Origin of the sequence: Actinoallomurus sp. NBC_01490, assembly GCF_036227085.1 — a bacterium.
Lineage (GTDB): Bacteria > Actinomycetota > Actinomycetes > Streptosporangiales > Streptosporangiaceae > Actinoallomurus > Actinoallomurus oryzae.
On the sequence record NZ_CP109433.1, the window covers coordinates 6,409,686 to 6,465,331 of the forward strand.

Sequence of the window (55,646 nt, forward strand, 5' to 3'; positions counted from 1 at the left end):
CCAGGCAGAGCAGGACCTTCTCGCGCGGGGACAGCTCACCGGTCCCGTCCCAGAGCGCGCGATCGGTGGCGGCGCTCATCTCGGCGAACACCGGATCCGGCGCCTGGGTCCCGGAGGGGAGGTTCATGGTCGTCCCTTCGTAACTGAACGGCTGTAGTGCTACGACTGTAGCGCGACACGTGCGGCTCTACAATGGCGAATCATGGAAAAGACCTCCCCGGCCCGAGGACGGAACCCGCGGGGACAGGGCGCGCGACTGAGAGAGGAAATCGTCTCGGTCACGCTCCGGCTCCTGGACGAGCTGGGCGATGACCAGGCGCTGTCACTGCGCGCGGTGGCCCGCGAACTCGGCATCGCGGCGACCTCGGTCTACATCCACTTCGACGACCGCGACCAACTCGTCCTGGCGACGCTGGAGCGCTTCCACCGCGATCTCATGCGGGCCATCGACCAGGCCGAGGCCGGCGCCGCCGGCCCCGTGGGAAAACTGCGCGCCCGGGTGCTGCTCCTCGGCGAAGTGGTCAACCGGCATCCGGGACTCTACAAAGTACTGCACGAGAGCACGCTCAACCAGCGCACCGCCATGGCCTTCAAACAGGACCTCGCCGAGCGCACCACGACCGCCGTCCAGCGCTGCATGGACGCCGGGCTGGCTCCCGCCGACGACGCGGCGACGGTGTCACTGGACCTGCGCGCCGCCGTCCACGGCGCCGTGTCGCTGCGCATCAACCAGCCCGACCTGCCCTGGACACCCCTGGAAGAACAGGTCGACCGATTTCTGGTCAAGCTCGTCGGCATCTCGCCTCAAGCCCTGCCACACCGGCACGCCGTACGGCCCCGGTTCGCCGACGGCACGGACACGTGATCGCGCGCCCAGCCCCGGTGCCGGACCAGGTCTGAGGAGCGCGTCCGGCACACCTCATCCTGCGAGCTCGCTCCCCGCGAGTGCCATCGGTGTCGCCGCACGGCGGTCCGTGGAATCTCGCGAGGTCGGCGTCGTTGACGGACATTGCCCACGGCGGACAATCGAGGCGAGAGCGATGCCTGTGCCCCGGGGAGGTCAACATGATCGCGACCCGACGAGGCGCGTCCGTCTTAGGCGCGCTCCTGATGGTGGCGGGGGGATGCTCGTCCGGCGGCTCCAAGCCTTCGGCCGGCGGTGCCGGGCAGCGGTCGGCCAACGCGTGCGTGTCCGCCGTGACCAAGGACGCACTGCCCGCTTGGGCGAGGACGGGTTTTCGCGGCGACGGCTCAGGAGTCCCTCACGTCTTCAGCGAACACGGCGACCTCGTCGCCATCCTGTTCGACTATCCGCTGATGGCCTCCGCCGACCCCAACGTGGCCAACAAGATCCTCTGGGCCTCACGCTTGCCGCAGCAGCCGATGCAGCCGTTGACGATCAAGGCCGTACCGGGTGGGGGGAAGTTGCCCGTGGAGCGGGAGGTCCCCGGCGGCCCTGGACCCTCAATGGTCAACCTGCCCAAGGCGGGATGCTGGCACCTGAGGATGAACTGGTCTGGGCACACCGACGCCATGGCGCTGGAATTCGGCTGATCCGGCCTCATCGGTGGCATCAACTCGCCCAGAAGGTGACATCTCCCCCGGATAAGGTCGTCAGCATGACTCGATGGATCGAACTCGACGGCGCGGTCAACGTCCGTGACATGGGCGGGCTCGTCACCTCCGACGGCGGCACCCTCCGCCCCGGCCGGCTGCTCCGCTCGGACAACCTCCAGGGGCTCACCCCCGCCGACGTCGACCGTCTCGTGACCGACATCGGCGTCCGCCACGTCATCGACCTGCGCAGCGACACCGAAGTCACCATCGAAGGCCCCGGCCCGCTCACCCGCGACCCCCGCGTGACGATCCACCACCTGTCCCTGTTCGCCGAAGGCGGCGGCCTCACCGACGTCGACGCCGACACGCCTCCCGCCGGCGGCGGTGTCGACACCGACAAGATCCTCCCCTGGCAGAACCGCCCCGAAGAGGACGGCCAGGAGAGCGAACGCAGCGTCGGCCACTACCTGGCCTACCTCGCCGACCGCCCCGGCTCCGTCGTCGACGCGCTCCGCGTCATCGCCCAGGGACCCTCGATCGTCCACTGCGCCGCCGGCAAGGACCGCACCGGCGTCGTCACCGCCCTCGCCCTGGACGTCCTCGGCGTCCCCCGCGACCGCATCGTCGCCGACTACGCCGCCACCGGCGACCGCCTCGAGGCCATCCTCGCCCGCCTGCGCAGCAGCCCCACCTACGCCCAGGACCTCGACTCCCGGCCCGCCGACACCCACATGCCGCACGCCTCCACGATGGAGAAGTTCCTCGCCGTCCTCGACGAACGCCACGGCGGGCCGCTCGGCTGGCTCCGCCACCACGGCTGGACCGACGACGACACCGCCGCCCTCCGCACCGCCCTACGGACCTGACCGGAAGCAGCGGAACGACAACGCGCGCCGAGCCGTCACCCGCCGGCCTCCTCAGGCGGAAAGCCGTTCAGCATCGCGGCGAGACCGAGCTCGAAGTGGTCGTCGGCCTCGGTGGCGTCGGCGGCCTCGGCCAGCACGTTGTAACCGGGATCACCGGGGCGGGGCCTCCGGCTACGATCGGCGGCCCCGAGCCGCAGCACGGCGACGCTCAGGGCATGCCCGAGCGTGTACTCCCGCAGGCAACGGACGATCTGAAGGCCCCGGCCGGGCGGAAAACCCGCCTCCCGCAGCTTGTCGATCATCTTGACGCCCGTGTCGATCGACGTACGCGAGCGGATCGGCCGCGTCGCGAAGACGGTGACGGCGTTCGGATGACACAGAAGCGCGTCGCGGAGCCGGCGGCAGTACTCCTGCGACACCTCCCGCCAGGTGCCCTCCCAGGGCAGCGTGGCGACCTGAAGCTCGTCGAAGATCGCCTCGGCGACGGCGTCGAACAGCGCCTCCTGATCCTCGACGTGGCGGTACACGGCCATCGGATCGACCCCCAGCGCGGCGCCGAGCCGGCGCATGGAGAACCTCGCCAGGCCGTCGGAGTCGATCAGGGCCAAGGCCGCGGCGACGATGGAGTCCCTGGTCAGCGGCGCCCGGACCCGTCGCGACGGCGCCGTACCGCCCGTACGGCCCTTGCGGGTCATGAACCCTCCTTCATGAGGACCACCGGTCCAGGAGCGTGAGGAGCCGCGCCGTGAACTCCCGCGGCCCCTCCTGATAGGCCGTGTGCCCTCCGGGGAACCGCTCACACGACACACCCAGCCGATCGGCGAGGACGAGCGCGGGCCGATGATAGGGGCGGCCGACGCTGTCATCGCCGACGGCCGTGCACCAGCGGACCGCGGTCCCACCGAGTGCGGAAAGGTCGGGCCGGTACGCGAAGCAGAACTCCGGCAGTTCACGCCGGATGAGCAGATCGGTGTTGCCCAGGATGCGCGTCATGGATGACGGCTCGCGCCGGGTGACACTCCGCGCGACCGCGCCGAGCAGAAGCCCGACGCGGGAGGCCGCGGCGATCGCCACCCGCCCCCACGCGGAACGGAAGATCCACGGCGGGTCGGGCAACGTCATCGCACCGAACGCGGCGAACGCGCGCATGACGCCCTTCTCCCGGCCCAGCCGGGCGATGTCCTGCAGTTCCCGCCGTTCGCGACTGTCATCGGGCAGGACCTGGACGAGCGGAGGCTCATGGGCCACCGCTCCCAGCAGCCGGTGGGCGTGCCGGGCCACCAGCTCCACGACGATGATCGCGCCGCCGCTGTTGCCGAACACGAAGGCCCGGTCGATCCCGCAGTGGTCCAGGATCGACACGACGTCCTCGGCCTGTTCGGCAACGCCGATCGGACCGCCGGGCTCCTCCAGCGGGCTGCGCGAGTTCCCCCGCCGGTCGAACGTGATCACGGTGAACCGCCCGGCCAGCAGCGGAACGATCTCCTCGTACATCGCCGCGTCGCCCCCACCGCCCGAAATGAGCACCAGCGCCGGCCCCCGCCCGGCCCGCTCGACGTGGAGCCGCGCCCCCTTCACCTGAATCAGCTCCGTCGTGACATCCACCGTCTCCGCGCTTCCTCACTCACCGTCGACGTCTACACCGTAGACAAGCGTTGTCTACACTGTAGACCACACGGCGGCCGCAGACGGAACCCAGGAGATATCGGCGACGAAAGAGCAGGCCCGCGCGCCGAAACGGAGAGGGAAACCGCCGGTCAGGCGCCGAGGAACGCCCGGACCGCCTCGTGCGCGGCATCGCGCATCCGCGCGTGCAGCGCGGCGTTCGCCGCCCGGTCCGTACGCGCCTCCACGATCCGCAACCCCTCACCCGCCATGACCTTCGTCAGGCCGTCCATCGCCTCCAGCCGCGTGTACGGCAGCCCGTGCGCCGCCGCGACCGAGGCCAGATCGACCTGATGCGGGGTACCGAAGACCCGCTCGAACGACTCGGAGAACGCCGCCTGCGGCAACAGCGAGAAGATCCCGCCACCGGCGTTGTTCACCACCACCAGCGCCAGATCCGGGCGATGGTCCTGCGGCCCGATCACCAGACCGTTCTGATCATGCAGGAACGCCAGATCCCCCAGCAGCGCGAACGCCCGGTTGCCGTGCGCCATCGCCGCACCGACCGCCGTCGACACCAGCCCGTCGATACCGCTCGCACCGCGGTTCGCCAGAATCCGGATCCCCCGCCGCGGATGCATCGTCTGATCCAGGTCCCGGATCGGCATACTCGCCGCCGCCAGCAGTAGCGACCCGCCCGGCATCGCCGACGCCAGGTCACGCGCCAGCCGCGGCTCCGACAGCTCACCGGTCTCATCCAGCACCGCGTCCACCGCGTTCCGCGCCACCAGGTCGGCCGACCGCCACGCCTTCAACCACGCGTCGTCACCCGACACGACCGGGATCTCCGCCTCCTGCGCCACCTGCGTCGCCGACCGCACCGGATCCGGCCACCGCGCCAGCGACGGCGTCACCACAACGTGCTCCTCCGCGCGCCGCAGGTACGACAGCAGCGGACGCGACAGCCCCGGCTTGCCGAGCGTCACCACCACCTCCGGATGATGCCGCTCGACGAACTCCGGCACCCCCAGCAGGAAATGGTGCGAGGACAGCGCGTGATCGCCGTACCGCGCGTTGCCGTTCGGCTCCGCCAGCACCGGCCAGCCCGCCATCGACGCCGCCGCGACGTACCGCTTGACGTTCACCGCGCCGTCGCCGACCACCAGCACGCCACGGCGCGTCGGCGGCACGTGCAGCACCGAACCCGGCGTCGCCGCCCGCACCTTCGTCCACGGCCCCGGCGCGTCACCGTCCAGCGGCTCACACCACGACTCATCGCCGTCGGGGACCAACGGCTCACGGAACGCCAGGTTGAGATGCACCGGACCCGGATCCGGATCCAGCGCCACATGCCAGGCGCGGCTCGCCAGCGAACGCCAGTAGGCGACCATGCCCGGCCGCTCCTCCGGCACGCCGACCTCACAGCTCCACCGCGTCGCCGAGCCGTACAGCTTCATCTGGTCGATCGTCTGGTTCGCGCCCGTCTCCCGCAGCTCCGGCGGCCGGTCCGCGGTCAGCACCAGCAGCGGCACCCCCGACTCGTGCGCCTCCACCACCGCCGGATGGAAGTTGGCCGCGGCCGTACCCGACGTGCACACCACCGCCACCGGCCGGCCGCTCCGCTTGGCCAGCCCCAGCGCCAAAAACGACGCCGAACGCTCGTCGATCCGCACATGCAGCCGCACCTTCGACTGCTCGAACAGCGCCATGGCCAGCGCGGCCGACCGCGACCCCGGCGCCATCACCACATCGGTCAGCCCGCAACGCGTCAGCTCGTCCACCAGGACCGTCGCCAGAGCGGTCGCCGGGTTCACAGCGCCGCTCCACGCCGCTCGTCCAGCACCGCACGCGCCTCATCCGCGCGCCGGCGCCAGCCCTCACCGTCGATCTCGTACCGCGCCAGGGCCTCCTCATCGACCCTCGGCCGCCGCACCTCGATCACACCGTCCACCGCTCTCAGCGGATCGGCGACGACGTCGCCCTCCAGTAGCGACAGCGTGCCCAGCCCGCAGGCGTACGGCAGCTCCGGCAGCGCCGCCGCCAGCGCCAGACCCGCCGCCAACCCCACCGACGTCTCCACCGCGCTGGAGACCACCACCGGCAGCCCGCACGCCTCGGCCACCGCGAGCGCGGCGCGCACCCCGCCCAGCGGCTGCACCTTCAGCACCACGATGTCGGCGGCGTCCGCCGCGCGCACCCGCAACGGGTCCTCGGCCCGGCGGATCGACTCGTCCGCCGCCACCGGCGTGTCCACCCGCGCCCGTACGGCCGCCAGGTCCTCCAGAGTGGGGCACGGCTGCTCGGCGTACTCGAGTTCCCCCAGCGCCCGCAGCATGCGGACCGCGGTGTCGGGGTCCCACCCGCCGTTGGCGTCCACCCGCACCCGGCCGCCCGGCCCGAGCGCGTCACGCACCGCCTCGACCCGCGCGATGTCCTCGCGCTCGTCCTGACCGGGCTCGGCCACCTTCACCTTCGCCGTACGGCACCCGGAGGAGCGGACGATCGCGTGCGCGGCCTCCGGCCCGACCGCCGGCACCGTCACGTTGACCGGGATCCGCGTACGGCGAGGCTCGGGCCAGCCCTCATCGGCCGCCTCGTACGCCGCCGCCAGCCAGCGGGCGCACTCCGCCGGACCGTACTCCGGAAACGGGGAGAACTCCCCCCACCCCGCCCGGCCACGCACGAGCGCCCCTTCTCTTCGCGTCACGCCGCGGAACCGCGTGCGCATCGGGATGGCGAACACCCGCAATGGCCCGACCCCTCATCCTGTCGATCTCGCGTTCGCCCAACCCTACGACCGCTCGTCCCCGGCCCGTACACCGGAGGTCAGTAGTACCAGGGGAAACGGGACCACTCAGGAGCGCGCTTCTCCAGGAAGGCGTCGCGGCCCTCGGCGGCCTCGTCCGTCATGTACGCCAGCCGGGTCGCCTCACCGGCGAAGACCTGCTGCCCCACCAGCCCGTCGTCGACCATGTTGAAGGCGAACTTCAGCATCCGCTGCGCCGTCGGGCTCTTGCCGTTGACCTTGCGGGCCCACTCCAGCGCGGTCGACTCCAGCTCCGCGTGCGGCACCACGGCGTTGACCATGCCCATGCGGTGTGCCGCCTCGGCGTCGTAGGTGTCGCCGAGGAAGAAGATCTCCCGGGCGAACTTCTGGCCGACCTGCCGCGCCAGGTACGCCGACCCGAAGCCGCCGTCGAAGCTCGCGACGTCCGCGTCGGTCTGCTTGAACCGGGCGTGCTCCCGGCTCGCCAGGGTCAGGTCGGCCACCACGTGCAGGCTGTGCCCGCCGCCCGCGGCCCAGCCCGGCACCACGCAGATGACGACCTTGGGCATGAACCGGATCAGCCGCTGCACCTCCAGGATGTGCAGCCGCCCCGAACGCGCCGGATCGATCGTCTCGGCCGTCTCCCCCTCGGCGTACCGGTAGCCGTCCCGGCCACGGATCCGCTGGTCACCGCCCGAGCAGAACGCCCACCCGCCGTCCTTGGGCGACGGGCCGTTCCCCGTGAGCAGTACGCACCCGACGTCGCTGGACATCCGCGCGTGATCCAGGACGCGGTACAGCTCGTCCACGGTGTGGGGGCGGAACGCGTTACGCACCTCGGGCCGGTTGAACGCGATCCGTACGGTGCCGTGATCGATGGCCCGGTGGTAGGTGATGTCGGTGAGGTCGAAGCCCTCCACCGCCTTCCACGCGTCCGGGTCGAACAGCTCGGAGACCATGCCGTGTCCTTTCGTGGCGATCGGCGCCCTGCCATTCAAGCGGTCCGCCGCCCGCGTCGTGGATGGGGGTTGCGATGTTCGCTCGGAGATGAAGATCACTAGGCGCCCGCCTTTACATAGTAAGTTTCCCGCCTCCCCGCCACGCCCCGGGCGGCGACGCTCGATAGCCTGACGGCGCCATGAGCCGACCCCTCCACGCCGTGATCCTCCCGCCGGGACCTCTGATCGCCCGGCGGCTGGAAGCCGCCCTCGACGGCAGCGGCCCCGCGATCTGCCCCCTCTCCCCCGCGCTGCCCGAGCCCGCGCTGCGCGCGATCCTCGACGCCCTCGCCCCCGCCGCGGTCGAGACCCCCGACGGCCTCACGCGACGCGACGGCGGGCGGCCCACCGACGCGGCCGTCCTCATCGCGACCTCCGGATCCACCGGACAGCCCAAGATCGTCGAGCTGTCCGCCGAGGCGATGACGCGCTCGGCCGCCGCGACGCTCGACCGGATCGGCGCCGCCCCCGGCGACCGCTGGCTGTGCTGCCTGCCCACCGACCACATCGCCGGCGTCCAGGTGCTGACCCGCTCCATCGTCACGGGCACCACACCGATCGTGCACGAGCGGTTCTCCCCCGCCGACGCGGTGGCCGCCGGCGCGCAGCACATCTCGGTGGTGCCGACCCAGCTGCGCCGCATGCTCGACCACGACCTGTCGGTGTTCTCCTCGATCCTGCTCGGCGGGGCCGCCACTCCCCCGGATCTGCTGGCGGCCGCCCGCGCGGCCGGCGGCCGGGTGCTGACCACCTACGGCATGAGCGAGACCTGCGGCGGCTGCGTCTATGACGGCGTACCGCTCGACGGCGTCTCGGCGGCCGTCGGCGACGACGGGCGGATCCGCCTCGCCGGCCCGGTGCTGTTCGACGGCTACCGGCTGCGTCCCGACCTGACCTCCGCCGTCCTGGACGGGGACTGGTTCGTCACCAGCGACCTCGGGGGCATCGAGAACGGGCGGCTGCGCGTGCGCGGCCGCGCCGACGATGTGATCATCACCGGCGGCGAGAAGGTCGTCGCCGGGGAGGTCGAGCACCTGCTGCGCACCCACCCCGGCGTCGAGGACGTCGTCGTGGTCGGCCGGCCCGACCCCGAGTGGGGCGAGCGGGTCACCGCCGTGATCGTCGGCTCGGCCACGCTCGAGGAACTGCGCGACCATGTCCGTACGACCCTGCCCGCGCACGCCGCGCCCCGCGCCGTCGAACCGGTCCCCGAGATCCCGCTGCTGGCGTCGGGAAAGCCGGATCGGGTACGGCTGCGCCGCCCGCTCTGAGAGAATCCCTGTCCGTGGTCGTACCTCGCGTGCTCGCCCTGGTGACGCTGGTCGCGCTCGCCGGGTGCTCGGCCGGCGGACACTCCGCGAAGCGACAGCAGCCCTCCGGCCCTCCCCTGGTGATCCCCAAACCGTCGCGCACGCCGACCGGCCCGCCGCGCCCGGCCCGCGCCGGCACCGTCTGCGGAAGGGTCTCCGCGCTCGGCGGGTACCCCGCCCGGGTCGTCGTCGTGAAGGGGCGCACGACGTGCGTGACGGCGCTGCGGGTGTTCACCGAGTACTACGACCCCACCACCCCGGCGGAGGGCAGCGCCGGCCTGGCCGTCATCGACCACTGGACCTGCTCGACCCGCCTGAAGGTCGCCACCTGCACGCTGCGGACCACGACGATCCAGGCGCGCGGCTGAGGGGGCGACAGGAGGCGATCGAGACCAAAGTGACATCCGGGGCCGCCGGGCCGGGCGGCCGAAAGTGTTACTTGTCACACGGAGCGACCGCCGGAGCGGCGTGACCAGTGCGGCTGGAGTCCGCCGCCGCGTCGGCGTACGGTGGTCCCACCGGCCCGAACGGCCGCGGAGACGACGCCTGCGAGCGTCAGGCTTTACGGTGGAGCCCACTCCGGCCAGGTGAAAGTTTCCGCCGTGCGGGAACAACCCAGACACAACTGCGCGTTTCGGATAGTGCGCGCATATGCCAGAGACGCACGTCCCATGCCGCCAAGATACGTACGAAGGGAGGGAGGTGTCCTCATGCCGCGAAACGCTGCTACCGCCGCGCCCGCAGCGCCGACCACGACGCCTCTCGAGGAACTTCTCGACCGTGGCCGTTCCCAGGGGCACCTCTCGCTTGACGAGGTGCGGAACGCCTTTCAGGAAGCCGGTATCACCCCCGCGCAGGGTCGTTCCATCATCCGTGAACTGACCGACGCCGGTGTACGGCTGGCCAGCCAGGACAAGCCCGCCGGTGAGCCGAAGCCTTCGTCCACCAAGAAAAAGGGTACGGGCACTGTCAAGAAGGCCCCGCCGGCCAAGCCCGCCCGCTCCACGGCGAAGCCGAAGGCGAAGTCCACCCGGACCAAGACGACCCGTACCCGCCCGGCCAAGACCAAGAACGCCGAGGTCACCGAGTCCGTCGAGGAGCACGGCCCGGCCGAGGAGATCGTCGCCGCCGACGCCCCCGTCGAGACGACGGCCGCCACCGAGGCGCCCGTCGCCACCGCCGAGTCGGACGACTTCGAGGTGGACGCTCCCACGGACCTGGACGACCAGTCCTCGGTCATGGGCGACTCGGTGCACACCTACCTCAAGGCGATCGGCCGCCGTCAGCTGCTGACCGCCGCCCAGGAGGTCGACCTCGCCAAGCGCATCGAGGCCGGGCTCTACGCCGAGCACAAGCTGGAGAACGCCGCCAAGCTGTCCGCGCGCTCCCGCGAGGAGCTGCGGCTCATCGCCGAGGACGGCCAGCGGGCCAAGGCCCACATGCTGGAGGCCAACCTCCGGCTCGTGGTGTCGGTCGCCAAGAAGTACGCCGACCGCGGGCTGTCGCTGCTCGACGTCGTCCAGGAGGGCAACCTCGGCCTGATCCGCGCCGTCGAGAAGTTCGACTACACCAAGGGCTACAAGTTCTCCACGTACGCCATGTGGTGGATCCGGCAGGCCATCCAGCGTGGCTTCGCCGACTCGGCCCGGACGATCCGGCTGCCCGTGCACGTCCTGGAGATGCTGAGCAAGCTGAGCCGGGTGGAGCGCGAGATGCACCAGCGCCTCGGCCGCGAGCCCACTCCGGAGGAGCTGGCGGTGGAGCTCGACAAGAGCCCCGCCCAGGTCCAGGAGCTGCTCCGGACCAGCCGCCAGCCGATCAGCCTGGACTCCACGATCGGCGAGGACGGCGAGACCCGGATCGGCGACCTCATCGAGGACACCGACACCCCGGAGGCCTCCGAACTGGTCGACCGGCAGCTCATGGCCGACCAGCTGCGGCGCGCCCTGGGCGTGCTGTCGGCCCGCGAAGAGAAGATCATGGCGATGCGCTTCGGCCTGTACGACGGGACGCCGCGCACGCTGGACGAGATCGGCAAGCACCTGGGCCTGACCCGCGAGCGGATCCGTCAGCTCGAGAAGGAGTCGCTGTCGAAGCTGCGGCACCCGAGCAACGCCCGGCCGCTGCTGGACTTCGCCAGCTGACCACCGCGCCGTCAAGGACCCCGCCCGACCGGCGGGGTCCTTTTCTTGTCGTGGCGCCGCGACGAAGAATCGACGAACGCGGCCTGGAGGGAATCCTCCACCACCTGATCGGCGCCGCTCAGCCTCCGAGAGCCTTCCCGGCGCCGTCGGCGTCGGTGTCGGTGAAGACGGGGTCGCAGGCGAGCCGGTAGCCGCGCTTGACCACCGTCTCCACCAGTCCGCCTCCGCCGAGGCCCCGCCGCAACCGCGCCACCGCCATCTCCACCGCGTGCTCGTCGGCCTGCGGCCGGCCGTACGCCCCGCCGGGCACGGCGCGGCTGGGCAGCACCCCGCACAGCTCCGCACGCGAGACCACGTGCCCGGGGCGGCGGGCCAGCGCGCGCAGGATCGCCATCGGCGCCGGGGCGATCGGCCTGAGCTGACCGTCGAGCACGACCGCGTGCCCGCGAAGCTCCAGCGCGTGCCCGTGGACGGCCAGGCGGCTCGCGCGCCGGGCCGGCAGCTCCGCGGACAGCACCTGGACGAGCGCGCTCAGCCGGGCGCGCTCGGGGCTGATCGGGACCACTCCCCTCTCCTCCAGCGGCGCGGCCGTGACCGGGCCCACGCAGGCGGCCAGGACGTGGGTGCGCAGCGCGCCGAGGAACAGGCCCTCGAGGTTGTCGTCGGCCGCGACGGCCAGGGTGGCGGCGACCGCGGGCGCGCTGGTGAACGTGATCGCGTCGACCGTACCGGCCACCGCCTGCCCGACCAGGCGGCGCAGGGGCGTCGGGTCGTCGCTGCGCGCCCACCGGTACACCGGGATCTCCACGACCCGCGCGCCCGCTCGGCGGAGCGTGCCGGTCAGCTGCGGTGTGGGATCGCCGTACAGCTGCACCGCGATCCGGCGTCCGGTGAGGTCCTCCTCCAGCAGGTGACGCAGGACCTCGTCCCAGTGCTCCGGCTCCCCGTGCTCCGGGGACCACGTCTCGGTCACCCCGGCGGCGCGGACGGCACTCCTCGCCCGCGTTCCGCGGGCGAATACGCGTGCGTCGCTCAGCAGCTTGACCAGGTCGTCGCGCAGTCCCCAGCCCTCCGCCGCCTCCAGCCACGCGCGAAAGCCCACGCCCGTCGTGACGACGATGTCGTCGACCGGCCCGGCCAGCAGCGCGCGGGTGGCGTCGAGCAGCTCGGTGTCGTCCGCGAGCGGCACCAGGTGGATCGCCGGGGCGTACACCACCCGCGCGCCCTTGCGCTCCAGCAGGGCGGACAGCTCCTCACGGCGACGGGAGGCCGTGACGCCGACGGTGAAACCGGCCAGCGGCTCGGCGCTCACGACCCGGCCACCTCCACGCGATCGGTCGGACGGGTCCTCGATCGGTGCCGAGGTGGTCGAAGCAGTGCGAGGGAACCAGGTGGGGCGTCACAGGCCGGGGCCTTTACATAGTAAGTTTCGCGCGATACCACGCGAAGAGGCCACGCTCCGGCGGGACGATGAGCCGCCCTCCCGCACCCGACCGTGACGCAGTGGCCGGCCATCCGCTCACCCTCTCCCCGGAGACGACTTGACCACGATCTTTACGATCGGGCGTTTCCAGGCTGGGTCCCGCTTGTTACCGCTGTGCTACAAGCCGCTCACCACCCCCCTGACCTGGTCATGCGGAGCATGTGGCGACACGGCCCGGGGTCCGGAGGCCCCGGCCCGCAGATCGCCGAGCGGGTGGGCCTGGCGAAGGGGAGTTCCAGCTATCACGTGCGGCTGCTGGAGCGGGCCGGCCTGGTGAAGGTGGTGCGGACGCGGAAGGTGCGTGGGGTCACCGAGCGGTACTACGCGATGGCCGCGCGGGCGATCGTGCTGCCGGATCCGGGGGCGGGACAGCCGGATGTGCTGATGCGGCACGTGGTGGCGGATCTGGAGGCGGCACCGGTGGATGAGCGGTATGTGCGGTTGGCGCATCTGCGGCTCACCGAGGAGCGGTTCGCGGAGCTGGGGGCGCGGCTGCAGGCGCTGGCGGACGAGTACCGGGCGCTGTCGGATCCGTCGCTGCCGGACGTGTCGCTCGCCTTCGCGCTGTTCCGGCCGGCGTCGCGCGAGCAGGCCGCGCGGACCTCGGGCGAGGGCGATGCCGAATGACCTGGGACGCAAAGAGGTTGCCGGCCGGGTTCGGACGGCTGTGGACCGCGCAGACGGTGTCCTCTCTCGGTGACGGGGTGACTCATGGCGCGCTGCCGCTGCTGGCGTTGACCTTGACGCGGGATCCGATGGCGCTCGCCGTCGTCACGGCCGCCGGAACGCTGCCGTGGCTGCTGTTCGGGGTGCTCGGCGGTGCGTTGGTGGACCGCTGGGACCGTCGGCGCACGATGTGGGTCATGGACGCGGCGCGTGCGGTGCTGCTGGCGATTCCGGCGGTGGCGGCCGCGTTCGGCGCACTGAGCATTGCGCTGCTCGCGGCCGTCACCTTCCTGCTCGGCCTCGGCGGGCACTTCTTCGACACGGCCGCCACGGCCTATCTGCCGGATCTGCTCGGCCGCGACCCCGCGCTCCTGGAGCGCGCCAACTCCCGCCTGCGCGGCACCCAGACCGCCTCGTCCGGCTTCGCGGGGCCGCCTGCAGGCAGTGCGCTGCTCGCGCTCGGGCGGGCGGTTCCGCTGCTCGCCGACGCGGTGTCGTTCGCGCTCTCCGCACTGCTCGTACGGTCGCTGCCCGCCCCACCCCGGCCCGTGCCGCAGGCCCGTGAGTCGCTGCTGCGGCAGGCGCGCGCCGGGGCCGGGTACGTCTTCGGGGACCGGCTGCCGCTCGGGCTCGCGTTGCGCCCGGCGGTCGGGAACATCGCCTTCCTCGCCGTGGAGACGGTACTGGCCCTCTTCACGCATGACCGTCTGGGCATCGACACCTTCGGGTTCGGCCTGCTCCTCACCGCGGAGGCCACCGGCGGGCTGATCGGTGCGGGCATCGCTTCCTTCCTCGGCCGACAGCTCGGCACCGGCACCGCGTTGACCTGCACGGCCGCGGTCGAGGGACTGGCCATCCTGGGGCTTGCCACCGCTGCGAATCCCTACGTGGCCGGCCTCGCCCTCGCGGTCTGCGGGGCGGGCATGGGCGCCACGATGGTGCTCGCGCCCTCTCTCCGGCAGGCGATCGTCCCGGCCCACCTGATGGGCCGGGTCGCCTCCACCTCCCGCATGCTCGCCATGTGCGCCGCTCCGTTCGGCGCCCTGCTCGGCGGCCGGCTGGCCACCACCTACGGCGTACGCACCCCGCTCTACGCAGCCGCCGGCCTCCTGCTCGCCATGACCGCCGTCACGGCGACCATGACCAGTAACCGCCGGGTCGAGGCGGCGCTGCGCGGCGTTGTTTCGATTGCCGTTCCGGGGCCCCGGGAATCCGCCGATGCTGTCCTGGAGGGGGCACCCGAACTGCTGTGACGACTGGACCGGGCCGCGGCCTTTACATAGTAAGTTTCAGCCTCGCTCAGGCGCCGGCCCGTACGGGCACCGGCTCGGGCACGAGGTGCTCGGCGAGGACGGCGCGCTGGGTCCGGCGGGCCTGTGCGTGGCGTTCGCGACCGGCCTCGGTGAGCGTTACGGAGATGGCCCGGCGGTCGTCGGCGCACATGGTGCGCTCGACGAGTCCGGCCCGCTCCAGCCGGGCGACCGTACGGGACAGCGCGCTCTGGCTGAGATACATGTCGCCCGCCAGGTCGTGCATGCGTCGCTGCTCGCACGTCGCGTCGACGAGCCGGTCGAGCGCCTCGAACTCGCTCATGCCGATGCCGTGCGCGTCCTGCAGTGCGCGGTCCAGCGCGCACGACACCGTGCTGTAGCAGGCGAGCAGGTCGCGCCAGCGCCGGACGATCGCCTCTTCACCGGCATCGCTCATGGGCGGAACATACCACCTTCGCGACTTCGATGCAAGCACATTAAATGCGTGGACATTGAATGCATGTGCATGTAACTTCGGTCCGGTGACCACGACCGTGACACCTGAATCCCTTCTGTCCGATAACGACCTGCCCCGGCGGCAGCGCTGGCCCGCGCGCCTGTGGGGCGTGCTCGCCGTGCTCTCCCTCGTGCTGTTCCTCGACGGCCTCGACGTGTCGATGGTCGGCGTCGCACTGCCCTCGATCGGCACCGAACTGCACCTGACCACGTCGAGCCTGCAGTGGATCGTCAGCGGATACGTCCTGGGCTACGGCGGGCTGCTCCTGCTGGGCGGACGCACCGCCGACCTCCTCGGCCGGCGGCGGGTCTTCCTGATCGCCCTGGCGGTGTTCGCCGTCGCGTCCCTGCTCGGCGGGCTCGTCGACTCGGGCCCGCTGCTGATCGCCACGCGCTTCGTCAAGGGCGTCAGCGCGGCGTTCACCGCCCCGACCGGCCTGTCGATCATCACGACGACGTTCGCCGAGGGGCGTATGCGCAACAAGGCGCTGTCGATCTACACGGTCTTCGGCGCCAGCGGCTACTCCTCCGGCCTGATCTTCGGCGGCCTGATGACCGGCATCGGCTGGCGGTGGACGTTCCTCATGCCGGTGCCGATCGCGATCGTCGCGCTCACCGCCGGGCTCGCGCTGATCCCCCGCGACACGCCCGCCTCCTCCGGCGGTCACGACGTCCTCGGCGCGCTGACCTCCACGGGCGCGATGCTCGTGCTCGTCTACGACCTGGTGTCGGCCCCGGCCCGGGGCTGGACCGCACCGGTGACGCTCGCCCTGTTCGCCGCGGTGATCGTGCTGCTCATCGCGTTCGTGTACGTCGAGCGCCGGGTGCGGCACCCGCTGGTCCGGCTCGGCATCCTGCGCAAGGGCACGCTCGTGCGGGCCAACCTCGCCATCGTCGCGCTGTTCGGCTCCTACACGTCGTTCCAGTTCATCATCACCCTCTACCTGCAGGACGTGCTCGGCTGGGCGCCTCTGAAGATGGCGCTCGCGCTGCTGCCGGCCGGACTGCTCGTCGCGCTCAGCGCACCGTTCGCCGGCACGATGATCGACCGGTTCGGCACGGCACGCTTCATCGTCGGCGGGCTGGCGGCGATGTCCGCCGGGTACGTGCTGTTCCTGCCCATCGGCACGCATCCGGTGTACGTCACGGCGATCCTGCCGACCGCGGTCCTGCTCGGCGTCGGCTTCGCACTCGGGTTCCCCTCGATCAACGTCCAGGCGACCGCGGGGATCCACGACGACGAACAGGGCCTGGCGGCCGGGCTCGTGCAGACGGCCGCCCAGGTCGGCGCGGCCCTGGTGCTGGCCGTCACCACGGCCCTCATCTCCGGCGACGGTCCCCCGGCCCGTACGGCCGCCGGCGTCCTCGCCGAGTACCGCCCCGGGCTGGTCTTCGTGACCTTCGTGGCCGTCGCCGGCCTGGCCATGGCCCTCGTCCCGTTCGCCGTACGCCGCCGCGCCCGGCACGTCGGCGCGCACCGCGCCGAGATCGTGCCGGCCGAGGTGGAAGAGGCCGAGGCCGCCTGATCCGGCGGCCCACCCGGTTCAGGCGGGGCGGGGAGACCGAGCCCCCGCCTCGCCGCCACCGCGCAGGGCGCCCGCTCGCGGCCGGAGGCGTACAGCCGGTGCCGGCGGGCTCCCTGGACGCCGGACCGCGGATACACACGAGACCGCGAGGTCCTCGTGATGGCTTGTGAGATCGCCGCCTCGGGGCCGAGCCTGGACGGGGCGGTCTTCCTATCCCTGCCGCGTGAGGTGCCGCTGCCAGGCTCGTACGGCCGGGGTCAGGGCGCGGTCCCGGAGGCGGATCAGACCGATCGGCGGGTGCCGCGGCGGGGCCTTGAGGCGGCGCACCGCGACGGGCGGCCCGTCGGCGGTCGCCGCGGATTCGGCCAGCAGGGCGACCCCCATGCCGGCGGCGACGAGTGCGCGGATGCCGGCCGGGTCCGGGGCCTCGAACGGGACGCGGGGCGTGAAGCCCTCGTCGGCGGCGGCGCGCGTGAGGATGGAGCGGAGCCCGCTGCCGGCGGGCAGGCAGACGAACGGCCGGTCACGGTGCGCGGCCAGCGTCGTCGTGCCGGCGCCCGCGCCGTCGGGCGGCGTGATGAGCACGAGACTCTCGCCGACCAGCCGCTGCGCCCGGTACCGCTCGGGCAGGTCGTCGTGGACGGGGCCGAGGACCACGTCGATGTCACCGTCGGCGAGCCCGCTCAGGAGGTCGGCGACCAGCCCGGTCCGCGTGGTGATGGTGAGTTCGGGGTAGCGGCGGTGGAAACCGGCCAGTTCCGCGGGCAGGTCGAGCGAGCCGAGCACCGGGGTGGCACCGATGCTGAGCCGTCCGCGCAGCACACCGGCGAGCTGGTCGAGGTCGGCGCGCGCGCCCTGCACCTCGGCGAGAACCGCGCGGGCGCGGACGAGCAGAAGCTCACCGGCGTGCGTCAGGGTGACGCGGCGGGTGGTGCGCTCGAACAGCGTGGTGCCGAGCTCGCGCTCGAGGTTGCGGATCTGCGCGGAAACGGCGGGCTGGGCGATGCGCAGCTGTTCGGCCGCCCGGCTGAACCCGCCGAGGCGGGCGACGGCCTCGAAGTACGTCAGTTGCCGCAGCTCCATGGATTCATAGTAATCCGCGATAAATGCAAGATCATACCTGTCTTGGACTTATCGGGTCGCGGGCCGCAGGGTGGGACCCATGGAGCAACGACACCTCGGAACACTGACGACCTCGGCGCTCGGCCTGGGCTGCATGGGCCTGTCCCAGGGCTACGGCCCGGCCGACGACGAGCGATCCGTCCGGGTCATCCGGACGGCGCTGGACCTCGGCGTGCGGATGCTGGACACGGCGATGAGCTATGGCCAGGGCCACAACGAGCGCCTCATCGCCCGCGCGATCGCCGGCCGGCGTGACGAGGCCCTGCTGGCCACCAAGTTCGGCATCGTCCGCGGCCCGGACGGCGTACGCGTCGACGCCCGGCCCGAGCGTGTGCGCGCCGACTGCGAGGCGTCGCTGGCCCGGCTGGGCACGGACGTCATCGACCTGTACTACCTGCACCGCGCCGACCCCCGGGTGCCGATCGGCGAGACCGTCGCCGCGATGGCCGAGCTCGTTCAGGCGGGCAAGGTCCGTCACCTCGGCCTGTCCGAGGTGACGGCCGACCAGCTCGAGCAGGCCGCCGCGGTGCATCCGATCGCCGCGGTGCAGCTCGAATGGTCACTGCTGTGGCGCCGGCCCGAGGCCGACGTCGTACCGGCCGCCCGCCGGCACGGCATCGGCGTGGTGCCCTACAGCCCGCTCGGCCGCGGGCTGCTCACGGGCTCCCTCACCGAGGCCGACATCCGGCTCAGCGACTTCCGCAGGGCCGATCCCCGCTTCCAGGGCGGCAACCTGGCGGCGAACCGGCGGCAGGTCGCCGCCCTGCGGCGGTTCGCCGAGCAGCGCGAGATCTCCCCGGGGCGGCTCGCGCTGGCGTGGCTGCTCGCCCAGGGGTCCGACGTCGTCCCGATCCCCGGCACCCGGTCGCCGGACCGGCTCGCCGACAACGCCCACTCCGCCGATATCCACCTCGGCCCGGCGGACCTGCGAGAACTCGACGAACTGCTGCGGGCGGACGGCTGGGCCGGGGATCGAAGGTCGTTCGCCGTCCCGGTCACCGCCCGCCACGCACCGGCCCCGGCCCGCGCGACGGGATCCGGGGAGTGAGTCCCGAGCGGCGCGTCAGTGGGGCGAGGTGGGGGCGTTCCGAGTGGTCTCCACCTTCACGAGCATGCGCCGGAGCAGCCCGTCCAGTGTCTCCTGCGCGGCAGGTTCCAGCGCGGCGATCATGTCGCTTTCCACCATCGCGCGCACCTTCATCGCGGCCAGCCACTTCGCGTGGCCGGCCTCGGTGAGCTCCACCTCCACCCGGCGCCGGTCGCCGGTGCCGCGGATCCGCCGTACCAGCCCGGCCTGCTCCAGCGTGTCCAGCCGCCCGGTCGTCCCGGCCGGGGACAGCAGCAGCTCCTGCGCGAGCCCCGAGGGCGTCATCGAACCCCCGTGAGAGACCAGCCGGTGCAGGGTCTCGAACGCGAACTCCTGCAGCCCGATTTCGGCCAGCGCCCGGTCCTTGGCCTGGTGGACGTGCTTCACCAGGAACTGCATCCGGGTGACGATCGCCTCGGTGCGCTCGTCGTAGGGCGCCTTGCCGCGCCAGCGGGCCAGGTGCTGATCGACAGAGTCCTCCATACGCTCAGTATGCTACGCCAGCGTATGTTTCGTTGACGAAACATACGCCAGCGAACTAATGTCCGGGCCATGCGTCGACTGATCTTCGGCCGGACCAACGCCGCCCTGGCCACCGCGCTCATCCCCACGACCCTCACGCTCGCCGTGGTACGGGCGACCGGCTCGGCCGCCGCGCTCGGCGTCGTGCTGGCGTGTGAGCTGGTCCCGATGCTGGTGCTGTTGCCGGTCGCCGGGGTGGTCGCCGACCGGTTCCCGGCCCAGCGGGTGGTGTTCGGCGCCGACCTGCTCCGCGGTGCCGCGCAGGCGGCGATCGGCGTGGAACTACTGCGCGGCCCGGCCCGGATCCCTGAACTGGCCGCCCTCTCGGCCGTCACCGGCGCCGGGGTGGCGTTCGGCACCCCGGCGGTGCGGCGGCTGGTCGCGGGCGTCATCGACGGCGCGGACCGGCTCCGGGCGAACGCCCGGCTCGGCGTCGCCGAGGGACTGGCCCAGATGGCCGCCCCGGCCGCCGCCGGCGGGCTGGTGCTGGCCGCCGGGCCCGGCTGGTCGTCGCTGCTCACCGCCGGGCTCTTCGCGGTCTCGGCGGCGACGCTCGGCGGGCTCGCTCCGCGCCACGCCGCGCCGTACGCCGGGCGGGAACGGTTCACCGCGGAACTGCGCGAGGGCTGGCGGGAGACCCGCCGGCACGGGTGGTTCCTGACCACCCTGGCCGGGCACGGCGTCTGGCACCTGGCGGCGGGCTTCCTGCTGACGCTCGCCCCGGTCATCGCGGTCCGGCACCTGGGCGGGGACACCGCCTGGGTGGTCATCGCCCAGGCCGGCACCGCGGGCATGCTGATCGGGGTGTTCGGCGCGGGACGGCTGCGGATCCGCCGTCCGCTGGTGGCCGTGGCGTTCGGCGGCGCGGCGTACGGGCTGCCGCTGGCCGCGCTCGGGATCGCCGCGCTCGCCCCGTCCCATGCGCTGCTGGCCGTCGTCGCGCCGGCCTATTTCGCGGCCATGTTCGGCCTCGGCGTGCTCAGCCCGCTGTGGGAGACGACCCTGCAGCACCGGATCCCGCAGGACGCGCTGGGCCGGGTCGGCTCCTTCGACGCGCTGATCTCCTTTGCCAGCCGGCCGCTCGGGATGGCGGTGGCGGCCCCGGTCGCCGCGGTGACCGGGACGGCCGCGCCGCTGCTGAGCCTGGCGGTCCTGGTCGCCGGGGCGAACCTGGCGATGCTGCTGCTCGCCGACGTCCGCGCCTACCGGGGCGCCGCGCCCGGCGCGCAAGAGGAAGCGGTGGTCGCCGGCGCTGCGGCCGCCGATGGCACTTAATTGACCGATCGGTCTCGATGAACGGTACGTCCAGACCCGCGAGCCGAACGTGGTCGAGCCGCTGTCGCAGCCGGGCCCGGCGCTGCCGGCCGTACGAGCGCTGGTGAACGCCTACGCCGAGGAGTCCCTCACCGACGAGCGCCGGCGCGGCCGCCTGGTGGTCAACAGCGCGGTCGAGCCGGCGGGCGGCCCGGTCACCCGGGATCACCGAGGACGACTGGGCGGCCGTGGTCGGCACCAACCTGACCGGCGTGTGGCTGGCGCTGCGGCACGAGATCGCGCACATGCGCACGCACGGCGGCGGCGCGATCGTGAACACCGCGTCGATCGGCGTCACCGCCGTGCCGGGGCTCGGCGCGTACGGTGCGGCCAAGGCCGGGGTCGTCGTGCCGTCCAGGGCCGCGGCCCGCGAGGCCGTCGCCGACGGCGTACGGATCAACGTGGTCAGCCCCGGCCCGGTCGCCACCGCGATGTCGATGCGGCCCGGTGAGAGCGAGGCGGACCGCACGGCGCGCGTCGCGGCCCGCGTCCCGGCGGGGGCGGATCGGCGCGGCCGAGGAGATGGCCGAGGAGATGGCCGCCGTCGTCCTGTGGCCGGCCTCGCCCGAGGCCGCGTTCGTCGTCGGACACGAGCTCACCGTCGACGGCGACGCGACCGCCTGACTCCGCCCGCGAGGACCTAAGACCTGTTTCCTGCCCGATATCGGGCAGGATTCTTGGCGTTTCTCCACCGCATCGGGTTAGATCCTGGCACATGCCCGGCCGCGCCTACGACGACCTTCTCGTCCACCTCACCCGTACGACCTCGCTGAGCACGGGCGAGGCCGCACGGGTGGTGGCCGACGTACTGGCCTACTTCGCCGAGCCGGCCGAGGACTTCGTCCGCCGGCGGCACGCCGAGCTGAAGGCGGGCGGGCTGACCAACGACCAGATCTTCGAACGCGTCGCGGCCGAACTGCCGCAGCGCCGGGTGGCTCCGCCGGAGCTGTCGCTGCGCCAGCTTCGGCGGATCGTCTACGGCTGAGAGGAAGGCCTCATGTGCGGAATCGTCGCCTACACCGGGCCCGGGGACGCCGTCCCCATCCTGACCGAGGGGCTGGCGCGCCTGGAGTACCGCGGGTACGACTCGGCCGGGCTGGCGGTCGTCGGCCGCTCGGGCGACCTGCGGGTGCGCAAGGCCGAGGGCCGGGTCGCCGCCCTGGCGGCGAACCTGCCCGCCCGGTTCAAGGGCGGTACGGGCATCGGCCACACCCGGTGGGCGACGCACGGTGAGCCGAGCGACGACAACGCCCACCCGCACGTCGCCGGCAGCGTGGCCGTCGTGCACAACGGCATCATCGAGAACGCCGACGAGCTGCGCGCCAAGCTGGAGGCCGACGGCGTCGTCCTGACCTCCGACACCGACACCGAGGTCCTGCCGCACCTGATCGCACGCTCGGACGCCGCCGAGCTGGAGGACGCCGTACGCGAGGCGCTGTCGCAGATCGTCGGCACGTACGGCATCGCCGTCGTGGACACACGCCACCCCGGCGTGCTCGTCGTCGCCCGCAACGGCAGCCCGGTCGTCCTCGGCATCGGCGAGAAGGAGATGTACGCGGCCTCCGACGTCGCCGCGCTGGTCCGCTACACGCGCCAGGTGGTGCACCTGGACGACGGCGAGCTCGCCACGATCCGGCCCGACGGGTTCCGTACGTCCACGCTCGACGCCCGCGCCACCCGCAAGGAGCCGTCGGTCATCGAGACCGAGGACGCCGCGTACGACGCCGAGGGCTACACGCACTTCATGCGCAAGGAGATCCACGAGCAGCCCGCCGCGGTCGAGCGCGCGCTGCGCGGGCGGCTCGACGGGCGCTTCCACACCGCGCACCTGGGCGGGCTCGACCTGGACCCGCGCGAGGCGCGGGCGATCCGCCGGGTGAAGATCCTCGGCTGCGGCTCGGCGTACTACGCCGGTCAGGTGGGCGCGCAGCTCATCGAGGAGCTGGCCCGCATCCCGGCCGACGCCGAGCCCGCCTCGGAGTTCCGCTACCGCAACCCGGTCGTCGAGGCGGACACGCTCTACATCGCGGTGAGCCAGTCCGGCGAGACCTACGACACCCTCGCGGCCGTCCAGGAGCTGCGGCGCAAGGGCGGCCGGGTGCTCGGGGTGGTCAACGCGGTCGGCAGCGCGATCGCCCGCGAGTGCGACGGCGGGGTCTACCTGCACGCCGGGCCGGAGATCGCGGTGGCCTCCACCAAGGCCTACACCTCGACCGCCGTGGTGTTCGCGCTGCTCGCCCTGCATCTGGGCCGCATCCACGACCTGTCCCCCGCCGACGGGCGGCGGATCGCCGAGGGCCTGCGGGCGCTGCCGGGCCAGATCGAGGAGATCCTGCGCCAGGAGGACCGGATCGCCGCGCTCGCCGCGGATCTGGCGAAGTACCGCAGCATGCTGTTCGTCGGCCGGGTGCGCGGCTGGCCGGTCGCGCGGGAGGGGGCGCAGAAGCTCAAGGAGGTCTCCTACATCCACGCGGAGGCGTATCCGGCGAGCGAGCTCAAGCACGGCCCCCTGGCCCTCATCAGTCCCGACCTGCCGGCCGTCGCGATCGTGCCGGACGACGAGTTGCTGGACAAGAACCGCTCGACGCTCGGGGAGATCCGCGCCCGGCACGGCCGGGTCATCACGATCGGCCACACCGAGGCGGGCGAGGACGCCGTCGTCGTGCCCAAGAACGAACCGGAGCTCGACGCGATCCTGCTGCCGATCCCCCTGCAGCTGCTCGCCTACCACGCCGCGGTGGCACTCGGCCACGACGTCGACAAGCCCCGGAACCTCGCCAAGAGCGTCACCGTCGATTAGGGCCCGTCTCAGAGCCGCCGCGCAGGAGGACGGCGGGGCCCTGGACGGCTCGCGCAGGCCGGCGTCAGCCGGCCTGCGCGTCGAGGCGCGCCATCGCATCCGGTCCGAGTTCGACGTCGGCGGCCGCCAGGTTCTCCGTGAGGTGGTCGCCGCTGGCGGTGCCCGGGATCAGCAGTGTCCGCGCGTAGTGCGCCAGGAGCCAGGCCAGGCCGACCTGCGAGGGGGTGGTGCCGAGTTCGCGGGCGACGGCGAGGACCGTGGCGTCCTCGGTCACCTTGCGCTGCCCGGAGAACGCCGAGCCCAGCGGGAAGTAGGGGATCCACGCGACACCGTGCTCACGGCAGACTTCGAGCACCGGCTCTGTTCCACGGTTCAGCAGGTTGTACACGTTCTGTACGGCTTCGATCCCGACCGGCAGCGCCTGCCGCAGCTGGCCGGCGTCGACGTTGCTGAGCGCGATCGAGCGGATCTTGCCCGCCTCGCGCAGCGCGGAGAGTTCGGCGAGCTGGTCGTCGAGGTCGACCTTCTGTTCGCCCTCGGCGATGATCCCCGGCGCGAAGTCGAGCCGGCGCAGGTAGACCATGTCGAGGCGTTCGACGCCGAGTGAAGTGAGGTTCGCCTCGACCTGCCGGCGCAGCTCCTCGGGGCGCTGCGCCGGGACCAGCCCGCCGTCGGCGGTGTTGTCGGCGCCGAGCTTCGTCGCCACGAGCAGGTTCTCCGGATAGGGCGCGAGCGCCTCGCGGATGAGCGCGTTGCAGGCTCCGGCGCCGTAGAACCAGGCGGTGTCGATGTGGTTCACGCCGGCGCCGGCGGCCTGCCGCAGCAGTGCCACGGCGGTCTCCGGCGCCACGTGGCCACCGTGGGTGAGCTGCATCGCGCCGTAGCCGACCCGGGCGACGTCGCGTCCGGCGAGAGGGACGGTGGGGGTGCTGGTCGGTGTCACAGGTGCTCCCGTCATGAAAGGGCGGACCGAAGAAGTGGAGGGGGCTCCGATTCGGTCCAGGCTAGCAGATTCGGAGGCTCCTCCGGATAGCCCCGGGAGCGCGCGCCGCTCATAAATACACCTATGTCTGTATGATGCTGATCATGGGTCGGCCTCCGCCGTTGGGCCGGGGCCGCTCCCCCGCGACGCCCGACGGGTGCCGCGACGTTGTGCGGTCGGCGCGATGGAACGCCCAGGACCCGGGCCGATCGCTCGCACGCCCCCGCTGGAGATTCGCATGGTTGCCAGCTCGCCGGGCAGAAGCCTCGCGAACACCGTCTTCCGCGCATCCGGGAGGTTCTTCCGCACGACCACGGAGGGGATCTCCCACACATACGCGGATATCACCCGGCCGCTCACCACGCTCCGGCCTCGGGGCACCGAGCCGTACGCGTATCTCTTCGAGCAGCCCGGCCGCGAGGAGGGAGACCTGATGCGCGCGGGCGCCAAGAAGATCGGGGAGATCTCACGGTCGATGAAATGGACGGACTGGCGATACTTCACGGCCGGCACGATGCGCGAGGTCGCCGAGCACGCGAATCCTCTGCGTGCCAGGGGATTTCCGCCGAACTCCTCCGCGTCCGCGCTGGCGGTCGATGACTTCCTCGCCGGCAAGGTCTCGGTCGCCGCGCCCATGAAGCGCGAGGCGACCTTCGATGAATTCCTCGGGATGGCGAGCTTGCGGCTGAGGGCTCCGTTCGATGACAAGATGCCCGGCGGGGCATTCGAGATCGCGGCCTACCTGCGCTCCATACCCGGCGCCCGGGGATTCCTCTATCTCGCGCAGCACAATCCGAGCGTTCCCCCGTTCGCCAATGTCGTGAGCATCGCCGATGATGACGTCTATTACGTGAACGGTCATCTGGGGCATGTGGCGCCGCTCGGGGAAATGGCCTGGCAGCTTCCGTACTGCTCGTTCATGCCGACCGGACCGGGTGACGCGTGGCTGTGATCGCGCGCCGCGCAGGGGTCAGCGGGCGGACTCGCGCAGGATCTGGGTGAGGAACTCGGCGTTGGAAGAGGTGTCGCGGAGTTTGCCGAGGAGGAGTTCGAGGGCCTCCTGAGGCCCGAGGGCGGCCAGGATCTGCCGCAGGCGGTTCACCGTCTCCAGCTCCGCCGGCGACATCAGCAGGTCGTCGCGGCGCGTGCTGGAGGCGGCGAGGTCCACGGCCGGGAAGATCCGCCGGTCGGCGAGGTCACGGCGGAGCCGCAGCTCCATGTTGCCGGTGCCCTTGAACTCCTCGAAGAAGACCTCGTCCATGCGCGAGCCGGTCTCCACGAGCACCGACGCCAGGATGGTCAGCGAGCCGCCGTCCTCGATGTTGCGGGCCGCGCCGAGGAACCGGCGCGGCGGGTGGATCGCGGTGGTGGCGACGCCGCCGGCGAGAATGCGGCTGTTCGAGGGCGCCCCGAGGTTGTACGCCCGGCCGAGACGGGTGATCGAGTCGAGGATGACGACCACGTCACGGCCGAGTTCGACGAGCCGCTTGGCCCGCTCGATCGCCAGTTCGGCCACGACGACGTGGTCGCTCGCCGGCCGGTCGAAGGTGGAGTGCACCACCTCGGCGTCCACCGACCGCCGCATGTCGGTGACCTCCTCGGGCCGTTCGTCGACCAGGACGACCATCAGGTGGCAGGCGGGGTCGGCGGCGCGCACCGCCTTCGCGAGGGCCTTGAGCACCATGGTCTTGCCCGCTTTCGGCGGTGCGACGATGAGCCCGCGCTGACCTTTCCCGATCGGGGCGATCAGGTCGGTGACGCGCCCGATCAGGCCGTCCCGGCCTGTTTCCAGGCGCAGGCGTTCCTGCGGGTACAGCGGCGTCAGGTCGGCGAATTCAGGCCTTTTGCCGGTGTTTTCGGGATTGTTCGCGGGGAGGCCGTTGACGGTGTCCAGGCGGACGAGGCCGCGGAACTTCTCCCGCCGGTTACCGGGCCGGGGAGAGCGCGCCGCGCCTTCGACGTGGTCGCCGGGACGCAATCCGTACCGCGCGACCTGGGCGGCGGACAGGTAGGTGTCGCCGGGGCCCGGCAGGTAGCCGGCGGCCCGGACGAAGGCGTTCTTGTCCCTCACGTCGAGGATGCCCGACACCGGGACGGGCGGGTTCTCCTCGGGAGGCTTGGCGTCCGCCGCGCCGGACGCGGCGGCGGGCTCGGCGACGGGTTCGGTCAGGGTGGTCATCAGGGGATCCTTTCCACGGGATGATCGGAGAAAGGGCACACGGAAAAAACACGCGGCCCGGGAGCACGGTGCACGCCACGTGCACCGGGAAATCCACGAGAGAGAACATCGATCTCGCGGAGGAGGTTCGGTCGCCCGGAACAGGAAGAGGGCGAGAAGGACGCAGCCGAATCGGCTGGGAAAGCGCCTATCCGAAACGAGCCGGAATCCTCGGCGACATCGTCAGCGTATACCACCCCGTCGTTATTCCGCCACACCGGCGCGCGAAGGGTCCGGCCTCGCTCGTACGGGGGAGGTGGCGGACGGCGCGTTCTGCCAGGATCGACGGCATGAGATCCGTGGTCCGCCCCCTCGTGAGCGTCACCACCTACCGGCGCTGGACCTTCCTCCTCGGCGGTACGGCGCTCCTCGTGCCGTACCTGCTGATCTACGCCGGGCTCGTCCAGATCATGCGGCACGTGAGCGACCAGCCGGCGCGCGGCTTCATCGACACGGTGGTCATGCTCGCCGCCTTCATCGTCATCTCCGGCTCCGTCGCCTTCATCCCCGCCGTACGGGTCCTGTGCCGGACCGCCGCCGAGACGCTGCTGGGCGTGTCACTGCCCGAGGAGACGCCGGAGGGCCTGCGGTCCTGGCGCTCGCGCCGCCGCACCGCCGTCTGGTGGCTGCTGCACATCGGCGTCGGCGGCACCACGGGGTTCGCCGTGGTGGCCGGTCTGCCGATGATGCTGTTCCTGCTGGAGACGCCGTTCCTCGACCACGAGGCCACGCGCCGGTTCCTCGGCCACACGTGGGTGTTCGCCCCGGCCTGGTCGGTGCCGGCCGCGCTGCTGACGCTGCCCGCGATCGGCTACCTCGGCGCCGGGGTCGGCGCCCTGTTCGCACGGCTCGCTCCGCTGCTGCTCGGCCCGTCCGCCGCCGACCGGCTGGCCCACCTGGAGCGGCGCGCCGAGTCGCTGATGGAACGCAACCGGCTGGCGCGGGAGCTGCACGACTCGGTCGGCCACGCGCTCACCGTCACGACGCTGCAGGCGGCCGCGGCGGCACGCGTGCTCGACAGCGATCCGGAGTTCGCCCGGCGCGCCCTCAGCGCGATCGAGGAGACCGGGCGCACCGCCCTGGAGGACCTCGACCACGTCCTCGGGCTGCTGCGCGAGGACGCGAGCGCCAAGACGCCCCAGCGGACCCTCGCGGACCTCCCCGCGCTGTTCGCGCAGACCCGGTCGGCGGGCGTCGAGGTGGACGCGGATCTCGCCCGCATCGAGGAGCTCCCGCCGGTGGTGTCCCGTGAGGCCTACCGGATCGTGCAGGAGGGCCTCACCAACGCCCTGCGGCACGCCGGCAAGGTGCCGGTGACGGTGCGCCTGGCGGTCCGCGACTCACGGCTCGCGCTGGAGATGACCAACCCGATCCACGCGACCGCCCCGCCGCGTACGGGCGGCGGGCACGGCCTGCGGGGCATCCGGGAACGGGTCACGATCCTCGGCGGCCGGATGAACGCCGGCGCGGACGACGGGCGCTGGCGGGTCACCGTCACGCTCCCGGTCGTGCCGTGGTCCGGTGAGACGGTGGAAGATCGGCAGGCGGCCGGCGACGGCGCCGAGACGGAGAGTGCGAGGGGCCGGTGACGGACGTTCTGATCGTGGACGATGAGGTGCTGATCCGCACCGGCCTGCGGGCCGTCATCGACGCGGAGCCCGGGTTCACCGTCGTGGGCGAGGCCGCCGACGGCGCGGAGGTCCTGCCGCTGGTCCGCTCCCTGCGGCCCGACGTGGTGATGATGGACGTCCGGATGCCCAGGGTCGACGGCATCCAGGCGACGCGGACCATCCTGTCCACCGTGCCGGAGCCGCCCCGCATCCTGGTCATCACGACGTTCGAGAACGACGACTACGTCTACGAGGCGCTGCGGGCGGGCGCGAGCGGCTTCCTGCTCAAGCGCGCCCGGACCGAGGAGATCATCCAGGCGCTGCGCACCGTGGCGCTGAGCGACTCGCTGCTGTTCCCCGCCGCGATCCGCGGGCTGGCCGCCCGGCACGCGAGCGGGCGCGACGCCGACCGGGTGCGCGCGGCGCGCCTCACCGACCGCGAGGGCGAGGTCCTCACGCTCATGGCCCGCGGGCTGTCCAACGCCGAGATCGCGGGCGAGCTGGTGGTGAGCGTGGAGACGGTCAAGACGCACGTCGGCAACGTGCTGGCCAAGCTCCAGGCCCGCGACCGTACGCAGGCGGTGATCGCGGCCTACGAGTCCGGCTTCGTCAGCCCTTCCCAGAGCCCGCCGTAGGGGACGACGACGGCGCACAGGTCATGGCGCGGCGCCTATTCGCTCCGGCTCTTGACCTGCGCGGCGTACACGTCGACGTACTCCTGGCCGGACAGCGCCTGGATCGCCGCGATGATCTCGTCGGTCGCCTTGCGCAGGTCGGCGTCCTTGCCGTACCGCAGCGGCTCGCCGAGCTTGATCACCGGCTGCATGATCTTGCGGGGCATGCGGTAGCCGGTGGGCTGGATCTCGTCGGTGCCGATGAGCGCGCACGGGTACACCGGTGCGCCGGACTCCACCGCCAGGCGTGCGACGCCGGTCTTGCCGCGGTACAGCCGGCCGTCCGGCGAACGCGTGCCCTCGGGGTAGATGCCGAACAGCCGGCCCTCCTGCAGGACGCGCAGCGCGGTGCTGAGCGCGTCGGCGGACGCGCTGCCCCCGCTGCGGTCCACCGGGATCGTGCCGACGCCGCGGAAGAAGGCGGCCATGAGCCGGCCCTTGATCCCCCTGCGGACGAAGTAGTCGTCCTTGCCGATGAAGACCAGCTGCCCGGGCGCCATGAGCGGCAGGAACAGCGAGTCGCAGAACGACAGGTGGTTCGAGGCGATGATGGCCGGCCCCCGCTTGGGCATCGTGCCGACGACCTTGGGCCGGAACAACAGACGCAGCCAGGGGCCGAGCAGAATGTGCTTGAGGAACCAGAAGAACACGGTCAGCCTTCCACCGAGGGGTGCCCGACAGTCTGACGCCTCACCTCCCGGTGCGTCGGTGCGGGGGCGTTACAAGAAACAACCGACGGTTCTTGTACCACACCCTCACTTGACGCGCATACTCCTACCGATGAGCGTAGTGACGATCGCGCCGGCGAGTGCGAGACTCACGGAAACCGCGAGCGTGGCGTGCCCCCTGGGCCGGTCCGGACGCGAAGGTGTCGAGCATGCGGACCAGGATGTAGCCCGGCAGGACGCGACCACAGCGCCCCCATGGCGCGCGGTGTCGTTGGCGCCGGTCAGTAGTCCTTCAGCGGGTACGCGTCGACGACCTCGCGCGGGCTCTGCGGAAGCGCGGCCTCGCCTGTCTCGTCCTGCCCGCGGCGGCGCGCCTGGTTCACCAGCGCGAGGGCCTGGTTGCCGGTCACGTAGCCGCGCAGTTCACGCTCGTACGCCGCGAACGCCGCCGCGTGGTCGCCGCCGGCCCGCGCGAGTTCGCCCGCGAGGACGTACGCGCCGACGAGCGCCGTGCTCGTGCCCTGGCCCGAGGCGGGCGACCCGCAGTACCCCGCGTCGCCGACCAGGGCGACCCGGCCGCGCGACCACGCGTCCAGGTGGATCTGCGCCAGGGCGTCGAAGTGGAAGTCCGGGGCGTCCTCCAGGTGCTTCAGCAGCCGGGGCAGCTCCCAGCCGGCGTGGGCGAACCGCGTCGCCACCAGGCGTTTCTGCTCGCTCACCTCCGGGGGCAGGAACGCGGCGGGCGGCGCGTCCGCGTCGAAGCCGACGTAGACCCTCGCCTCCCGGTTGCCGCGCACGCTCATCACCATCGCGCCCCAGAGATCGCCGCTCATCGGGTACACCACCTCCCAGCGGTCCAGGCCGAGGAAGTTCGGCACCGTCCAGACGGCGAGGTAGCTGCCGAGGTGCCGCAGGTGGTCCTCCTCCGGCCCGAACACCATCCGCCTCGTCGAGGAGTGCACCCCGTCCGCGCCGACGACCAGGTCGAAGGTGCGCCGCGCGCCGCTGTCGAAGACGACCCGTACCTCGCCGGCGTCCTGTTCGAGTGAGGCGATCGCGTCGCCGAAGACGTACTCGGCCTCGCCCGCGCCGGCGAGGATCGCCGCCAGGTCGTCGCGCAGGATCTCCACGTCGGGGCCGCCGACGTCACCGCCGCTCGCGGTGCGGTCGGTCGTCGTGGACAGCTCCTCGCCGTTCTCCCCGACCACCGACATGCCGCGCAGATCCGTGCTCCGGCGGCGCACCTCCTCCAGCACGCCCATGCGCCGAACAACCTCGATCGCCGGCCCCCGCACGTCGATCGCCTGGCCACCGGGCCGCAGGCCGCGCGCCCGCTCCACGACCGTGACCTCGAACCCGTACCGCCGCAACCAGTAGGCCAGCGCCGGCCCGGCGATGCTCGCGCCGGATATGAGAACCCTCCGCATGACACTCTCCCTGTCGTCTCGATCACCGGGAGCCTCGCCGGGCGCGCTGACAGGGAGCTGATCGATCGAGGAGGCGCGCCTACGCCGCGCTGACAGGAGGTGTCAGGCGGGCTGCCAGTCGGGAGCCCGGCCGGAGGCGCGCAGGACGGCCTCCCAGCGGTCTCCCCCGGCCGGTGCGGGCAGGTGGGGCACGCCCGTACGCCAGGCGGCCTCGATGACGTCGGGCCGGCTGGGGCGGTGATCCTTGTCGAGGGCGCGGGCGAGGTCCCAGGCGTGCAGGTGCCACTCGACGCACACCGCCCCGGCGTAGTCGCCCGCCGTCAGCTTGGTGCCGCGGTAGGCGAGGTACGGCTCGTCCCACACGTCCGGCAGCCGGTCGGCGTACGCCTCGGCCGAGATGGCGAACGCGACGATGTGCTCGCGGCCCGTGGCGGGGGGCAGCACGGCCAGCTCCGCGGCGTTCTGCCGGGACAGCTGGCGTACGAGAAGGGCCGCGGGAGCGTCCTGGGCGAACAGCCGGGACAGCCGGCTGGACGGAGCGTCGTTGAGGTACTCGTGGAAGTTCTCCGCCACACAGCGAAGATGGCCGGCCAGGTCGATGGCCTCCCACTCGCGGCACGGCGTGGGCACGGACCAGTCGGAGAAGTGCGCGGCCAGCTCACAGATCGCGACGACGCCCTCTCTGCACGCGCGCAGAAGGTCGCGCCGATCTGGCGGCGTGCGCTCCACGTGATCCCCCCGGACAGAGCACTTCCCACTGACTCGCTTCGCCGCGAGCGGACCGGGCGCTGTGGCCCACGACGATTCTCTGAGTCGGTAGATTCTCAGAGTTGGACGGCCCGTGCCACTTCGGTGCGCCGTGTTCACGCTGGTCGCGCCACCCCCCACGCGAAAGCGTTCGATGGCCGCGGCCGGTCGCGGCTCCACGGGCACGAGCGCACGAGACGATCAACGTCTGCGCCAAGTGTGCCCAGCGGAACCGCGGCCCGCCGTCAGGTCACCGTGCTGATGACCGGATGCAAGCGAACGATCTACGAGACGGCCGGGCTCAGCTCGCGATCGACGGGCTGGTGCGGAAGCTCAGCTTGTGCGCCTCGCGCAGCGACCGCAACCGGTCGGCCTCGTCGGTGTACGGCCGCACCGACGGCTTGGCCCGCGCACGGCGCGCGGCGATCTGCGCGCCGCGACGCTGCGCGGCGTCGCCGAACTCATAGGTCTTGGGCCCCATCGCGACGCGCTCGGCGGCGTTCGCGGCGGCCAGCGCGTCGAACAGTGCGCGGTCGTAGGCGATGGCGAGCCGGCGCACCTCGTCGTACGGCCGGTGCTCGGCCTGGGCGGAGCGGAGACGGCTCTCGGCCTCCTGCGCGTCGGCGAGCCTGTCGCGCAGGCCGGCGGCGAGCTCCTTGTCTGCGGCGTAGCGCTCGGCGACCTCCGCGCCCATCTTGCGCCCGAGGCTCATGAGCCCTCCTTCGTCGGAGGAGTGTTCCTCAGGCGCGTGTTCCTGGTTCGCTCGCTCCGCTCTCTCACGAGCCCTCCTTCGTCGGAGGAGTGTTCCTCAGGCTCGTTTTCTCGATTCGCTCGTCGCGTTGGCTCATGAGGGCGCTCCTTCCTTGGTTGCTGTCCGAGCCAAGGGTAGAGGGTGGCGAGGGGTGACACGCGGTGGAGACACTTCCCGGCCGCCGCCTTTACATAGTAAGGTATGATCATGTCGCAGCGACCGCCGCTCACCCGTGAGCGCATCATCGAGTCCGCGCTCCATCTCATCGACGGCCAGGGGCTCGGCCGCCTCACGATGCGCCGCCTCGGCGACGCCCTGGAGGTCGAGGCGATGGCGATCTACCACCATCTCCCCCACGGCAAGGAACAGCTGCTCGAGCAGCTGATCGCGTACGTGGCCGCACATCCGGTGCCGCCCGGCGCCGGCGACGTGCGCGACCGGCTGCGCGCGTGGGCCGGCGGCTACCGCGACCGGCTCCTCCAGCACATCGGCGTGATGCCGCTCATCGTGACCCGCCGCAACCCCGGAGCGCTCATGGCCACCACCCAGTCCGTCCAGGACCTGCTGCGCACCGCCGGGCGCACCGAGGCCGAGGCGGCGGTCGGCGCCCACACCCTCCTCGGCTACCTCCTCGGCACGGTCGCCCTCGACGCGCGCGAGCAGGCCGCCGAGACGGCGCCGGACGTCGACCGGGACGGCCGGTTCCAGGCGGGCCTGGACGGGATTCTCGCCGCGATCGCCTGACCGCCATCCCTCACTGCCGGGGTCGCCCGGTCACTGTGAGCCCTGCCACAGCACGGGACCCGCCCGTCCCGTACGATGCTCGCGCCGATCCCTTGTAAGCGACCTCTTACCCCCCGGAGGGCTGCATGGCCCGCTACTCCCGGCTCCGGCAGATACAGCGGCTCGACCCCGAGAGCGACTACCAGGAGATCTACCGGATCAGCACCGAGTACGAATTCCCCTGGGACGTGACCCGCGCGCTCGAACTCGCGCTCTTCCGCACGTACGCCGTGCCGTCCATCGGCGGACTGCTCGACCGGACGCGCGAGTTCGCCGACCATGGCCAGAAGCGCTACGACGACACCGTCGTCCTGCTGTACGAGATGACACGCGACGGCGGCATGGACTCCCCGCGAGGACGGGCGGCGATCCGGCACATGAACCGGATCCACGGCCGGTACCCGATCAGCAACGACGACTTCCTCTACGTCCTGTCGACCTTCGTCGTCGTGCCGGTGCGGTGGATCTCCCGGTACGGCTGGCGGCCGTACAGCCGGCACGAGGTGCGGGCGACGGTCAACACCTTCCGGCACATGGGCCGCCTCATGGGCCTGAAGAACATCCCGGAGACCTACGAGGAGTTCGCCGCGCTGCTCGACGGCTACGAGCGCGAACACTACGCCTTCAACGAGCCGAGCCGCCGCGTGGCCGAGGCGACGATCGCCATCTTCCAGGGCTGGTTCCCCGCCTTCGCGCGGCCCTTCGCGCGCCGCGGCGTGATCGCGATGACCGACGCGCCGCTGCGGGAGGCGCTGGGCCTGCACCGCTCGCCACACGCGCTGGAGACCGCCGCCGACCGGGCGCTGCGGGCCCGCGCGCTGCTGGTCCGGCTGATGCCGGCGCGCCCGGAGTCGCTGCCGAAGAGACCCCGCCCGCGCACGTACCGGAACGGCTACACGCTGGAGGAGATCGGCCCGGCCTGGATCCGCGAACGCGCCGCACGCACCGGCTGATCACCGCTCGCGCGAGCGACGAGCGCCGCGCGGTCGCCTTTCGCGCGGTGACGCGGTTCCTCTCCGCGGGCTCTCAGTCCTCCACCACGAGGATCTCCAGCGTGCGTCCGGCGGGCGGTCCGCTGATCCAGCTCAGCGGATGGTACGGGTCGAGGCGGCGGACGGCCTCGGGCACGGTGTGCACGATCTGGTCGGCGTGCACCACGCACAGGTGGTGACGCGGGATGAGCGTCAGCGCGCGGCGTCCCTGTGCGCGCCCGCCGTCGAGGACCACGGTGCCGGTCTCGGCGATGGCGAGCGCGCAGCCGGTGACCACGCCGTCCGCCTCGGCGAGCGCCGCCGGGTCGAGCGGCGGGTCGTCGGCGAGCGGGCGCACGCCCTCCAGGCCCGGCAGCCAACCGCGTGGCAGATCGGCGGGGACCGCGACGCGCTTGGCCTCACGCGCCCAGAGCATCGCCGCCATCGCCACCGCCAGCTCGTCGAAGGCCACGTGACGCACGGCGGCCCGCCGGTCCGCGACGCGCTCGCCGAACAGCGCGATCACGTCTCCGCGCGGCACCGGAACGCGCCGCCGGTAGCCACGCGGCACGCGCACGTCCCCGTCGTCCCCTCCGGGGAACGCGGCCCGCACGCGCCGCAGGATCTCCTCACGCGCGCCCACGGCGTCCTCCTCCGCCGCAGGCGGCGACCACGGGCCCACGCCACATGCCAATCCGCCCACAGCGCGCACCCGCCACGCCACCTCGGCCGGAGGAATCGACCGCAGGCACACTCCGCATGCCGACCCGCCCACAGCGCGCACCCGCCACGCCACCTCCGCTGGAGGAATCGACCGCAGGCACACTCCGCATGCCGACCCGCCCACAGCGCGCACCCGCCACGCCACCTCGGCCGGAGGAATCGACCGCAGGCACACTCCGCATGCCGACCCGCCCACAGCGCGCACCCGCCACGCCACCTCCGCTGGAGGAAATGACCGCAGGCACACTGCGCATGCCAATCCACCCGCAGCACGCACTCACTGCGCCTCCCCCACCGGAGGAAGCGGCCGCAGGCGCGCCTCGCGCGTGCGAGGCGGGCGCGGGAATCGGCCGGGTCCGTCGCCGCGCCGGCCGGCGGCCGGGGCCACCGCGCTCGTTGGTTCGCTCGCTGCGCTCACTCATCTCCGGCGCCGCCACCAGGCGCGGAAGCTCTGCCTTGGCGGCGAGGGCAGGTCCCGGGCGTCGGTCCACTTGCCGAACAGGCCGGGCAGCCGGCGGATCCGCCCGTCGCGGGCGAGCAGGCGCGCCCACCGTGCCCGGCGTACGAGCGTGTGCTCGTAGCGGCGCTGGTCGCCCATGCTCCAGGCGAGGCCGCGCATCAGGAGCATCTCCGGCGGCGGCACCGGTCGGCCGCGCCGCGCGTCGACGACCCGGCCCCGCAGGTGCACGAGCATCGCCGGGATGTCGATCTTCACCGGGCAGACGTCGGCGCAGGCACCGCAGAGCGTCGAGGCGAACGGCAGTGACGCGCCCAGCGGCGCCTCGACGCCCCGTATCTGCGGGGTGAGCACGGCGCCGATCGGACCCGCGCGGTCCGGGCCGTACGGTCGCGGGCCGGTGCGCTGGAAGACGGGGCAGACGTCGCTGCAGGCCGAACAGTGGACGCACCGCAGGGCCGCCCGCCCGTCGGGGTCGGCGAGGACCGTGGTGCGGCCGTTGTCGAGCAGCACCAGCGCGAAGTCGCCCGTGAGCGTGGCGATCGCGGGCCGCATCGGCACGCCCGCGCCCGCCCGCGACACGAGCTGGAGCAGCACCTCCAGGTCGGTCCAGTCGGGGACGACGTCCTCGATACCGGCCACGACCACGAGCGTGCCGGGGAAGGTCAGGCCGTCGCCCCGGTCGGCGACGACCAGCGTGCCGGTCTCGGCCACCAGGAAGCCGGCGCCGACGACCGCGGCCTTGCTGTGCGGGCCGGGTTCCGCGCCGTCGAGCCCGATCTCGTCGGTGACGTCGGAGCGGACCAGGGCGGCCGGAGCGTCGTCCGGAAGCAGGCCGCCGATGATCCGGCGGGCCTCGGCGGCGTCACGCGCCCAGTGGACGTGCCCGCCCTCCTCCTCGACGGCGGCCTCCAGTGTCTCCAGGTGGGCGCCGAGCTCGCGGAGCGTACGCTCGCGGATCGCGGCGCCGGCCTCGCGCAGCGCCTCCCAGGCGGCAAATCCGCCGACGGCGTCCGCGCGGCGCGCCCGCGCCTCGGCGGCGGCCCGCCTTCGCCGGCGTCGCGCGCCGGGATCGCCGAGCTCGGGGCGCGCCGCGTCGGAGAACCTCACGGTGCGTCCGATCGCGGCACGTCCGGCCCCGGCACGTCCGATCGCGGCTTGTCCGGCCCCGACACGTCCGGCCCCGACACGTCCGGCCCCGACACCTCCGACCGCAGCACGTCCGACCCCGACACCTCCGACCGCAGCACGTCCGACCCCGACACCTCCGACCGCAGCACGTCCGACCCCGACACCTCCGACCGCAGCACGTCCGACCCCGGCGCATCCGAACGCCGCGCATCCGAACGCCGCGTCTCCCTCCGTGGCGTGTCCGATCGCGGCGCGGTGCCGGTCATGCGTCCGGCGTCGCCGGGAGTCCGCGCGGGCTCGGCCGCGCCCAGTCCGGAGGCGAGGATCTCGGCGAGGTGCACCGCGCGCACCCCGCTGCGCAGCCGCGACAGCGCGCCGCCGAGATGGGTGAGGCAGGAGTCGTCGGCGGCGCACACGACCTCGGCGCCGGTCTCGTGGATCCGCGCGATCTTGTCGGCGACCATCGCGACCGAGGTGTCGGCGTTCTTCACGGCGAAGGCCCCGCCGAAACCGCAGCACTCCCCCGCCTCGGGCAGGTCGGCCAGCTCCAGGTCGCGGACCGCGCGCAGCAGCCGGAGCGGCCGGTCGCCGAGGCCGAGGGCCCGCAGCGAGTGGCAGGTCGGCTGGTAGGTCACCCGGTGCGGGTAGCGCGCGCCGACGTCGGTGACGCCCAGGACGTCGACGAGCAGCTCGGACAGCTCGTAGACCGGTAAGCCGGCGAGCGCCGGATCCATCCGCGGGTAGGCGGTGCGCACGGTCGCGGCGCACGAGGCGGACGGAGTCACGATCACGTCGTGACCGGTGAACACCTCGGTGAGGCGGCGGGCCAGCGCGGTGGCTTCCGGATGGTATCCGGCCGTCCAGTGCATGTGCCCGCAGCAGGTCTGGGCAGGGTCGAAGACGACCTCGTGCCCGAGATGCTCGAGCAGCCGTACGACGGCCCGTCCAGTGGCGGGAAAAAGCGCATCCCCCCAGCACGTGACGAACACGGCGATGCGCACGTGGGCTCCCCTTCCCTCCGACGCAGTACAGCATCCTAGGACGGAGGTTCAAGCCTGATCATGGAAACCCGAACACAGTCGCGCTCTGCACCAAGAGTTGTTCTTTGGCCGTTATTGATGCGAGTGTGGGCCGATAACCCGTAAAGTGATCTGTGTCACCGGTGAGTACCGGGAGGCGATCAGGCCAACTGGAAAACCGCCCGGCCGTGCTATGTCGCCATGAAGGTGAACCACAGCACACTTGACAACGTCTCACTGCGTAGAGACACCCAGACAGACCACCCCAGTAGTTGAAGACCGGAGGCACGAACCATGTGCCAACACCAGCCGCCTTGTCCCGAAGCGACGGCACGCGACCGCGAGGCCGCCCGCACCGTCACGTGCCACCCCGAGCAGGGGTGGAGCCTGCTGTGCAACGGCATCGTGCTGTTCGAGGACACCGGTGAGCTGCTTCCCGACGGGGAGATCATCGCTCCACACCGCCCGACGGATCTTCCTGCTCCGTCGGCGGCCTGACGCGTTCCTCACACGGGGGACTAGTTCTTTCGAGTGATCATCCTCGGGGGATTCAGCTTCGACCGCTCCACCGGCCGAGCCATTCGGCCGCGACCTCGCCGACCGCCGACGGGGTCCGGGAAAGATCGTGCCGTTCACCCGGCATGACACGCACCTCCGTGGCGTCGGCCGGATCCGGCACACCGAACGGATCACGGTCACCGTTGACGACCACGACCTCCACCCCCGCGTCGCGCAGCTCCCCTGCGCGCGACCTGGCCGGGTTCGACGGCGGGTGCAGCGGGAACGCCAGCGCGATCACCCCGCGCGCCCCGGCCTTCAGCGCCGTACGGCACGCCACGCGGGCGCCGTTGCTCCGCCCGCACTGAATCAGCGGCACGTCGCCGTACCGCTCCCGCAGCGTCTCGACGACCGTCAGCCAGGCCTCGTCCTGGCGGGCCGCCGACCCGGGCGCACGCCTCCCCGCCACGCGGAACGGCTGCAGGATCCCGGCCACGGCACCGCCCAGGCGCAGCGCCTCGGCGCGGACCGCCCGCAGGTCCGGCGCGTCCAGCCCGCCGTTCGACCCGTGGGTCAGCACCAGCAGGAACGCCGGGTCCACCACCTCGTCCAGCGTGACCTCGGCCGGCCCCGCCGGCGTCGCCACCTCCCACGTCGGCTTCATGGCACGCACCGTACTCCACCGGCGCCGACGCCCCCTCGCCGGTGTGTCCCGGGCGGCGACGGGCGATGATCTGATCATGGCGAAGACGATGAGCACGGCCGAGTGGCGGGAGTTCGTCTCGAGCGGCACCCGTACCGGGAAGGCCTCGGTGACAGGCGCCGACGGAACACCCCACGTGACGCCCATCTGGTTCCTGCTCGACGGGGACGACCTGGTGTTCAACACCGCGGAGTCGAGCGTCAAGGGGCGCGCGCTGCTGCGCGACCCGCGGATCTGCGTGTGCGTGGACGACGACACGCCGCCGTTCTCGTTCGTGTCGCTGTGGGGACGCGCGACGCTCTCCACGGACGTGGACGAGGTCCGCCGGTGGGCGACCCGCCTCGGCGGCCGCTACATGGGCGCCGAGCACGCCGAGGAGTACGGCGCGCGCAACGGCGTACCGGGCGAATACCTCGTCCGCGTACGCATCGAGAAGGTCGTGGCGGTGAGCGACATCGCCGACTGACAGCGATGAGGCGGCCGGTGAGGACGAGCGGTCAGTGAGGAGGCGAGCGCGATCATTCGACACGCACGGTGAGCCGACGAGCGACCTTCGCGCTCATCGGCTCACTCGTCGCCGGGCCACCTCGGGGGTGGTATCGGCGTGTCCGGGCCCATGACCTGTCGCAGGCGTTCGGCGAAGCTCTCCTTCAGCGCCTCGCCCCAGGCGTAGTCCTCCGGCACCCGGACGAGCTGGCCGAGCAGGTCGTAGATCTCGGCGGGCAGCCCCTCGGGGCCTTCGCCGTGGCGCATGGCGGCGATGGCGTACATGTGGTCGAGCGCGCCGAACGCCTCGCCGGTCAGCAGCGGGAGGGCGCCGGCCCGCAGCGCGGCCTCGATGTCGTCCTCCCACCACAGGTGCTCGCCGCCGTCGGTGGCGAACGTGCGCCGCAGCCGGGCGCGTACGTGCTCGCCCAGCGCCGGGTCGTCCAGCCCGCGGCGCCACACCTCCTGGGCCGCCTCGTCGCGGCCTCGCAGCGGAAGCGTGCGGGCCAGCAGCTCGATCGCCAGCGGCACGACCTCCGGGTCGGAGTCCTCGGTCGGGGTGACGCTGCCGAACGCGGCGATCGCCTGCTCCAGGTGGGCGATGCCGAGGCTCACCGCGAGGCGCGCGTGCGCCTGCCGGTCGCGCTTGCGGTCGAGGACCTCCATCGCCCCGTCGAGGGCGCGCTGGGCGCGGGCGGGCTCGCCCCAGTCGAGCAGCCGCAGTGCGAGGTCGTGCGCGGCGGCCGGGGCGTAGCGCGGGTCGCGGGTGGCGATGGCGCGCTCCCACCACTCGCAGGCCTGCGCGGCGTCGCCCTCCTCGTCGGCGATCTGCGCGAGCGCCAGGCAGGCGGGCGGCAGGTAGGCGGGGTTGGCGAAGTCGACCACCGTGTGCCAGGCCTCGCGCGCCCGGTCGCGGTCGCCGGAGCGCTCCCACGACAGCGCCAGGTGGTACGCGGCGCGCGCGCCGTACTCCGGGTCCTTGGTGCCGATCGCGACCCGGTCGGCCTCGCGGGCGCCGTCGAGGTCACCGCCGCTCTCGAGCACCACGGCGAGCCCGAGGGCCGCCTGCGCGCGCTCGGTGGTGCCGCCGGTCTCCAGCACCTGGCGGAACAGCGTGGCGGCGTCGTCGAGCCGGCCGCCCTCAGCGTGCGCGCGCGCCTCGTCGAGCCGGGTCGACGGCTGCGCGGCCGTCTCCTCCGGCGGGGTCGTCATGACGTGCTCCCGCGGCCACGGGGGAACCCGTCACCGGACGTCCTCATCGGCGCCTCGCAGGCGTCGCTCGCACTCATCTCCGTGCCCTTGGGGGTAGGCGGCGTGTGGGATGAGCCTAACGGGATTCGGGCCGCCCCGTCCCGCAGCGTGACCGTGATGTCCGGCTCGGGCCAATGGAAAGCGTCCTTGACATTTCGACCATGTAAAGCATACTTTCCATAGCGAACGTCAAAGGAGCTTTACAGCATGCGGAACGACGTGCGGGAGCTGCGGGCCGCGAAGGGCCTGTCGCAGCAGGCGCTCGGGCAGGCCCTCGGCGTGTCCCGTCAGACGATCAACGCGATCGAGCAGGGCCGGTACGACCCTTCCCTCCCGCTCGCGATCCGCATGGCCCGTTATTTCGGCAGGACCGTCGAGGAGGTCTTCCATGTCGACGATGAGAGGTCATGAGGCCGCCCGCACACGGCGCTGGCTGGTGCCGGGACTGTGTGTCGTGGCCGGCGCCGGTTACGCCGCCGTCTTCCTGGCCCACCACCGTCCGATCGCGGCCGTGATCGGCGCGGGCGTGATGCTCGCGTACGCGCTCGTGCTGGTGATCTTCTCGCGGCGCAGCGAGGCGGTCGCCCTGCTCCGCGAGGACGCCCCGGACGAACGTCGCGCCCTGATCACGACGAGGGCGGCCGCGACCACCCTGTACGCCCTGATGGTCCTCTCGGTGATCATGCTCTTCGTCCAGCTCGCGCGCGGCGCCGACCCCGGCGCGTGGGGCGTGGTCTCCGGCGTCGGCGGCTTCGTGTTCATCGTCTCGATCGCGTACGAGTCGCGGCGCCGCTGACGCCGCACAGGGGGTCCGGGCCGCGACCGGCCCGGACGCCCGTACGGGGTCAGGACTCGAAGGCCTCCGGCGGCGGGCAGGCGCAGACGAGGTTGCGGTCGCCGTAGGCCTGGTCGATGCGGCGCACCGGCGGCCAGTACTTGTTCTCCCGCAGCGACGGGAGCGGGTAGGCCGCCTCCTCGCGGGTGTAGGAGTGCTTCCAGTCGGTGGTCAGCAGCGCCGCCGCGGTGTGCGGGGCGTTCTTGAGCGGGTTGTCGTCGGCGTCGTAGTCGCCGGCGGCGACCCGCTCGATCTCCCGCCGGATCTCGATCATCGCGTCGCAGAAGCGGTCGAGCTCGGCGCGGTCCTCGCTCTCGGTCGGCTCGATCATCAGCGTGCCGGCCACCGGGAAGGCGAGGGTGGGGGCGTGGATGCCGTAGTCGATGAGCCGCTTGGCGACGTCCTCGGCGGTGACCTTGGTCTCCTTGGTGATCTTCCGGATGTCGATGATGCACTCGTGGGCGACGAGGCCGCCCCGGCCGGTGAAGAGCACCGGGTAGTGGCCGTCGAGCCGCTTGGCGACGTAGTTGGCGGCCAGCACCGCCGCCTCGGTCGCCTCGCGCAGCCCGTCGGCGCCCATCATCGCGATGTAGGCCCACGAGATCGGCAGGATGCCCGCCGAGCCCCACGGGGCCGCGGAGATCGGGCCGCTGCCGGTCTCCGGACCGGCCTCGGGCCGCAGCGGGTGGTTCGGCAGGAAGGGCACGAGGTGCTCGCGCACGCCCACCGGGCCGACGCCCGGCCCGCCGCCGCCGTGCGGGATGCAGAAGGTCTTGTGGAGGTTCAGGTGCGACACGTCGGCGCCGAACTCCCCCAGGCGTGCCAGCCCGACGAGGGCGTTGAGGTTGGCGCCGTCGACGTAGACCTGGCCGCCCGCCTCGTGCACGCTCTCGCAGACCTCGGTGATCGTCTCCTCGTAGATGCCGTGCGTCGAGGGGTATGTCACCATGATCGCGGCGAGGGCGTCGCGGTGCTTGTCGATCTTGGCGTGCAGATCGTCGAGGTCGATGTCACCGCTCTCGGTGCTCTTCACCACGACCACCCGCATCCCGGCCATCACCGCGCTGGCGGCGTTCGTGCCGTGCGCCGAGGACGGGATCAGGCAGACGTTCCGGTGGCTCTCACCGCGTGAGGCGTGGTAGCCGTGGACGGCGAGCAGGCCGGCCAGCTCCCCCTGCGAGCCCGCGTTGGGCTGCACCGACACCTTGGCGTACCCGGTGATCTCGGCCAGCCACGACTCGAGCTCGCCGATCATCTCGACGTACCCCTGCGCCTGCTCCAGCGGGGCGAACGGGTGGATCTGCGCGAACTCCGGCCAGGTGATCGGCTCCATCTCGGTCGTGGCGTTCAGCTTCATCGTGCAGGAGCCGAGCGGGATCATCGAGCGGTCCAGCGCGATGTCCTTGTCCTGCAGGCGGCGCAGGTAGCGCAGCATCGCCGTCTCCGACCGGTGCGCGTGGAACACCGGGTGGGTCAGGAACTCGCTCTCCCGCCGCAGGGCCGGCGGGAACCCGTCCCCGGCCGCGTCGGCGGCCTCGTCCTCCGCGCCGCCGAACGCCCGCAGGACCCGCGTGACGTGATCGCCCGTGGTCGTCTCGTCACAGGCGACACCGACCTGGTCGGCGTCCACCCGGCGCAGGTTGATCCCGAGGTCGAGCGCCCGGCGTACGACCTCATCGGCCCGGCCGGGGACCCGGGCCAGCACCGTGTCGAAGAAGCGGTCGTGCACGACCTCGACGCCCTGCCGGCGCAGGCCGGCGGCGAGGCGCGCCGCGTGGCCGTGCACCCGCTCGGCGATGCCCTTCAGGCCCTCGGGACCGTGGTAGACCGCGTACATGCTCGCCATCACGGCGAGCAGCACCTGGGCGGTGCAGATGTTGCTGGTGGCCTTCTCGCGGCGGATGTGCTGCTCTCGCGTCTGCAGCGCGAGCCGGTACGCCTGCCCGCCGTCGGCGTCGAGCGAGACCCCGACGAGCCGCCCGGGGAGCTGGCGCTGGATGCCGTCGCGCACCGACATGTAGCCGGCGTGCGGGCCGCCGAAGCCGTACGGCACGCCGAAGCGCTGCGTGGTGCCCACCGCGATGTCGGCGCCGAACTCCCCCGGCGGCCGGAGCAGCGTCAGGGCGAGCAGGTCGGCGGCGACCACGACCTGGGCGCCGCGCCCGTGCGCCGCCTCGGTGAGGCCGGACAGGTCGCGTACGGCGCCGCTCGCCCCCGGGTACTGCAGCAGCACGCCGAAGAAGTCGCCCTCCGGCAGCCCCTCGGACGTGTCGGCGGCGACGACCTCGATGCCCAGCGGCACCGCGCGGGTGCGGATCACCTCGACGGTCTGCGGCAGCACGTCGGCGTCGACGAGGAAGACGTCGCCGCTCCCCCGCGGCGCGACGCGGTGCGCCAGCGTCATCGCCTCCGCCGCGGCGGTGCCCTCGTCCAGCAGCGAGGCGTTCGCCACCGGCAGCCCGGTCAGGTCGCTCACCATGGTCTGGAAGTTCAGCAGCGCCTCGAGCCGGCCCTGGGAGATCTCCGGCTGGTACGGCGTGTAGGCGGTGTACCAGCCGGGGTTCTCCAGCACGTTGCGCAGGATCACGCCCGGGGTGATCGTGCCGTGGTAGCCGAGGCCGATCATCGAGGTGAGGACCTGGTTACGCGCCGCCAGCTCGCGCAGCCGCGCCAGCGCCTCCACCTCGCTGAGCGCGGGCGGCAGGTCGAGCGGGCGGCCGGTGCGGATCCGGGCGGGCACGGCCGCGTCGACGAGCGCGCCGACGCCGGCGTACCCGGCGGCCTCGGCCATCGCGGCGCGTTCGGCCGGTGAGGGTCCGATGTGGCGGGCGGCGAACGGAACCTCGATCATGGGAGCCTCCAGGCGGGTCGGGGCGCGAACACCACCGGGCGCGCCCGGTGGCCGGTCTCCCCCTCTGTCACCTGAACCTGAGAGCTTCGCCGCGACGGGCGCGGCTTGCACCTTCGGTGAGGATCGGCGACCGGCGGTGCGGCCTCCGGGTCCCGCTTTCCAGAGGTGCCTCGCCCGCGCGGTCCTTTTGCCTGAGAGGTTCCGGGGAGGTTTGCTCCTTCGGCGCCCCCGCGCTGGCTGCGCCGGGGTCTCTCCCGCACGGGTTCGACGGCGATCTCCACCCTACCGGAGGCTTATTGCCACGACGTTAAGAGCGGGGAGTACCGACCGTAAAGGTCAGCGGTTCAGCGTGCGGAAGCGGCGGACGGTCAGCGGGACGAAGATCGCCAGCAGCACGCCGCACCAGATCAGCGTCGCCGCGACCGGATGCCGCAGCGGCAGGGCGGCGTGCGCCGTGACGACGCCCGGGTTGCCGAAGAGGCCGCGGCAGGCGGCGACCATCGCGCTCACCGGGTTCCAGTCGGCGATCACCCGCAGCCAGGCCGGCATGCCCGCGGTCGGCACGAAGGAGTTCGACAGCATCGAGACCGGGAAGATCAGGGGGACCATCTGGTCGGCGGTCTCCTCGTTCTTCACCAGCAGGCCGCAGAGCACCCCGGCCCACGAGAGCGCGTACCGCAGGAGGATGAGCAGGCCGAACGCCGCGAGCGCCCGCGGCAGCCCCTCGTGGATCCGCCAGCCGACGGCCAGCCCGCAGCCGACCATGATGACCATGCCGGCGAGGCCGACGATGATGTCGCCGCCGACCTGGCCGAACGGCACCGCCGACCGGGCCATCGGCATCGAGCGGAACCGGTCCATGACCCCCTTGGAGGAGTCGGTGGCCACCCCGACCATCGTGGCCATGAAGCTGGTCATCGTGGTCATCGCGAACAGGCCGGGCATGAGGTACTCCCGGTAGTCACCGCCGCCGGGGACCTTGATCGCGCTGCCGAAGACGTAGCCGAACAGCACGACCATCACGGCCGGGAAGACCAGAGCGCCGACGAGCTCCCCGGGCTGGGACCTCAGCTGGAGCAGATTGCGCCACACCAGGGTGAGGCCGTCGGTGAGGGTCCAGCGGAGCCGGCCGAGGCGGCCGGTGGGCGCGGCGGGGGCGTGGAGGGCCATCAGGCGCTCACCCTCTCTTCGGTCTCTCGGGCGTCTTCGGGGTCCTCGGTCCGGCCGGTGAGGCGCAGGAACACCTCATCGAGAGTGGGGCGCCTCAGCGTGACGTCCTCGACCCCGACGCCGGCGCGGTCCAGTTCGAGCACGACGGCGGGCAGGGTGAGGGAGCCGGCGGGGACGGGGACGCTCACCCGGCGGGACTCCGGATCGGTGTCCGGCTCGCCGATGCGGGACAGCACCGCGATGGCGTCCGCGAACGCGGCCATGTCGGACACGACCACGTCGATACGGCTGCCGATCTCACCCTTCAGCTCGTCGGGCGTGCCCGAGGCGATCACCTGGCCCCTGTCGACCACCGCGATCCGGTCGGCGAGCCGGTCGGCCTCGTCGAGGTACTGCGTGGTCAGCAGCACGGTCACGCCGTCGGCGACCAGCTCGCGGATCGTGTCCCAGATCTCCCCCCGGCTGCGCGGGTCCAGGCCGGTCGTCGGCTCGTCCAGGAAGAGCACGGGCGGCGCGGTGATCAGGCTGGAGATCAGGTCGATCCGGCGGCGCATGCCGCCGGAGTAGGTCTTGACCAGGCGGTCGCCGGCCTCGGCGAGGCCGAACCGCTCGAGCAGCTCGTCCGCGCGCCGCCGGGCGGCCTTGGCCGGCAGGCGGTAAAGGCGCCCGAAGAGCCGCAGGTTGTCGCGCCCGCTCAGCTTCTCGTCCATCGAGGCGTGCTGGCCCGCCAGGCCGATGCGGTAGCGCACCTGGTCGGCCTCGCGGACCACGTCGTACCCCGCGACCCGCGCCCGCCCGGCGTCGGGCAGCGTGAGCGTCGACAGGATCCGCACGGTCGTGGTCTTGCCGGCGCCGTTCGGGCCGAGCAGGCCGAGGACGCTGCCCTCGGGCACCTCCAGGTCGACCCCGCGCACGGCCTCCGTCCGGCCGAACCGCTTGCGCAGCCCCTCGGCCCAGATGGCCGGCTCCGAGCTCGTCATCTCATCGCTTCCCCTCTTACTGTGTACCCCGTACGCTTGATGTGTACAACGTACGCGCTCTGCGTACGTTGTACAAGCCCTGATAGGTTTGGTCGGGTGAGGGCGGGATGACTGACGCGGTGAACCCCGCGGACGACGGGCGGGACGAGCGGCTCCGCAAGGTGGCCGAGGAGTTCGAGAGGCAGCGGGCGCAAGGCCGGCAGAAGCCGACGCTCTGGGAGCGCCTCGAGGGTCCCGGCCGCGGCCCGCGGCCCGCGCTGACGCATCAGCAGATCGCCGCCGCCGCGGTCGAGATCGCCGACGCCGAGGGGCTGGGCGCCGTGTCCATGCGGCACCTCGCCGAACGCCTGGGCGTCGCCACCATGAGCCTGTACCGCTACGTCACCGGCAAGGACGAGATCTACGAGCTGATGCTCGACGCGGTGATGGCCGAGATCGCCCTGCCCGAGGGAGGCTGGCGCGAGGTCGCCGACGCGTACGCCCGCCAGTTCCGCGCGGTCAGCCTGCGCCACCCATGGACGATCCAGGCGTTCACCCGTGTCCCCATGGCCCTGTCCCCCAACAGCGTCGCGCTCACCGAGCAGGCCCTGACCTCGGTCGACGGCCTCGATATCGACGTCGACACGATGATGGCGGTGTTCGGCGCGGTGAGCGCCTTCGCGCGCGGCGCGGTCTTCTCCGAGGTGGCGCAGCGGGAGGTCCTGCGGCGCAAGGGCTGGGAGTCCGAGGACGACGTACGGCTGGCGTACCTGCCGTGGGTCCGGTGGATGCTGGAGTCGGGCCGCTACCCGGTGCTGAGCCGTTACATCGTCGAGGGATCCAATGAGGACGACGCCGACTGGCAGTTCGAGTTCGGCCTCACCTGCGTACTCGACGGCATCTCCGCACGGCTCGGCATCTGAGGCTCCCCTGGTGCCTCTCGCGAGGGCACCCTTCCGTACCCCGGAAGGCGGCACTGGGGACATCCCGCAGATAACCGAGCTGCCGGCCTGGGAAGATTCACCTCGTGCCCGCTAATGAATCCCCCGACCGGCCGCACGACGGTGACATGCTGACGCGGCCACGCGGCGAAGTCCCGGGCGGCACCACGGCCGATCCCCTGGTCGAGGAGCCCTCGCTGCCGGCGCGCATCCGCCGGCCCGCCGACGCCTTCCGGTTCCTGGTGTCCGTCGGCGTCATCGCGCTGATCCTCGGGCTCGCCCACGTGGCCCGCCAGACGACCACCGGCCTGTCCTCCGACATCACGCACGGCACCGAGCAGGCGCCGCACCTGCTCCTCACCCTCGCCGGGCTCGCCTCCGGCATCGTCGTGCTCGCCGTCCCGGTCGCCTTCGGCGTCGAACGCGTCATCCACCGCGACGGCCTGCGCATCGCGATCGGCGTGCTCGCCGCGGTCCTGGCCCTCGGTGTGTCGCTGGCGGTGGACTCCTGGGTGACCGCCGCCGGCATGCGCGACCTCGCGTGGTACCTCACGTGGAAGCGGCACGGCGGCTGGTTCCCCGGCCCGGCGCACATCGACATCACCCCGGTCATCGCCTACGTCACCGCCGTACGACTGTCCGGCCGTACGCGCTGGCAGGTCGTGACCTGGGCGGTCGTCGTCCTGGACGCGATCGCCTCTCTCACCGCCGGGGCCATCACGCCGCTCGCACTCGTCACGACGTACGTCATCGGGCGCGCCGTCGGGTACGGCACGCTGTACGCGGCCGGTTCGCCCAACACGCGGCCGCCGGGCCGCGCGGTGATGACGGCGCTGCGGCGGGTCGGCCTGGAGCCGGTCCGCGCCGCGCGGACCTCCGGCGATCATGACGACTTCCGCAGCTACGGCGCCACGCTCGCCGACGGCCGCAGCGTCGACGTGACCGTGCTCGACCGCGACCAGCAGACCGCCGGGCTGCTCTACCGGGTGTGGCGGCGCGCGCGGCTGCGCGGCGGCACCCCGCGCCGTACGATCCGTTCGCTGCGCCGGTCGCTGGAGCAGGAGTCACTGATGGCGTACGCCACGGCGGCGGCGGGCGCGGCCACACCGCGGCTGCTGGCCACCTCGGAGGTGGGCAGCGAGGCGGCGCTGCTGGCGTACGAGCACGTGCCCGGGCGCACGCTCGACGAGCTGCCCGAGGAGGAGCTGACCGACGCGCTGCTCGCCGACGTCTGGCGGCTGCTCGCCCTGCTCCAGCGGCACCGGCTCGCCCACCGCCGGCTGGTCGCCGCGAGCGTCCTCATCGCCGCGGACGGCCGCCCTCACCTCACCGACCTGCGCACCGGCGAGACGGCCGCCGGTGACCTCGCGCTGCGGATCGACCTGGCCCAGCTGCTCACCGACGTGGCCCTGCGCGTCGGCCCGGAGCGCGCGGTCCGTACGGCGGCGGCGGTGCTCGGCCCCGAGGCCCTCGCCGCCGCGGTTCCGCTGCTGCAGAAGGTCGTGCTGGCCCGGAGCACCCGGACCGCCCTGCGCCGTGACAAGCGGTCGCTCAGCGCGCTGCGGGAACAGATCCGCGTCCTGCGCCCGGAGATCGCCGCCGAGCCCGCGCAGCTCGACCGGTTCAGCCCCCGCACCCTGATCAGCGTGATCGCCGGGATGGTCGGCGCGTACATCCTGCTGTCCCAGCTCGGCAACGTCGACGTCTCCGGCCTGGTCTCGAACGCGGACTGGCGCTGGTTCGGCGTCGGGCTCGCGGCGTCGGCGCTCAGCTATCTCGCGGCGGCGTTCATGCTGCTCGGCTTCGTGCCGGAGCGGCTGCGGCTGTGGCGTACGGTGCTGGTCCAGCTCGCCGCCTCGTTCGTGAAGCTGGTGGCGCCCGCGGCGGTCGGCGGCATCGCGGTGAACACGCGCTACCTGCAGAAATCCGGCGTCCCGGCGGGGCAGGCGGCGGCCAGCGTCGGCGCCTCGCAGCTCACCGGGATGGGCTGCCACGTGCTGCTGATCCTGCTGTTCGGGTACGTCACGGGCAGCGGCGGCACCGGGCCCTCGCTCCCGCCCTCACGGACGATCATCATTGCGCTGCTCGCGGCGGCCGTACTGGCCGTCGTCGTCTTCTCGATCGGGCCGCTGCGCCGCCTCGTCACGTCCCGGACGCGCTCGCTGTTCTCCGGGGTCGTGCCACGGCTCCTGGACGTCCTGCAGTCCCCGAAGAAGATCGCCACGGGCATCGGGGGCACGCTGCTGCTCACCGTGGCGTTCGTGGTCTGCCTGGACGCCTCGATTCGCGCGTTCGGCGGGTCGATGGGCTTCACGACGGTCGCCGTGGTGTTCCTGACGGGCAACGCGCTGGGCTCTGCGGCGCCGACACCGGGCGGCCTGGGGGCCGTGGAGGGCGCCCTGTCGCTGGGCCTGACGCTGGCCGGCCTGCCGGCGGGTACGGCGACGTCGGCGGTGCTGATGTTCCGGCTGCTGACCTTCTGGCTGCCGGTCCTGCCCGGCTGGGCCGCCTTCACCCATCTCCAGCGTTCCGAGGCGATCTGAGGCGCCCGGAAACGGAGACCGCCGCGCGTACGGCGCCGTGCGGTTCGTGGCTCCGGCGGGTCAGCCCGTGGGGCGAGCCGGTTCGTATGGCGTCGTGGCGCTCAGGAGACAGGCCGAGTGTGGCGGGCACGGCGACCGTGAGCCGGTTTCAGGAGATGAGCCGGAAGTGGGTCGCGGCCCGTGCGGATCGCGAGCCGGTTCGTACGACGTCAGGAGATGAGCCGGGGATGGGTCAGCCCGTGCGGCGGGCGCGACGGCGGTGAGCCAGTTCGTCGCCCGGCGCGTCGTGGTCGCTGTGGGCGCGTTCGGCGGGGAGCTCGGCCAGACCGGCCTCCACCTCCTGCCAGACCCGTCCGAGCGCGATGCCGAAGACGCCCTGGCCGCCCTGGAGGAGATCGACGACCTCGTCCGGTGACGTGCACTCGTAGACGCTCACACCGTCACTCATCAACGTGATCTGCGCGAGGTCCTCCACGCCGCGGTTCCGCAGGTGCTCGACGGCCGTACGTATCTGCTGCAGTGACACTCCCGTGTCGAGCAGCCGTTTGACGACCTTGAGCACCAGGATGTCGCGAAAGCTGTAGAGACGCTGCGAGCCGGACCCGTGCGCGGACCGTACGCTCGGCTGCACGAGCTCCGTGCGCGCCCAGTAGTCGAGCTGGCGATAGGTGATGCCTGCGGCGGCACACGCGGTCGGCCCGCGGTATCCGACGTCGTCGGGAAGGGGCGACACCGCACCACCGAACAGGAGTCCCTGCTCTCCGGCGCGTTGAGAGGCATCACGCCTGTCGCGGGCCGCCTTGCCCTCGCCGCTGCTTGCCGCCACGCGGACCTCCGGCTCTATCATCCCGCAGTGATCCACCAAGGGGGTTTGACGGAATTACACCGCAGGTGTTCAAGCAGCACGGTAGGTCGCGGCCAGACGAGGGTCAACGTCCGCCCTCGGCGCGTCGCAGGCGACTGCAAACCGTTACGACGTCTCCAAATCACCGCAGTCGCTGTCTTTGGGGCATCTGCCCACGTACCACCGGCCTTGGTGACGAGGCTATGCCCCGGCTCGCATAGAGGAAACCTTCCGGCCTCGGCGTTTTCCCCACCCATGACCCGAATGCACCCCAGGTCAGAGCCCCAGGTCAGACGGGTGGTCGCCGCCGCGAGGCGCCCAGCGCGCGCGGCGGACCACGTACGCCGCGCCCCGAGTCATCCACAGCCTCCGGAACGCCTTTCCCCGGCGGGCCCGGCCCTGGACAATGAGAGTGGGATGGAACCCCCAGGGAGGGCGGGCGTTCCACGGAACCCGGCCACCTCCACGGGACCCGGCCACCTCCACGGAACCCGGCCACCTCCACGAAACCCGGCCACCTCCACGAAACCCGGCCACCTCCAGGGGGCCGGGCTGGGGCCATGCGTCAGCGGGCTGAGAACTCCTAACGGGAATGCTCATTTAGCGGACGGTGATGCTGGTCGGCTGACGTCCCGGTGGTCGCCCGGTGGGGGGAGGATGTTCACCCGTGTGGGTGATCAGTGGCCGAGGCGACTCGGGAACGCTGAGAGCATGGTGAGTGAGCGAACTGAAGTGCCTGCCCCACGTTGGGCCGTCTGGGCGGCCTACGCGTCCGCGCTTTCGGCGACCGTCGGGTTCATCCCTCTGCACGCGGTTTGGGCTCTGGGAGTTCCTCTGTTGGCTGACGAGGACGAGTTCAGGGACTGGTACGCGCAAGGCGGCGGGCCCTACCTCCTGGTACTCAGCGGGATGGCAGTGCTGGCCGGAATCTTGGCGGTGAGCCTCGTTCAACCGTGGGGCCGGGTCTTCCCACGCTGGGTGCCGTTGGTGTCGGGGCGGAAGGTGCCTCGTCGGACGCTGTTCCATACAGCGTTCACGGTCTCGGCATTCTTGGTGCTGTATACGGCATGGGCGGCATGGCAGTTGGCCCACGAATTCAACGACGACGGCATCTTCAGCCCGTGGATCGTCGTCTACGGGATCCCGCAGTTCCTGGTCTGGGCCATCGGCCTGTTTTTGGCTGCCTGGTCATACCGCGCCCGTACTGTCTGACGGCGGCGTGCCCGGCCCTCCCCATCGGGCTCGCTCGCTCTGAGATCAGCGGACGAGGCGTCGCCGGCGGATGATGGCGGCGGCCAGGGTCATGAAGGCCTCGTGGATGTCGTCGCGGATCTCCCAGCGGATGCGCAGGCGGCGGAACCAGTGCAGCAGGCCGATCATGCGTTCCACGACGTAGCGGTGGACGCCCAGCCCTGAGCCGTGGGCGGCACCTCCCCGGGCGATCATGGGTTTGATGCCCTTCTTCCAGACCAGGCGCCGGTATTCGTCAAGGTCATAGCCCCGGTCGGCATACAGCCGGTCGGGCCGGCGGCGGGGTCGTCCGACCCGGCCGCGCACCGGTGGAATCGCCTCGATCAGCGGGATGAGCCGGGTGACGTCGTTGCGGTTGCCGCCGGTCAGGCTGAGGGCGAGGGGGATACCGCCATGCGTGAGCGGCCGGGGCGGCGTGAGGTCTGTGCCCGTGGCGGTATCGCGTCCACGGCGCCGAGGGTCGGCCCGTATGGAGCGCCCCCGCCGGTCATCGGCGCGGACGGAGGGCCGACGACGGATCAGGGGCGTGCGGCCGGGTCAGGTGGCGCGGCCGAAGTCCTCGGGCGAGATCGTGTCGAGGAACTCCCGGAACTTCTCGACCTCGTCCTCCTGCTCGTCCGGGATCGCGACGCCGGCCTCCTCCAGCACGTCCTCGCTGGCGAAGATCGACGCGCCGGTGCGCAGCGCGAGGGCGATCGAGTCCGAGGGGCGGGCGCTGACCTCGACTCCGTTGGAGAAGATCAGGTCGGCGAAGAAGATGCCCTCCCGCAGGGCGGTGATGTTCACGGTGCGGAGCTGGACCTCGAAGGCGTCCAGGACGTCACGGAACAGATCATGAGTGAGCGGACGCGCGGGCAGCACACCCTGCTGGGCGAAGGCGATCGCGGTGGCCTCCACCGCCCCGATCCAGATGGGCAGGTAACGGTCCCCATCCGTCTCCTTCAGCAGCACGATGGGCTGGTTGGAGGGCATCTCGACCCGTACGCCGACGACCTCCATCTGCTTCACTGCGGCTCCCTGCTGAGACGGCTTACCCGAAACCCTTTAGCCCAACGTACACCCGGGCCGGGCCGTGCCGGGGCGCCGCGGAGGGCCGGATCCGCCCGGTTCACCGGGCGTACGGGCCTGGTCGGGGCACCGCACGGCCCCCGAAAGCGGTCGGCGAGCAGCATCATGATCTTCCTCTCGCCGCAGGGACTCCGGGCGTGCCGCTACCAAGAGTCGCGACCGAACTCCGTACAGTCACGGGTCACCCGTCCCACCGTTCCTCGGTCCGCGGCGGTCGACGAGAGGCGGCGGACCCGTGCGAGGGCTCCGCGACGGTGAACTCGCCGAGGGACGCCCGGCCGCCGGGCCGGGAGGGGTCAGGGTTCGAGGGTGGCCCGCAGTCCCGCGGAGACGAGGGCCGCGTGCAGCTTCAGCGACAGCGACGCGATCTCCTTCGCGGTCTCGGCGGCGCGTGCGTGGGCGCCCGGGCTGCGCTGGCGCATGGTCGGCGCGACGGCCGCCTCGATCAGGCCGACCTCGCGGTCCGCCGCGGCCTTGACGGCCCGCAGGTGACGCGACTCGAAGCCGAAGGGGCGCAGCGCCGCGGCGGCGCGCGCGATCGTCAGCGCGTCGCCGTCGTACTGGCCGCCGACCCGGCTGACGAGCCCGAACTCCTCCAGCTCGCCGAGCACCTCCGGATCGATCCCGGCGGCGTCGAGCAGCTGCCGGCGCGTCAGCCGTACGTCGCCGGTGTCCTCGTGGACACTGTCGGTGGCGACGAGTCCGCGAGGCGTGCGGCGGCGTCCGCCCAGCGGCGGTGGGTTCTGTCCGCGGTCGACCGCGTCGAGGTGTTCCTTGATGACCCGCAGCGGCAGGTAGTGGTCACGCTGCGCGGCCAGGATGAACCGCAGCCGTTCGGCGTCCGCCGGGGCGAACTTGCGGTAGCCGGACGGGCTGCGCTCGGGTTCGATCAGCCCCTCCGACTCGAGGAAACGGATCTTCGAGACGGTGATGTCGGGGAACTCCGCCGACAGGAGTCCCAGCACCTCGCCGATCGTCATGGACGCGCGTGCGGCCGACCCGCTCATACGCGCCCCCACGGCGGGCGAAGGTCGACGGACCCGGCGGCGCGGACCTCATGCGCCCCGGGCGACCAGGCCTCCAGCGCCCTCACAGCCCTCCTGGAGGCCGCACGTCGGCGGCGTGGTGCGGGTTGGTGAGGAACACCAGCCGGAACTTGCCGATCTGGACCTCGTCACCGCCGGACAGGCCCGCCTCGTCGATCCGCTCGCGGTTGACGTAGGTGCCGTTGAGGCTGCCCACGTCGCGTACGGAGAACTGGGCGCCGCGGCGGTAGAACTCGGCGTGCCGGCGGGACACCGTCACGTCGTCGAGGAAGATGTCGCTGTCGGGGTGGCGGCCCGCGCTGGTGCTGTCGCTGTCGAGGAGGAAGCGGCTTCCGGCGTTCGGCCCCCGCTTGACGACCAGCAGCGCGGTGTTCGGCGGCAGGGCCTCGACGCCGGACTGGTCGGCGGGGACCTCGTCGCCGACGTCGCCCACCTCGGCGTCGACGGCGCCCAGCGATATCGTCGACGTCGGGTCGTTCGGCTCGCCCATCACCGGCGGCGGCCCGCTCCGCGTCAGCGGGGTGCCGCACTGCGAGCAGAAGCGTGCATCATCCGGATTGGCGTGACCACACTGCGTGCAGTAGACGCTCGGCATTTATCGGCTCGGCCTCCTACCTATGGCCTCGGGTGTGCCAGTGGCACCGTACGGCGCGGAGGACGAGCGCTCGGCACCGCGGGTCTGCTCGGTCCCCAGCACGTCATCCCCCTCCGAGCGCCGTCGGCGATGACGCCCGTTTCGTCCTCACCCCGCAACGACGACGGTTGCCGCAACTTACGCGGCAACGCCCGAGGGGTCAACCACGACAGGCGTCGTCTGCCCTCAAGCTACCGTCGGCACTGATCGCCGGTCCACGCCGCCGCGCCGGGGGAAGAACCAGGCGTACCTCTCGCTACCGAAAGTAGTGGATAACCACACCGCCTACGGCGATCTTACCGCCTGAACGGTGATTTTCTCACGCTGTGCGACCACGCCGTCGGCTCCGCTGTTGTGCAGGGTCCGAAGGACGCCTCCGGGGATGTTCATCGCCGTGGCGAGAGTGTGCGGATCGCCGATGACGAGGAACCGGTACGGCGGCGTGAGCAGGTGCCCGTCGGCCATCACGCCGCCGCCTCCGGACGGATCGGTGAAGTAGGTGCTCACGCCCACGCGTACGTCTCCGACCTGGACGACCTCGGCACCCGCGTCGCGCAGCTCCTCCAGCGTGTCGAGAAGGGAGGCGGCGCGTACCCGGCCCTGCGGGTCGTTGATGGTCAGCTCGATCCCGGGACCGGTGGCGGGCAGCGTGCCGGCGAGGATGCCGTACGTCGTGGCGCGGCGCCGGGCGTCCTCGAGCGCGGCCTGCCCCTGGGCGTCGTGTTCGAGCCCGGACTTGGTGGCGTCCAGGTCGCGGATGTCGGAACGCAGCCGGTCCGAACGCTGCGACAGGTCGCCGAGGATGCCGACCAGCTCGTCCTGACGCGCGGTGGCGAACTTGGTGTCCTTGTCGTTGGAGCGCACCTGGGCGG

53 protein-coding genes, 4 pseudogenes and 2 riboswitches (2 of these 59 cut by a window edge) are annotated in these 55,646 nt (G+C 72.2%); of the genes and pseudogenes, 27 read left to right on the top strand and 30 right to left on the bottom strand.

Going from position 1 to position 55,646, the window contains the following annotated elements; genetic code table 11:
• On the bottom strand, positions 1 to 127 hold the start of the coding sequence (locus tag OG417_RS29990; RefSeq protein WP_329235601.1) for a carboxymuconolactone decarboxylase family protein. 560 nt of this gene lie to the left of the window's left edge; the window shows 127 of its 687 coding nt (coding positions 1-127); the start codon lies at positions 125 to 127; its stop codon lies off the left edge, out of view.
• A gap of 75 nt (positions 128 to 202) precedes the next feature.
• On the opposite strand from OG417_RS29990, the gene OG417_RS29995 reads away from it, so the two are divergent.
• The 3 genes from OG417_RS29995 to OG417_RS30005 all read left to right on the top strand — a co-directional run bounded on the left by OG417_RS29995 (position 203) and on the right by OG417_RS30005 (position 2,423).
• A complete protein-coding gene (locus OG417_RS29995) occupies positions 203 to 865 on the top strand; it encodes a TetR/AcrR family transcriptional regulator (RefSeq protein WP_329235604.1) in 663 nt (220 codons plus the stop codon).
• Between the two features lie 200 nt (positions 866 to 1,065).
• On the top strand, positions 1,066 to 1,554 hold the full coding sequence (locus OG417_RS30000) for a hypothetical protein (protein ID WP_329235607.1): 489 nt from the start codon (positions 1,066 to 1,068) through the stop codon (positions 1,552 to 1,554).
• 65 nt (positions 1,555 to 1,619) lie between these two features.
• On the top strand, positions 1,620 to 2,423 hold the full coding sequence (locus OG417_RS30005; RefSeq protein WP_329235610.1) for a tyrosine-protein phosphatase: 804 nt from the start codon (positions 1,620 to 1,622) through the stop codon (positions 2,421 to 2,423).
• A 35-nt stretch (positions 2,424 to 2,458) separates the two neighbouring features.
• Here the strand turns inward: OG417_RS30005 and OG417_RS30010 are convergent, their stop codons facing one another.
• The 5 genes from OG417_RS30010 to OG417_RS30030 form a co-directional block, all read right to left on the bottom strand.
• Positions 2,459 to 3,118, bottom strand: coding sequence for a TetR/AcrR family transcriptional regulator C-terminal domain-containing protein (locus tag OG417_RS30010; RefSeq protein ID WP_329235613.1), 660 nt, complete (start codon positions 3,116 to 3,118; stop codon positions 2,459 to 2,461).
• A gap of 10 nt (positions 3,119 to 3,128) precedes the next feature.
• The gene (locus OG417_RS30015; protein WP_329235616.1) at positions 3,129 to 4,028 is read right to left on the bottom strand and encodes an alpha/beta hydrolase; all 900 of its coding nucleotides are present in this window, start codon (positions 4,026 to 4,028) and stop codon (positions 3,129 to 3,131) included.
• Between the two features lie 152 nt (positions 4,029 to 4,180).
• Positions 4,181 to 5,842 (bottom strand): 2-succinyl-5-enolpyruvyl-6-hydroxy-3-cyclohexene-1-carboxylic-acid synthase, encoded by a 1,662-nt coding sequence (menD, locus tag OG417_RS30020; RefSeq protein WP_329235618.1) that lies wholly within the window; start codon positions 5,840 to 5,842, stop codon positions 4,181 to 4,183.
• Positions 5,839 to 6,777: an o-succinylbenzoate synthase gene (locus OG417_RS30025; protein WP_329235621.1), complete on the bottom strand. Its 939-nt coding sequence runs from the start codon at positions 6,775 to 6,777 to the stop codon at positions 5,839 to 5,841. The genes menD and OG417_RS30025 overlap by 4 nt, the downstream gene beginning before the upstream one ends.
• A 77-nt stretch (positions 6,778 to 6,854) precedes the next feature.
• Positions 6,855 to 7,754, bottom strand: coding sequence for a 1,4-dihydroxy-2-naphthoyl-CoA synthase (locus OG417_RS30030; protein WP_329235624.1), 900 nt, complete (start codon positions 7,752 to 7,754; stop codon positions 6,855 to 6,857).
• A 179-nt stretch (positions 7,755 to 7,933) separates the two neighbouring features.
• On the opposite strand from OG417_RS30030, the gene OG417_RS30035 reads away from it, so the two are divergent.
• The 3 genes from OG417_RS30035 (at position 7,934) to OG417_RS30045 (ending at position 11,247) form a co-directional block, all read left to right on the top strand.
• Complete coding sequence (locus OG417_RS30035) at positions 7,934 to 9,064, top strand: AMP-binding protein (RefSeq protein ID WP_329235626.1); 1,131 nt, start codon at positions 7,934 to 7,936, stop codon at positions 9,062 to 9,064.
• Between the two features lie 14 nt (positions 9,065 to 9,078).
• Positions 9,079 to 9,471, top strand: coding sequence for a hypothetical protein (locus tag OG417_RS30040; protein ID WP_329235629.1), 393 nt, complete (start codon positions 9,079 to 9,081; stop codon positions 9,469 to 9,471).
• 342 nt (positions 9,472 to 9,813) lie between these two features.
• On the top strand, positions 9,814 to 11,247 hold the full coding sequence (locus OG417_RS30045) for an RNA polymerase sigma factor (protein WP_329235632.1): 1,434 nt from the start codon (positions 9,814 to 9,816) through the stop codon (positions 11,245 to 11,247).
• A 118-nt stretch (positions 11,248 to 11,365) separates the two neighbouring features.
• Here OG417_RS30045 and OG417_RS30050 read toward each other — a convergent pair whose 3' ends face one another.
• Positions 11,366 to 12,559: a uroporphyrinogen-III synthase gene (locus OG417_RS30050; protein WP_329235636.1), complete on the bottom strand. Its 1,194-nt coding sequence runs from the start codon at positions 12,557 to 12,559 to the stop codon at positions 11,366 to 11,368.
• A gap of 330 nt (positions 12,560 to 12,889) precedes the next feature.
• Between OG417_RS30050 and OG417_RS30055 the strand changes: the two genes are divergently transcribed.
• Entirely contained in the window at positions 12,890 to 13,357 is a 468-nt protein-coding gene (locus OG417_RS30055) for a hypothetical protein (RefSeq protein WP_329235638.1), read from the top strand.
• The gene (locus OG417_RS30060) at positions 13,354 to 14,649 is read left to right on the top strand and encodes an MFS transporter (protein WP_329235641.1); all 1,296 of its coding nucleotides are present in this window, start codon (positions 13,354 to 13,356) and stop codon (positions 14,647 to 14,649) included. The genes OG417_RS30055 and OG417_RS30060 overlap by 4 nt, the downstream gene beginning before the upstream one ends.
• Before the next feature lie 46 nt (positions 14,650 to 14,695).
• Here OG417_RS30060 and OG417_RS30065 read toward each other — a convergent pair whose 3' ends face one another.
• Positions 14,696 to 15,103, bottom strand: coding sequence for a MarR family winged helix-turn-helix transcriptional regulator (locus OG417_RS30065; RefSeq protein ID WP_329235644.1), 408 nt, complete (start codon positions 15,101 to 15,103; stop codon positions 14,696 to 14,698).
• An 85-nt stretch (positions 15,104 to 15,188) separates the two neighbouring features.
• Between OG417_RS30065 and OG417_RS30070 the strand changes: the two genes are divergently transcribed.
• Positions 15,189 to 16,688, top strand: coding sequence for an MFS transporter (locus OG417_RS30070; protein ID WP_329235647.1), 1,500 nt, complete (start codon positions 15,189 to 15,191; stop codon positions 16,686 to 16,688).
• A gap of 210 nt (positions 16,689 to 16,898) precedes the next feature.
• On the opposite strand, the gene OG417_RS30075 is transcribed toward OG417_RS30070, so the two are convergent.
• Positions 16,899 to 17,771 (bottom strand): LysR family transcriptional regulator, encoded by an 873-nt coding sequence (locus OG417_RS30075; RefSeq protein WP_329235650.1) that lies wholly within the window; start codon positions 17,769 to 17,771, stop codon positions 16,899 to 16,901.
• 79 nt (positions 17,772 to 17,850) lie between these two features.
• Between OG417_RS30075 and OG417_RS30080 the strand changes: the two genes are divergently transcribed.
• The gene (locus OG417_RS30080) at positions 17,851 to 18,858 is read left to right on the top strand and encodes an aldo/keto reductase (protein ID WP_329235651.1); all 1,008 of its coding nucleotides are present in this window, start codon (positions 17,851 to 17,853) and stop codon (positions 18,856 to 18,858) included.
• 15 nt (positions 18,859 to 18,873) lie between these two features.
• On the opposite strand, the gene OG417_RS30085 is transcribed toward OG417_RS30080, so the two are convergent.
• Positions 18,874 to 19,380: a MarR family winged helix-turn-helix transcriptional regulator gene (locus tag OG417_RS30085; protein WP_329235653.1), complete on the bottom strand. Its 507-nt coding sequence runs from the start codon at positions 19,378 to 19,380 to the stop codon at positions 18,874 to 18,876.
• A gap of 69 nt (positions 19,381 to 19,449) precedes the next feature.
• Between OG417_RS30085 and OG417_RS30090 the strand changes: the two genes are divergently transcribed.
• The 5 genes and pseudogenes from OG417_RS30090 (at position 19,450) to glmS (ending at position 23,533) form a co-directional block, all read left to right on the top strand.
• Complete coding sequence (locus OG417_RS30090) at positions 19,450 to 20,694, top strand: MFS transporter (RefSeq protein ID WP_329235655.1); 1,245 nt, start codon at positions 19,450 to 19,452, stop codon at positions 20,692 to 20,694.
• A 251-nt stretch (positions 20,695 to 20,945) separates the two neighbouring features.
• Positions 20,946 to 21,173 (top strand): annotated as a pseudogene (locus OG417_RS54475) (SDR family oxidoreductase); the annotation flags it as partial.
• Positions 21,174 to 21,180: 7 nt separating this feature from the next.
• A complete protein-coding gene (locus OG417_RS30095; protein ID WP_329235657.1) occupies positions 21,181 to 21,357 on the top strand; it encodes a hypothetical protein in 177 nt (58 codons plus the stop codon).
• Positions 21,358 to 21,448: 91 nt separating this feature from the next.
• Positions 21,449 to 21,718, top strand: coding sequence for a hypothetical protein (locus OG417_RS30100; RefSeq protein ID WP_329235660.1), 270 nt, complete (start codon positions 21,449 to 21,451; stop codon positions 21,716 to 21,718).
• Positions 21,719 to 21,730: 12 nt separating this feature from the next.
• Complete coding sequence (gene glmS, locus OG417_RS30105) at positions 21,731 to 23,533, top strand: glutamine--fructose-6-phosphate transaminase (isomerizing) (protein WP_329235664.1); 1,803 nt, start codon at positions 21,731 to 21,733, stop codon at positions 23,531 to 23,533.
• Between the two features lie 64 nt (positions 23,534 to 23,597).
• Here glmS and OG417_RS30110 read toward each other — a convergent pair whose 3' ends face one another.
• Positions 23,598 to 24,476, bottom strand: a complete 879-nt coding sequence (locus tag OG417_RS30110) for an aldo/keto reductase (RefSeq protein WP_329235667.1) — start codon at positions 24,474 to 24,476, stop codon at positions 23,598 to 23,600.
• Positions 24,477 to 24,948: 472 nt separating this feature from the next.
• Here OG417_RS30110 and OG417_RS30115 point away from each other — a divergent pair, with 472 nt between their 5' ends.
• Positions 24,949 to 25,467 (top strand): hypothetical protein, encoded by a 519-nt coding sequence (locus OG417_RS30115; RefSeq protein WP_329235670.1) that lies wholly within the window; start codon positions 24,949 to 24,951, stop codon positions 25,465 to 25,467.
• Positions 25,468 to 25,485: 18 nt separating this feature from the next.
• Here OG417_RS30115 and rho read toward each other — a convergent pair.
• Positions 25,486 to 26,695: pseudogene (gene rho / locus OG417_RS30120) on the bottom strand (transcription termination factor Rho); the annotation flags it as partial.
• 328 nt (positions 26,696 to 27,023) lie between these two features.
• Here rho and OG417_RS30125 point away from each other — a divergent pair.
• Both OG417_RS30125 and OG417_RS30130 read left to right on the top strand, forming a co-directional pair.
• The gene (locus OG417_RS30125) at positions 27,024 to 28,322 is read left to right on the top strand and encodes a sensor histidine kinase (protein ID WP_329235673.1); all 1,299 of its coding nucleotides are present in this window, start codon (positions 27,024 to 27,026) and stop codon (positions 28,320 to 28,322) included.
• On the top strand, positions 28,319 to 28,978 hold the full coding sequence (locus tag OG417_RS30130) for a response regulator transcription factor (protein WP_329235675.1): 660 nt from the start codon (positions 28,319 to 28,321) through the stop codon (positions 28,976 to 28,978). Before OG417_RS30125 ends, OG417_RS30130 begins: the two co-directional genes overlap by 4 nt.
• Before the next feature lie 35 nt (positions 28,979 to 29,013).
• Here OG417_RS30130 and OG417_RS30135 read toward each other — a convergent pair whose 3' ends face one another.
• The 4 genes from OG417_RS30135 to OG417_RS30150 form a co-directional block, all read right to left on the bottom strand.
• Positions 29,014 to 29,667 carry a lysophospholipid acyltransferase family protein gene (locus tag OG417_RS30135; RefSeq protein ID WP_329235677.1) on the bottom strand — a complete coding sequence of 218 codons (654 nt, stop codon included), beginning with the start codon at positions 29,665 to 29,667 and terminating at the stop codon, positions 29,014 to 29,016.
• A 299-nt stretch (positions 29,668 to 29,966) separates the two neighbouring features.
• Entirely contained in the window at positions 29,967 to 31,112 is a 1,146-nt protein-coding gene (locus OG417_RS30140; RefSeq protein WP_329235679.1) for an FAD-dependent monooxygenase, read from the bottom strand.
• Positions 31,113 to 31,214: 102 nt separating this feature from the next.
• Complete coding sequence (locus OG417_RS30145) at positions 31,215 to 31,841, bottom strand: maleylpyruvate isomerase N-terminal domain-containing protein (RefSeq protein WP_329235681.1); 627 nt, start codon at positions 31,839 to 31,841, stop codon at positions 31,215 to 31,217.
• 319 nt (positions 31,842 to 32,160) lie between these two features.
• Positions 32,161 to 32,571 carry a plectin gene (locus OG417_RS30150; protein ID WP_329235683.1) on the bottom strand — a complete coding sequence of 137 codons (411 nt, stop codon included), beginning with the start codon at positions 32,569 to 32,571 and terminating at the stop codon, positions 32,161 to 32,163.
• A 246-nt stretch (positions 32,572 to 32,817) separates the two neighbouring features.
• Here OG417_RS30150 and OG417_RS30155 point away from each other — a divergent pair, with 246 nt between their 5' ends.
• Both OG417_RS30155 and OG417_RS30160 read left to right on the top strand, forming a co-directional pair.
• Entirely contained in the window at positions 32,818 to 33,354 is a 537-nt protein-coding gene (locus OG417_RS30155) for a TetR/AcrR family transcriptional regulator (RefSeq protein ID WP_329235685.1), read from the top strand.
• A 125-nt stretch (positions 33,355 to 33,479) separates the two neighbouring features.
• Complete coding sequence (locus OG417_RS30160) at positions 33,480 to 34,346, top strand: oxygenase MpaB family protein (protein ID WP_329235687.1); 867 nt, start codon at positions 33,480 to 33,482, stop codon at positions 34,344 to 34,346.
• A 73-nt stretch (positions 34,347 to 34,419) separates the two neighbouring features.
• Here OG417_RS30160 and OG417_RS30165 read toward each other — a convergent pair whose 3' ends face one another.
• From OG417_RS30165 to OG417_RS30175, 3 genes and pseudogenes are all read right to left on the bottom strand, one after another.
• Positions 34,420 to 35,007, bottom strand: coding sequence for a LutC/YkgG family protein (locus OG417_RS30165; protein WP_329235689.1), 588 nt, complete (start codon positions 35,005 to 35,007; stop codon positions 34,420 to 34,422).
• 498 nt (positions 35,008 to 35,505) lie between these two features.
• Positions 35,506 to 36,654: a 4Fe-4S dicluster domain-containing protein gene (locus OG417_RS30170; protein WP_329235691.1), complete on the bottom strand. Its 1,149-nt coding sequence runs from the start codon at positions 36,652 to 36,654 to the stop codon at positions 35,506 to 35,508.
• Between the two features lie 335 nt (positions 36,655 to 36,989).
• Positions 36,990 to 37,676 (bottom strand): annotated as a pseudogene (locus tag OG417_RS30175) ((Fe-S)-binding protein); the annotation flags it as partial.
• A 312-nt stretch (positions 37,677 to 37,988) separates the two neighbouring features.
• Between OG417_RS30175 and OG417_RS30180 the strand changes: the two are divergent.
• On the top strand, positions 37,989 to 38,192 hold the full coding sequence (locus OG417_RS30180) for a DUF5999 family protein (RefSeq protein WP_285623739.1): 204 nt from the start codon (positions 37,989 to 37,991) through the stop codon (positions 38,190 to 38,192).
• A 52-nt stretch (positions 38,193 to 38,244) separates the two neighbouring features.
• On the opposite strand, the gene OG417_RS30185 is transcribed toward OG417_RS30180, so the two are convergent.
• Positions 38,245 to 38,856, bottom strand: coding sequence for an alpha/beta hydrolase family protein (locus tag OG417_RS30185; RefSeq protein WP_329235693.1), 612 nt, complete (start codon positions 38,854 to 38,856; stop codon positions 38,245 to 38,247).
• A gap of 76 nt (positions 38,857 to 38,932) precedes the next feature.
• On the opposite strand from OG417_RS30185, the gene OG417_RS30190 reads away from it, so the two are divergent.
• A complete protein-coding gene (locus OG417_RS30190) occupies positions 38,933 to 39,361 on the top strand; it encodes a PPOX class F420-dependent oxidoreductase (protein ID WP_329235695.1) in 429 nt (142 codons plus the stop codon).
• A 101-nt stretch (positions 39,362 to 39,462) separates the two neighbouring features.
• On the opposite strand, the gene OG417_RS30195 is transcribed toward OG417_RS30190, so the two are convergent.
• On the bottom strand, positions 39,463 to 40,593 hold the full coding sequence (locus tag OG417_RS30195; protein ID WP_329235697.1) for a tetratricopeptide repeat protein: 1,131 nt from the start codon (positions 40,591 to 40,593) through the stop codon (positions 39,463 to 39,465).
• Between the two features lie 246 nt (positions 40,594 to 40,839).
• Between OG417_RS30195 and OG417_RS30200 the strand changes: the two genes are divergently transcribed.
• Complete coding sequence (locus tag OG417_RS30200; RefSeq protein ID WP_329235699.1) at positions 40,840 to 41,043, top strand: helix-turn-helix transcriptional regulator; 204 nt, start codon at positions 40,840 to 40,842, stop codon at positions 41,041 to 41,043.
• Positions 41,021 to 41,428, top strand: coding sequence for a hypothetical protein (locus tag OG417_RS30205; protein WP_329235701.1), 408 nt, complete (start codon positions 41,021 to 41,023; stop codon positions 41,426 to 41,428). Before OG417_RS30200 ends, OG417_RS30205 begins: the two co-directional genes overlap by 23 nt.
• 49 nt (positions 41,429 to 41,477) lie before the next feature.
• Here OG417_RS30205 and gcvP read toward each other — a convergent pair whose 3' ends face one another.
• From gcvP to OG417_RS30220, 3 genes are all read right to left on the bottom strand, one after another.
• Positions 41,478 to 44,318, bottom strand: a complete 2,841-nt coding sequence (gene gcvP / locus OG417_RS30210) for an aminomethyl-transferring glycine dehydrogenase (RefSeq protein WP_329235703.1) — start codon at positions 44,316 to 44,318, stop codon at positions 41,478 to 41,480.
• 54 nt (positions 44,319 to 44,372) lie between these two features.
• A riboswitch (glycine riboswitch) is annotated at positions 44,373 to 44,487 on the bottom strand.
• Positions 44,488 to 44,585: riboswitch (glycine riboswitch) on the bottom strand.
• Between the two features lie 69 nt (positions 44,586 to 44,654).
• Positions 44,655 to 45,488, bottom strand: a complete 834-nt coding sequence (locus OG417_RS30215; protein WP_329235705.1) for an ABC transporter permease — start codon at positions 45,486 to 45,488, stop codon at positions 44,655 to 44,657.
• Entirely contained in the window at positions 45,488 to 46,468 is a 981-nt protein-coding gene (locus OG417_RS30220) for an ATP-binding cassette domain-containing protein (RefSeq protein ID WP_329235707.1), read from the bottom strand. The genes OG417_RS30215 and OG417_RS30220 overlap by 1 nt, the downstream gene beginning before the upstream one ends.
• A gap of 107 nt (positions 46,469 to 46,575) precedes the next feature.
• Between OG417_RS30220 and OG417_RS30225 the strand changes: the two genes are divergently transcribed.
• Both OG417_RS30225 and OG417_RS30230 read left to right on the top strand, forming a co-directional pair.
• Positions 46,576 to 47,370, top strand: a complete 795-nt coding sequence (locus tag OG417_RS30225) for a TetR/AcrR family transcriptional regulator (protein WP_329235710.1) — start codon at positions 46,576 to 46,578, stop codon at positions 47,368 to 47,370.
• Positions 47,371 to 47,474: 104 nt separating this feature from the next.
• Entirely contained in the window at positions 47,475 to 49,931 is a 2,457-nt protein-coding gene (locus OG417_RS30230; protein ID WP_329235712.1) for a lysylphosphatidylglycerol synthase transmembrane domain-containing protein, read from the top strand.
• Between the two features lie 232 nt (positions 49,932 to 50,163).
• Here OG417_RS30230 and OG417_RS30235 read toward each other — a convergent pair whose 3' ends face one another.
• Positions 50,164 to 50,757 (bottom strand): MerR family transcriptional regulator, encoded by a 594-nt coding sequence (locus tag OG417_RS30235; RefSeq protein WP_329235714.1) that lies wholly within the window; start codon positions 50,755 to 50,757, stop codon positions 50,164 to 50,166.
• A gap of 855 nt (positions 50,758 to 51,612) precedes the next feature.
• Between OG417_RS30235 and OG417_RS30240 the strand changes: the two genes are divergently transcribed.
• Complete coding sequence (locus OG417_RS30240) at positions 51,613 to 51,987, top strand: hypothetical protein (RefSeq protein ID WP_329235716.1); 375 nt, start codon at positions 51,613 to 51,615, stop codon at positions 51,985 to 51,987.
• A gap of 45 nt (positions 51,988 to 52,032) precedes the next feature.
• Here OG417_RS30240 and OG417_RS30245 read toward each other — a convergent pair.
• From OG417_RS30245 to OG417_RS30265, 5 genes and pseudogenes are all read right to left on the bottom strand, one after another.
• Positions 52,033 to 52,416: pseudogene (locus OG417_RS30245) on the bottom strand (transposase); the annotation flags it as partial.
• A 147-nt stretch (positions 52,417 to 52,563) separates the two neighbouring features.
• Positions 52,564 to 53,034, bottom strand: a complete 471-nt coding sequence (locus tag OG417_RS30250) for a bifunctional nuclease family protein (protein ID WP_329235718.1) — start codon at positions 53,032 to 53,034, stop codon at positions 52,564 to 52,566.
• Between the two features lie 356 nt (positions 53,035 to 53,390).
• A complete protein-coding gene (ftsR, locus tag OG417_RS30255; RefSeq protein ID WP_329235721.1) occupies positions 53,391 to 54,101 on the bottom strand; it encodes a transcriptional regulator FtsR in 711 nt (236 codons plus the stop codon).
• Between the two features lie 82 nt (positions 54,102 to 54,183).
• Positions 54,184 to 54,735, bottom strand: a complete 552-nt coding sequence (locus OG417_RS30260) for an FHA domain-containing protein (RefSeq protein ID WP_329235723.1) — start codon at positions 54,733 to 54,735, stop codon at positions 54,184 to 54,186.
• A gap of 324 nt (positions 54,736 to 55,059) precedes the next feature.
• A protein-coding gene (locus tag OG417_RS30265) for a DUF881 domain-containing protein (RefSeq protein WP_329235725.1) crosses the window boundary here: on the bottom strand, positions 55,060 to 55,646 show its 3' portion. 148 nt of this gene lie beyond the right edge of the window; the window shows 587 of its 735 coding nt (coding positions 149-735); its start codon lies beyond the right edge, outside the window; the stop codon is at positions 55,060 to 55,062.

What these genes read in the sequence shown, in the direction of transcription:
- OG417_RS30215 (WP_329235705.1), bottom strand. Translation starts at nt 45,488, where the DNA reads ATGGCCCTCCACGCCCCCGCCGCGCCCACCGGCCGCCTCGGCCGGCTC.
- OG417_RS30195 (WP_329235697.1), bottom strand. Translation starts at nt 40,593, where the DNA reads ATGACGACCCCGCCGGAGGAGACGGCCGCGCAGCCGTCGACCCGGCTC.
- OG417_RS30085 (WP_329235653.1), bottom strand. Translation starts at nt 19,380, where the DNA reads ATGGAGGACTCTGTCGATCAGCACCTGGCCCGCTGGCGCGGCAAGGCG.
- OG417_RS30220 (WP_329235707.1), bottom strand. Translation starts at nt 46,468, where the DNA reads ATGACGAGCTCGGAGCCGGCCATCTGGGCCGAGGGGCTGCGCAAGCGG.
- gcvP (WP_329235703.1), bottom strand. Translation starts at nt 44,318, where the DNA reads ATGATCGAGGTTCCGTTCGCCGCCCGCCACATCGGACCCTCACCGGCC.
- ftsR (WP_329235721.1), bottom strand. Translation starts at nt 54,101, where the DNA reads ATGAGCGGGTCGGCCGCACGCGCGTCCATGACGATCGGCGAGGTGCTG.
- OG417_RS30160 (WP_329235687.1), top strand. Translation starts at nt 33,480, where the DNA reads ATGGCCCGCTACTCCCGGCTCCGGCAGATACAGCGGCTCGACCCCGAG.
- OG417_RS30045 (WP_329235632.1), top strand. Translation starts at nt 9,814, where the DNA reads ATGCCGCGAAACGCTGCTACCGCCGCGCCCGCAGCGCCGACCACGACG.
- OG417_RS30260 (WP_329235723.1), bottom strand. Translation starts at nt 54,735, where the DNA reads ATGCCGAGCGTCTACTGCACGCAGTGTGGTCACGCCAATCCGGATGAT.
- OG417_RS30140 (WP_329235679.1), bottom strand. Translation starts at nt 31,112, where the DNA reads ATGCGGAGGGTTCTCATATCCGGCGCGAGCATCGCCGGGCCGGCGCTG.
- OG417_RS30125 (WP_329235673.1), top strand. Translation starts at nt 27,024, where the DNA reads ATGAGATCCGTGGTCCGCCCCCTCGTGAGCGTCACCACCTACCGGCGC.
- OG417_RS30190 (WP_329235695.1), top strand. Translation starts at nt 38,933, where the DNA reads ATGGCGAAGACGATGAGCACGGCCGAGTGGCGGGAGTTCGTCTCGAGC.
- OG417_RS30065 (WP_329235644.1), bottom strand. Translation starts at nt 15,103, where the DNA reads ATGAGCGATGCCGGTGAAGAGGCGATCGTCCGGCGCTGGCGCGACCTG.
- OG417_RS30010 (WP_329235613.1), bottom strand. Translation starts at nt 3,118, where the DNA reads ATGACCCGCAAGGGCCGTACGGGCGGTACGGCGCCGTCGCGACGGGTC.
- OG417_RS30180 (WP_285623739.1), top strand. Translation starts at nt 37,989, where the DNA reads ATGTGCCAACACCAGCCGCCTTGTCCCGAAGCGACGGCACGCGACCGC.
- OG417_RS30060 (WP_329235641.1), top strand. Translation starts at nt 13,354, where the DNA reads ATGACCTGGGACGCAAAGAGGTTGCCGGCCGGGTTCGGACGGCTGTGG.
- OG417_RS30100 (WP_329235660.1), top strand. Translation starts at nt 21,449, where the DNA reads ATGCCCGGCCGCGCCTACGACGACCTTCTCGTCCACCTCACCCGTACG.
- OG417_RS30225 (WP_329235710.1), top strand. Translation starts at nt 46,576, where the DNA reads ATGACTGACGCGGTGAACCCCGCGGACGACGGGCGGGACGAGCGGCTC.
- OG417_RS29995 (WP_329235604.1), top strand. Translation starts at nt 203, where the DNA reads ATGGAAAAGACCTCCCCGGCCCGAGGACGGAACCCGCGGGGACAGGGC.
- OG417_RS30205 (WP_329235701.1), top strand. Translation starts at nt 41,021, where the DNA reads ATGTCGACGATGAGAGGTCATGAGGCCGCCCGCACACGGCGCTGGCTG.
- OG417_RS30080 (WP_329235651.1), top strand. Translation starts at nt 17,851, where the DNA reads ATGGAGCAACGACACCTCGGAACACTGACGACCTCGGCGCTCGGCCTG.
- OG417_RS30000 (WP_329235607.1), top strand. Translation starts at nt 1,066, where the DNA reads ATGATCGCGACCCGACGAGGCGCGTCCGTCTTAGGCGCGCTCCTGATG.
- OG417_RS30155 (WP_329235685.1), top strand. Translation starts at nt 32,818, where the DNA reads ATGTCGCAGCGACCGCCGCTCACCCGTGAGCGCATCATCGAGTCCGCG.
- OG417_RS30150 (WP_329235683.1), bottom strand. Translation starts at nt 32,571, where the DNA reads ATGAGCCTCGGGCGCAAGATGGGCGCGGAGGTCGCCGAGCGCTACGCC.
- OG417_RS30200 (WP_329235699.1), top strand. Translation starts at nt 40,840, where the DNA reads ATGCGGAACGACGTGCGGGAGCTGCGGGCCGCGAAGGGCCTGTCGCAG.
- OG417_RS30035 (WP_329235626.1), top strand. Translation starts at nt 7,934, where the DNA reads ATGAGCCGACCCCTCCACGCCGTGATCCTCCCGCCGGGACCTCTGATC.
- glmS (WP_329235664.1), top strand. Translation starts at nt 21,731, where the DNA reads ATGTGCGGAATCGTCGCCTACACCGGGCCCGGGGACGCCGTCCCCATC.
- OG417_RS30030 (WP_329235624.1), bottom strand. Translation starts at nt 7,754, where the DNA reads ATGGTCTCCGAGCTGTTCGACCCGGACGCGTGGAAGGCGGTGGAGGGC.
- OG417_RS30090 (WP_329235655.1), top strand. Translation starts at nt 19,450, where the DNA reads ATGCGTCGACTGATCTTCGGCCGGACCAACGCCGCCCTGGCCACCGCG.
- OG417_RS30185 (WP_329235693.1), bottom strand. Translation starts at nt 38,856, where the DNA reads ATGAAGCCGACGTGGGAGGTGGCGACGCCGGCGGGGCCGGCCGAGGTC.
- OG417_RS30075 (WP_329235650.1), bottom strand. Translation starts at nt 17,771, where the DNA reads ATGGAGCTGCGGCAACTGACGTACTTCGAGGCCGTCGCCCGCCTCGGC.
- OG417_RS30115 (WP_329235670.1), top strand. Translation starts at nt 24,949, where the DNA reads ATGCGCGCGGGCGCCAAGAAGATCGGGGAGATCTCACGGTCGATGAAA.
- OG417_RS30005 (WP_329235610.1), top strand. Translation starts at nt 1,620, where the DNA reads ATGACTCGATGGATCGAACTCGACGGCGCGGTCAACGTCCGTGACATG.
- OG417_RS30055 (WP_329235638.1), top strand. Translation starts at nt 12,890, where the DNA reads ATGTGGCGACACGGCCCGGGGTCCGGAGGCCCCGGCCCGCAGATCGCC.